The sequence below is a fragment of the Bradyrhizobium sp. P2_E8 genome, from assembly GCF_056403875.1.
In genome coordinates this window covers 1-46661 of the sequence record NZ_JBFUES010000001.1, presented here as the reverse complement: position 1 = coordinate 46661, position 46661 = coordinate 1, and the positions used below count along the sequence as shown (strand labels likewise).

Genomic DNA, 46661 nt, shown 5'->3' with positions numbered 1-46661 from the left:
AGCCATGATCTCGCCGCCGTCGAGCAGGTCGCCGACCGGGTGGTGGTGATGCAGGGCGGGCGGATCGTCGAGCAGGGATCGCGTGACGAGATCTTCGATCGTCCGCAGCATGACTACACAAAGGCACTGCTCGCGGCCGCGCCCGTGCTGGACTTTGCGGGGGCGGCAACGGCGCGCGCCTCGGGCTGAACAGGATCTTGCGTGTGAAGCGTTTTGCCGATCGATCCAGGTCTTGAACCCGGCGGCATCGGTCACGGCATGCGGGATTTCGCCAGCACGCAGTGAATGCCCTTGTTGCCGTCGACCAGCTGCGTGACGCGCAGGTCTGCGGCGATCGAGCAGAGCGTATAGGCATCCTGGGCGCTGAGGCCGCTGTGCTCGCGGATCAGCGCGATCATGTCGCGCAGCGCGGCCTTGGCCGCGTCGTCGAGATCCTCGTCAAAGCCCATGGTGATCCAGTCGGACGCAGTCTCTGCGCGCGGCGAGGCGAGGCGAAGATCGCGGCGGACGTGGAATTCGAAGGTGCCGGTGAGCGCCGCCTCGATCGCGGTCAGGCAGACTTCGCCATCGCCCTGGAGCGCGTGGCCGTCGCCGGCGGAGAACAGCGCGCCCGGCACGAAGACCGGAAAATAGAGTGTGCTGCCGGCGCCGAGCTCCTTGTTGTCCATGTTGCCGCCGAACGCGCGCGGCTCCTTCGAGGACAGCCGGCCCCAGGCGGGCGGTGGCGCGACGCCGAAAATGCGGAAGAAGGGGGAGAGCGGCAGCTCCTGTCCCCAGGGCAGTTTTGCGACGTTGCGCGCGCGGTCCAGCGGAATGTGGATGCGGCGGAACTCGGGAAAATCCTCAGGCAGCGTGCCGAGCGTCGGGACCTGGAGATTCCAGCCCCAATTGCAGCGAAGCTCGATGCTCAGCACGCGCACTTCGAGGACGTCGCCGGGCTCGGCGCCCTCGATGTAGACAGGTCCGGTGAGAAGGTGCGGGCCCGGACCGCGGAACGCGCTTGCCAGCACCTCCGCATGTCCGGGCACGACGTCGAAGCCGAGCGACGGATCGGGCAGATCGTCCGGCTCGCCCGAGAGGGTCTCGATGGTGACGCGGTCTCCGGATGCGATCCGGAGCACAGGCTTCAGACGTCCGTCCCAGAGTCCCCACTGGACGTTTCCGGGGGTGGATCGCAGGACGAAGTCCATGTCTGACGTTACCTTCCCGCGCTGCTCGCAACGATCGAGGAAGGCGAGGTGACGTGCTTGCCCAGCGCAAGATAGACCAGCCCCGAGACCCCGATCCCGAACAGCCAGCTCAGATCGGCCCCGCCCAGGAGGTTGATCGAGACCGGCCCCTGGAGCGCGCCGACGAGGCCGTCCTCCACCAGCCATCCGGCGACGAGACCGGCGAAGAACGCGATCATGCCGGCCCAGTTGATGTCGCCATAGGCGCTGGTCTCCGGCGAGCGGTAGAGCTCGGCGACGTCGATCTTGCCCTTGCGCTTGAGGAAGAAATCCGCAAGCACCACGCCGGCCCATGGGCTCATCCACAACAACAGGCTGATCATCCAGTTGTCGAACGCTTTCGCAAAGGACGGCGCGAAGATGAAGTACAGCGTCACCAGGTAGCCGGCCACGCCGACGATGACGGTGAGCCAGAAGCGCGAGAACTTCAGCCCCGCGCTCAGCGCCGCCAGTGTCGCCGAGTAGACGTTGAGGATGTTGGTCGCGATCGGGCCATGCAGCACCATCAGCAGAACGAGGATGCTGACCGGCCCGCCGAACACCGCGCTGACCATCTTGGCGGGATCGGTGTCCAGCGTCGTCGAGGCGATGGTCGCGCCGAGAATGCCGAGCCAGACCGTCGGCACGAACATGCCGACATAGCTGTACCAGAACACGGATTTCGACGATACGCTTCGCGGCACGAAGCGCGAATAGTCGGAGGCCCAGGTGACCCAGGAAATGCCCCAGCCGACGCCGATCGCGGTCATGAGCAGGGTCAGCATCGCCAGATGCGCGCCCGGCGGCAGCGAGGTCGTCAGGCTCCAGTTGACGACACCGGGGCGCGTCCAGGCCAGCACGCTCATCAGCACCATGATGGCGATGGTCGGCGGCACCGTGTATTTCTCGAAGGTGCGGATCGCGTAGAACCCGTAGACGCCGATCAGGACCTGCGCCGCCATCACCAGCGTGATGATGACGATCTCGATCAGCCAGGTGTCGGGCACGCCGAACTGGCCGAGAATGYCGATTGAAACCTTCACCGGGAAGTAGGTGTTCACGCCGATCCAGCCCAGCGTCATCACGAACATCAGGATGCTCGGCAGGTAGGCGCCGCGGACGCCGAACGCGGATCGGCTCAGTACCATCTGGTTGACGCCGGTCTTGTGCCCCATCACCGTGAAGGTTGCGAAGATCGCGCAGCCGACGATGTTCCCGAGCACGATGACCGCGATAGTCTCCATCAGTCCGAGCTTCAGGATGATGCCGAGCGCGCCGAGCGCCCAGTTGACCGGCGCGATGTTGGCGCCGGCCCAGATCCACATCTGCTGCGGTCCGGTCGAGTCCCGGTCCGCATCCGGAATTGGCTCAATGCTGTGAATATCAGCGCGAAGTTCGGAATCCGTCATGACATCCCCCAATACGAAGCACGCTGCGCATCGTCGCAGCATAAATCGTGCCATTGGTTGCACAGCCGCCGGAGCGGGGCGTGCGCCGATGCCGGATGCAATGTGGTTCGCGCCGGATTGCTGTTGAGATTTCAAATGCGATCGACGTCACGCGCAGGCTTGTATCGGCTCACGTCGAGCCACCTGCTTGCAACCCGGCGACCGGCGCGGAGCCTCAGGGGCTTGCGCGCGCGAGCAGCGGTACGATGATAAATTGGGCAGCCCAACTCAAAAGTGCAGCAGCCGCTTCTAGTCGAATAGGGCAGCGGCGCTGTCGCGGCTGGGATTGCCGGCCACGATGCGCTGCATCATTTCGATGAAGAGCGCCTGTTCCCGCTCGCTCAAATCGCCGAGCGTCGCACGGTGCGCCCGTCGTGCCGCGCCTTCGATCTTGACCAGCAGGGCGGCGCCGGCAGGCGTCAGGCGGCACAATCGCGCGCGGCGATCGTCCTTGTTGATGGCGCGCTCGACCAGGCCTCGTGCGGCGAGCCGCTTCAGCGCACCGGTCGTCGTCGTTCGATCGAGGGMGATATCGGCCGCCAAAGTGGTCTGATCGGCGGTTTCGCGCACCGCCAGCGCCGAGAGCAGGCTGTATTGCAGCGGTGTGACCTCGAACGCGCCGCAGGCTTCCTGAAACAGCGCGACATGAATCTGGTGCAGCCGCCGGATCAGATAGCCGGGACGTTGCGACAATGGCCAGGGGCGGTGCTTGCCCCCGCTGCGACGCGTCTTCCCCTGCCGCAATGCACGCTCTCCCAAGCTGGAACCCCGCCGCGCTTAGCTCGATTCGAGTGCGCCCGCCACCGTCAGATCATGGCACGAAGCTTGCTTTTGTCAAAATGCGAAGCATGCTTCGTATTTCCGGGGCGAAGCAATCGCCGCCGTGAGGAGAGGAGAGCGCCATGTCCATCACTGCCAGCTTCGACCTTCTGCTGCGCGGCGGTCGCGTGATCTGTCCGGCCTCGGGCGTGGACGGCATCCGGGACGTCGCCATCCGCAACGGCAAGATCGCCGCGGTCGCGCCGGACATTCTGCCGACGAGTGCGAAGGAGCTCGTCGATGTCGGCGGCAAGCTCGTGCTGCCCGGGCTGATCGATACCCATGCGCATGTCTATCAATATGTCTCCGGCCGCTTCGGCATGAACCCCGACATGGTCGGCGTGCAGTCGGGCGTGACGACGGTGATCGACCAGGGCGGTCCATCCTGCATGACGCTGCCCGGCTTTCGTCATTTCATCGCCGAGCCGTCCCGTACGCGCGTCTATGCCTTCCTGTCCGCCTATCTCGTCGGCGGACTCGAGGGACATTATTATCCGCAGCTCTACAGCCCCGACGGTGTCGACATCGATGCGACCGTCAAGGCGGCGACGGCCAATCTCGACATCGTGCGCGGCATCAAGGCCCATGCCGAGATCGGCGGCTTTGCGCGCTGGGGCATCCGCGTCATCGAGATGGCGGCGGAGATCGGCAAGCGCGCCGATCTGCCGGTGTATGTGCATTTCGGCCAGCTCTGGGGCCTGCCCGAGAGCGGCGCCAATGGCGAGGATGCCGATACGATCCTCACGCGCGTGATCCCGCTCTTGCGCGAGGGCGACGTTCTCGCCCATCCGTTCACGCGCCACCCCGGCGGCTTCGTCAACCGCGAGGGCGAGGTGCATCCGGTGATCCAGGCGGCGCTCGATCGCGGCCTGAAGGTCGATGTCGGCCACGGCAGCCATTTCTCGTACCGGCTTGCGAAGAAGGCGATCGCCGCCGGCATCATTCCAACCACGCTCGGCGCCGACATTCACGGCTACAACACCCACGTGCCCGCGCCGGCCGGAACGCCCGACCAGCACGAGGACGAGGAGAACCATCCCTTCGCAGGGCAGGCCAAGTTCAGCCTGGTCCAGGCGATGAGCTCGATGATGGCGCTCGGCCTGTCGCTGGAGCAGGTGGTGCCGATGGTCACCGCCAATCCCGCAAAAATGCTCGGCCGCAGCGCGGAGATCGGCGCGCTCAAGGTCGGCATGGACGCCGACGTCTCCGTGCTCGCGGAGAAGAACGGCCGCTTCGTGCTCAGGGATAACGAGAAGAACGAGGTGATCGCCGAGCGCCTGCTTCAGCCGGCCTTCTGCCTGCGCGCCGGCACGCGCTTCGACGCGGTCGCGCCGATCCTGCCGCAGGCCGTCGCGGCGTAAGGCCGCGCGGTGATGGAGAACGCCGGCGTGCGCAACGAGCGAGAGTTTCCTTCAGGCAGATCCGGGCAGGGCGTCGGCGCACGGCTGCCGCGGAAGGAGGACGACCGCCTGATGCGCGGCCGCGGCCAGTTCGTCGCCGACATCAGGCTTGCGGGTCTTCAGGACGTCGCCTTCGTGCGCAGCCCGCTGGCGCATGCACGCATCCGCGGCATCCACGTGCCCGAGCGTCATCGTGGCAGCGTCTTCACGGCGGCTGATCTCGTCGGCGTCAAACCGATCCGCGCGGTTTCAGGACTTCCGGGTTTCAAGATCTCGGAGCAGCCGGTGCTCGCCACCGGCAAGGTGCGCCAGGTCGGCGAACTCGTCGCCATGTGTCTCGCGCCGACGCGGGCCGAGGCCGAGGACATCGCGGCCTCCGTGACGCTGGATCTGGAGGAACTGCCCGCGATCACCGACATGYTGAAGGCGCGCGAGCCGGGCTCGGCGCTGGTGCACGAGCATTGGGGCGACAACGTCTTCCTGGAGACCAATTACGAGGTCGACATATCAGCCGCGCTCGACGCGCCGATCAAGGTGACGCGCGAGATTTCGACCGCGCGGCAATGCATGTCGCCGCTCGAAGGCCGCGGCGTGGTTGCGACCTTCGATTCCAGGCTCGACCAGCTCACGCTGCATTCGGCGGCCCAGATGCCGCATATCACGCGCAGCGGACTTGCCGAATGCCTCGGCATGGAGGAGGGCCGGATCCGCGTGATCTCGCCCGATGTCGGCGGAGGCTTTGGCCACAAGGGCATCCTGCTGCCTGAAGAGGTCTGCCTGTCCTGGCTGACGATGCGCTGCGGCCATCCCGTGCGCTGGACCGAGGACCGCCGCGAGCATCTCGTCGCCAGCTCCAATTGCCGCGAGCACCACTACAAAATCACGGTCTATGCTGACAGCGACGGGACGTTGCGCGGCATCGATTGCGAGGCGACCGTGGATTCCGGCGCGTACTCGTCCTACCCGTTCTCCGCCTGTCTCGAAGCCGCGCAGGTCGCAAGCATTTTGCCGGGTCCCTACAAGATGCCGGCCTATCGCTRCCGCACCTTCTCGGTTGCCACCAACAAATGTCCGATCCTGCCGTATCGCGGCGTCGCGCGCACCGGCGTCTGCTTTGCGCTGGAGTTGATGCTCGACCTCGTGGCGGCCGAAGCCGGGCTCGAGCCCGGCGAGGTGCGGCTGCGCAATCTGGTGCAGCCGGAGCAGATGCCGTTTGACAACATCACCAGGAAGCATTTTGACAGCGGCGACTATCCGGAGGCGATGCGGCGCGCGCTCGCCGCGATCGATGTCGAGGCCATTCGCGCCAAGCAAAGCCAGGGCGAGACCGGTGGCCGCCGCATCGGCGTCGGCGTCTCCATCTATTGCGAGCAGGCGGCGCACGGCACCTCGGTCTATTCCGGCTGGGGCATCCCGATGGTGCCGGGCCATGAGCAGGCWTCGGCGCGGCTGACGCCGGATGGCGGCCTCGAGCTGCGCGTCGGCGTGCATTCGCACGGACAGGGCATGGAGACGACGCTTGCCCAGGTCGCGCATGAAATGCTGGGAATAGACGTCGCAAAGATCCGCATCATCCTCGGCGACACCGCGATGACGCCCTATTCGACGGGCACCTGGGGCTCGCGCTCGATGGTCATGGCCGGCGGGGCGGTGGCCACCGCCTGCCGTGAGCTCGGCGAACGTGCAAGGCGCATCGGTGCCAAACTGCTGCAGCATGATCCGGCTTCGGTCGTCCTTCAGAATGGCGAGGTGCGCGGCGTCAATGGCAGCGTCAGCCTGAAGGCGATCGCTCACACCTGGTATCGCCGCCCGCAGGATCTGCCTGTTGATGTCGATCCCGGCGGGCTGGAAGTGACGCAGGGCTACAAGCCCGTGCGCGACAGCGGGACGTTCAGCTACGCCGCGCATGCGGCCGTCGTTGCGGTCGACCCTGATGTCGGCGAGGTGGAAATTCTTGACTATATGATCGTCGAGGACGGCGGCGTGCTGGTCAACCCGATGGTCGTTGACGGCCAGATCTATGGCGGCCTCGCCCAGGGCATCGGCACCGCGCTCTACGAGGAAATGCCGTTCGATGCCTCCGGCCAGCCGCTGGCGACGACGCTCGCCGACTATCTGCTGCCCGGTGCGACCGAGGTCCCGGCGGCACGCCTCGATCACATGGAGACGCCGTCGCCCTACACGCAATTCGGCGTGAAGGGCATCGGCGAGGGCGGGGCGATTGCGCCGCCCGCCGCGATCGCCAATGCCGTCAACGACGCGCTGCGCCCGCTCGGTGTCGAACTGATGCAGTCGCCGATCACGCCCCATCGTGTCGTCGCAGCCGTGCTGGCCGCGCGCGCGGCCGAACGGAGCGCGGCATGAAACCGGCGCCATTCAGCTACGAGCGCCCGCGCGATCTCAATTCGGCACTGTCGATGCTGGCAGCAAGCAATGGATCTGCGAAGATCATCGCCGGCGGCCAGTCGCTCGGGCCCATGCTCAATCTGCGGCTGGTGCAGCCGGAGCTGATCGTCGACATCTCCGGCCTTGCCGAGCTCAAGCAGGCCGGGCTTTCCGGCGGCGAGCTGGTGCTCGGGGCCCTGGTGACGCATGCCGACGTCGAGGACGGGCGCACGGCCGACGTGACCCGCGGCGCCATGCGCGGCGTCGCGGCCAACATCGCCTATCGCGCCGTGCGCAACCGCGGCACGATCGGCGGCTCGCTCAGCCATGCCGATCCCGCCGCGGACTGGGTTTCCGCGCTCGCGGCCTTGGGTGCGCGCGTTACGCTGCGCAGTCTTACCGGTGCGCGCTCGATGGCGATCGAGGCCTTCGTCGTCGGTGCGCTGGAATCGGCGCTGCAAACAGGCGAAATCGTCGAGGCGATCCATGTGCCGGCCCGCGCTGTTTCGGCGCATTGGGGCTATGCCAAGAGCTGCCGCAAGACCGGCGAGTTCGCCCACGCCATCGGCGCGATCCTTGTCGATCCCGCCGCCGCCTCGGCGCGTGTCGTGATCGGTGCGATCGATACGGCGCCGATCGTCGTGACCGATGCGGCGGAGCTATTCGGCGGCCGGATTGCGGCCGACTACAAGCAGCGTTTCGACATCAGGGTCGCCGATACTCTCCTGATGAAGGCCGGCATCGACGATGTCGCGCAGCGCCATATCCATGTCAGCGTGTTGAAGCGCGCCGTCCTGGAGGCCGCCGCATGAATACGATCGCGCTTCATGTCAATCGCCGCGCGGTGGAGGTGTCGGCCGAGCCGCGCACCAGCCTTGCCGATTTCGTGCGCGACAAGCTCGACCTGACCGGCACGCATCTCGGCTGCGAGCACGGCGTCTGCGGCGCCTGCACCGTGCTGCTCGATGGCGTGCCGGCGCGCTCCTGCATCACCTATGCGGTGGCCTGCGAGGGCGCCGACGTCACCACGATCGAGGGCCTCGATGAGGACGAGGTCACAACCGAGCTGCGCGCCGCCTTCACCCGTGAGCATGCGCTTCAATGCGGCTATTGCACGCCCGGCATGCTGGTTTCGGCGCGAGACCTGGTGTTGCGTCTGCCTGATGCCGACGAGCGGCGCATTCGCGTCGGCCTGAGCGGCAATCTCTGCCGCTGCACCGGCTATGTCGGCATCGTGCGGGCCGTGCAGTCCGTGATCGAGGCGAGGCGCGCGCGCAACATCGCGCCGCAGGCCGATAGCGGCCGGACCAGTCTCGGCCCCGCCGGATCGGGGCGAGCCACGTCAGACCGAAGCGAGCCTCAGCCTGCGCGGCAGGCGTTGGCCGCGGCATCAGACGGCGCCGCGGCAGGCACCATTCCCGACTTCACCCCGGCATCCGTTCTCGATCAGCGCTTCACGCTGCTGCACCCGCCGGCAAAGGTGTTTGCGATGTTCGACGATATCGCCGGCATCGCCGCCTGCCTTCCCGGCGTATCGCTGACGGCGCCGCCAAGGCCCGAGCGCGTCGAAGGCGTGATCCGGGTCAGGCTCGGGCCGATCGCAGCCGCCTTCGAGGGGGCCGCGCGCGTCGAACGCGATCCCGCGACGCTCTCCGGCTGCATCGTTGGCATCGGCACCGACCAGCGCAGTCATTCGGCGACACAGGGCGAAATCCGTTATCGCCTGGTCCCGCTCGAGGGCGGCACGGCGACCGCCGTCGAACTGTCAATAGGCTACACGCTCACGGGCATCCTGGCGCAGGTCGGCCGGCCGGGCCTGGTGCGAGATCTCGCCAGACGCCTGGTTGCGGAGTTCGCGGGAAATCTCGACCGCCACATGTCGGGCGCGCCATCGGCGCAGGCGGCCCCGGCGGAGCTCAGCTTCTGGTCGCTTGCATCAGGCGTTTTGCGCGCCCGGCTCGCGCGCGTCCTTGGCCGCGTCTTCACCGGAAAAGGTGGAGCGGAATGACCGGCGCGCGCGCCGCAGAGTGACGAAGCCTGGACTGCTAGACATCAACAGCGTGGGATTTGGAGAGACAACATGACACGAGCACTCGGACTGGTTGGGACAATCGCGCTGGCGACGGCCCTGGTCGGCGGGACGGCAGGGGCGCAGACCATCAAGATCGGTGTCAACGAACCGCTCACCGGCGCGTTCGCGGCGTCCGGCACCTACGTCGTCAACGGCGCCAAGATCGCCGCCGACGAGATCAACGCCAAGGGCGGCATCCTGGGCAAGAAGATCGAGCTGGTGATCGAGGACAACAAGAGCAACCCGACCGAAGCGGCCGCCGTTGCCGAGAAGCTGATCACCAGCGACAAGGTGCCGGTCCTGATGGGCGCCTGGGGCTCGAGCCTGACGCTCGCGGTGATGCCGAAGCTGATGGAATACGAGACGCCGATGGTGGTGGAGACCTCGTCCTCGGGCAAGATCACGACGACGGGCAATCCCTTCATCTTCCGCATCTCGCCGCCCTCGGCGGTCGAGGCCGCGGCGTTCAAGGGCATCGTCGACAAGCTCGCCCTGAAGAAGGTCGACTTCCTCGTCATCAACAACGACTGGGGCCGCGGCACCGCCGAGGACTTCAGCAAGATGATGAAGGACAAGGGCATCACCATCGGCCTGGTCGAGACCATGGACCAGGGCGCGCAGGACATGAGCGCCCAGCTCTCCAAGATCAAGAGCTCGGATTCCGAGACGGTCATCGTCACCACCGCCGTCGACCAGCTGACGCTGATCTTCAAACAGGCCGCTGCGCTCGGCCTGAAGAAGCGCATCATCACCACCGGCGGCTCGCAGAATCCCGACCAGATCATCGCCCAGGCGGGGGCCGCCGCCAACGGCACCATGCATCTGACGACCTTCCTGCCGTGGTTCCCGGACAAGACGCCGAACCCTGAGGCAACCAACTACTTCATCACGGAATGGAAGAAGCGCGGTTTCGAGTTCGCCGGCTGCACCGAAAGCTTCCGCGGCTATGACGGCATCCGCACCGCGGCGGCCGCGATCGAGAAGGCGGGCAAGGCCGAGCCGGCTGCAATCAAAGCGGCGTTCTGGGACATCAATATCAAGGGGCTCAACGGCGACATCGTGTTCCGCAAGTCCGGCCCGGAGGGCAAGGAGAGCGGACAGAGCCAGCCGAACGTCTATCTCATCGAGATCAACGACGGCAAGGTCGAGATGAAGACGCTCTGACGCGTTCATTCGCGGGCGAGGGCGGCACATCGCGACCCTCGCCGACATCTGGATCAAACGGGAACAGTCTTGAGCGAGTTTCTCCAGCATCTGGTCAACACGCTCGTGCTCGGCGGCACCTATGCGCTGCTCGGGATCGGGTTGACGTTGATCTTCGGCATCATGAACGTGGTGAACTTCACGCATGGCGTGCTCTACACGTTCGGCGCCTACATCATGTYCATCGTGGTGCAGCAGATCGGGCTGAACTTCTTCCTGGCGTTACCCGTCGCCGTGCTGGCCGGATGGCTATTGGGGGCGGCTATCGAGCTGACATTGCTGCGGCCGCTGCGCGGTTCCGACATCGACACCACGATGCTGGTCATGATCGGTGCCTGGATCGCGATGCAGTCGGGCACGCTATGGATCTGGGGTGGCGTCGCCAAATCAGTGGCGACGCCGTTTCCCGAGGCACCGCTGGTGCTCGGACCTGTATCCGTGTCCTGGCTGCGGCTGTTCGTGCTTGCCGCCGCGGCACTGCTGATCCTGGTGACGTACCTGCTGATCAACAGGACGAGCCTCGGCCGCGCGATGCGGGCAACGTTCCAGGACCACGACACGGCCTCGCTGATGGGCGTCAATGTCGACATGATCTACACCTCGACCTTCGCGATCGGCTCCAGCCTTGCCGCGGCAGCGGGAGCCCTGCTCGGGCCGGTCTACGTGATCTTCCCGCAAATGGGCGATCTCGCCGCCGTCAAGGCCTTCGCCATCGTCATCCTCGGCGGTCTCGGCAACATCACGGGTGCGGTAATCGGCGGCTTCATCCTGGCTCTTGCTGAAGAGCTCGGCGCGGGCTACGTCTCGTCAGGCTATCGCGACGCGATGGGCTTCGTGATCATCATCGCGGTTCTCATCTTCAAGCCGACCGGCCTGTTCGCGCGCGCGGAGCGCGTCGGATGAGAATAGCCCTCACCATTCTCGCCGTTGCAGCCCTTGCCTCCGTGCCGCTCTGGCTGCGCGATCCTTATCTCCTCAACGCGCTGATCACGACCGGAATCTTCGTCATTGGCGCAATGAGCCTCAATCTGCTGCTCGGCTTCACCGGTCAGCTCAGCCTCGGCCACATCGCCTTCTTCGGTATCGGCGCCTATGTCAGCGCGCTGACGTCGCTCGGCTTCGACGTCGGCCTGCCCGGAGGCTTGCGCCTGGTTCACGCGCCCTGGCCGCCGATCGTGGGATTCGGGCTCGCGATCATCATCGCCGGATTGTGCGGTTATTTCGTCGGGCTGCTGTCATTCCGCGTCCGCGGTGCCTATTTCGTCATTGTCACCATCTCCTTCGCCGAGGTCGTGCGGCTGGTCGCGCTGAACTGGGTCGAGCTGACGCAAGGTCCGCTGGCGCTGACCAACATTCCATCCATCGGGCTGCCGTTGCCAGGCGTCGGCGAGCTGACGCTGCGCACCAAGCTGCAGAACTATTATCTCGTGCTGGTCGTCGCGCTCATCGCCTATCTCCTGATCGCGCGCCTCGTTCGTTCCCATTTCGGCCGCGCCATGCGCGGATTGATGGAGAATGAGACGCTCGCCGTCTCCGTCGGCATCGACGTGACGAAGACGCTGACGCTGGCGGCGGTGATTTCGGCCGCGATCGCGGGCGCGGCCGGCAGCCTCTATGCCCATTACATCCGGATCATCGATCCCGAGGTGTTTGCCTTCATCAACACTGTCACGATGGTCATCATGGTCATCAGCGGCGGCAAGGGCTCGCTGGCCGGTCCCGTCGTCGGTGGCCTGATCTTCGGGCTGCTGCCGGTCGCGCTGCGTCCGGTCATGGCGCCGGAAGCGCAGTGGATCGCCTATGGCGGCGTGCTGATCGCCATCCTGTTCGTGCTGCCGCGCGGCATCGTGCCCTCGCTCGCGCAGCGACTGGCGAGGAGACGAAGCAGGGCGACGGCGCTGGCGCCGGTGGCCCTTGCCGAGACAGCCGTCAAGGAGCGGGCGTGATAACGGCGCGCAGCGTTGCCATGACGATCGAGCAGGTCGCGGTCCGCTTCGGCGGGCTCGTCGCGATCTCCGACATGAGCTTCACCGTGGGCGAAGGCGAGATCGTCAGCCTGATCGGGCCGAACGGCGCCGGCAAGACCACCGCCTTCAACGTCATGACCGGCTTTCTGGAGCCGAGTGCAGGGCGTGTCACCTATCGTGACACCACGCTCAACGGATTGAAGCCGCATCAGATCGCGGACCTCGGCCTGATCCGCACCTTCCAGCGCACCAGCGTGTTTCCCAACGACACCGTCTACGACAACCTCCTGATCGGACTGCACCGCCAGGGCCGGGTCCGGCTGCTCGACGCGATCCTTGGGCTGCCCGGCGCGTGCGCCTCGGAGCGCAAGCTGCGACAAGGGGCGAGCGAGCTGATCGAATGGGTCGGTCTCGAACGCCGAGCCCACGATGCGGCCGGCTCGCTCTCCTACGGCGAGCAGCGCCTGGTCGGCGTCGCGCTGGCGCTCGCGGCGGAACCCTCGATGCTGCTGCTCGACGAACCCGTCTCGGGCATGAATGCCTCGGAGACGCACCGGTTCGTCGAGCTCATTCGCGACATCCGCGATCGCGGCATCACGATCCTGCTGGTCGAGCACGACATGCCCATGGTGATGACGGTCTCGGATCGCATCGTGGTGCTCAACTACGGCCGTATCATCGCCGAGGGGACACCGTACGTCATCCGCAACGATCCCGCCGTGATCGAGGCCTATCTCGGGCATGGAGCGGCACGTGCTTGAGATCCGCGACATGGTGTGCGGCTATGGCGGCGTCACCGCTCTGCGCGGCATCTCGCTCGACGTGAAGGCCGGGCAGTTGGTGGCGCTGATCGGCGCCAATGGCGCCGGCAAGAGCACGACGCTGCGCGCGATTTCCGGCCTCGTGCCGCCGCGCGCAGGCCAAATGCGGTTCGAGGGCATCGACATCACCGGGGCGAGGCCCCCGCGCGTGCTGGCGAGCGGGATCGCGCATTGTCCGGAAGGGCGGCGCGTGTTTCCGCACATGAGCGTCGAGGAAAATCTCGACATGGGGGCTTACCTCCGTCGTGGTTCGGGCGAGATCGCGGCCGATCGCGATCGCATCTATACGGAATTTCCGCGGCTCGCCGAGCGGCGCCGGCAGGCGGCGGGTACACTGTCCGGTGGCGAGCAGCAGATGCTCGCGATCGGGCGCGCGCTGATGTCGCGGCCGCGGCTGATCATGTTCGACGAGCCCTCGCTCGGCCTTGCCCCCAACATCGTCGAGCGTACCTTTGCGATCATCCGCGGCATCCGCGATGCCGGCACCACGGTGCTGCTGGTCGAGCAGAACGCGTTCGCTGCGCTGGAGATGTGCGACCACGCCTATCTGCTCGAGAACGGCCGCATCGTTCTGTCCGGTGCCGGCTCTGAGCTGATCGAGAACGAGCATGTGCGGAAGGCCTATCTCGGTGGATGATCCGGCGCTCCGTCCGGACGGGCCGGCGTGGATTCCGGTCTGTGACCTCGGCCGGCTGAAGGCAGAGACCATCGTCCGCGTTGCCGGGCGCGATATGCTCGTGATCTGGAACGAGGGCGATGTCATCGCGTGCGAACGCGCGTGCCCGCACGAACAGGCGGATCTCGGCTTGGGGCAGGTGGCGGCGGGCCGGCTGTATTGCCCGCGCCATGCGGCGTCGTTCGATTTGCGCGACGGGACGATTACTTCGGGATGGCCGAGCCCACCGTTGCGGCTCTATCCGGTCAAGGTCGCGGGAGAGCAAGTCTGGATCGCGGCGCGGGAGCGACAAGCGGGGCGATGATGCCGCCATGCCTCTGTCTTGCCCGACGTGTCAGAGCCACCCGCGGCGCGGATTTGCCTTTGGAAACAACGGCATTCTACTGTGCATGGGGTTGTTTTCGCGTTTTTAGTCGAGCAACCGGAGTGCAGCCTCCACCAGAACGCCGTCCGGCCGACGAAGCGCCTCGAGGATGGTGAAATGGTCGGCGCCTGCGACCGGAATGAGCTCGCCGGGCGCCTGCGCGGCCGCACGCTTCTCATGAAGGTTGATTGAATCCATCACCAGCGCCGGCAACTCGTTGCCGCCATAGGCGATGTCGAGTCGCTTCTGCGTTACGGGCAGGCGAAGCGGCGAGAGCTTGGCGATTTCTTCGTCCGTCAGCTTCAGCGCGTTGTTGAGCCCGGTATCGCGGATCGGCGCCAGGTCGTAGACACCTGATATCGCAAGCCCGGCATGGACGCGCGGATGGTCCAGAGCCATCGCCACGAGATGGGCGCCGGCGGACCAGCCCGACAGGACGACCGGCCCGGCGATGCCATAGGATGCGCCGTGCGCGGCGAGCCAGTCGAGCGCACGCGGGATTTCAGCGACGATGTCGGTCAGGGACACTTCGGGCGCCAGCGAATAGCCGGGAATGGCGACCGACCAGCCATGTGCGGCGACGCCTTCGACGAGCATGGCGAAAAGCTCGCGGGAATTGCGCTGCCAATAGCCGCCGTGCACGAACATCAGGCAGGGCGCATCGGGCTTTGCGGCGGGGTAGAGATCGATCTTGTTGTTCGCCCGCTCGCCGTAAGGCAAATCGAGATGGGACTTCAGTGTGCCGCGCAGCCGGCTGGAAGCTTCGTTGCGCTCGGCGATCAGGGCAGGGCTGTTCTTGACCGCCGCATTGTTGTCATAGGCGGCGCTGCGTTCCGCCTGGGACAGTTCTGCCCATTTGCTGCGGGGGTCGAACGTCCGATGTGTCGAGCTTGTGTTGTTGACCATGGAGTCTCCGAGCGGCCGGTCGTGGCAATGACCGGTGTCGCTCGCTCCTGTCTGCCACGAATCCTGCTTGAATTGCACATCGCTTGCGCTCAGACGAGGGATGCGCCGTTCGCGGAACTTGCTTCAGCAGGCCGTGGATGGACGGGTCCGCGGTGGCAAAACCGCCGATGGAAATTGACGCGCAAAGGCACTCGTCTTCGGCTGAACACGCGATCCATCGATCACCTCGAGCCGGCCGCAGCGGTTCAGGGTGTGCAGCTTTCGGCCGGGCCATGTCGGTCCGGGCTTGAGCGAGTGGCGGACGATCTGCTTGAACGTCGTCGGCGACAGTTCGACGACTTCCGCGAGGCCAAGCGCCGCGCCGTATCCGTCCGCGCAATTCTGCACCGGTCGCCACAGCCTGTCGTTGATGGTGACGAAATTCCCAGCCGGTCGCGTACTCGCGCGATCGATCAGGACCGGGTTGCTGGCATGAGGCAGCCAGGGGCCGAGCAGGCGATCGGCGTGGAAGATCGCAAGCGAATCCGAATAGCCGCCGGTTCCGTCGCGCCAGGCGCCAAACAGATAGTTCAGGCCGTTGTGCCGCGTGATCGTCACGTCGGCGAGCTCGAGGCCCGAGAGCAGCGTCGCGTGCCGCTCCCATTTGTCCGGAAACCGAACGCATTTGTAGAGGGCGACGTCCCCGTTGATCGAGCTCTCCGGGATCATCCACAGCTCGCCATCGTCCTCGATCAGGAACGGATAGGACAGGTGCCAGGGCTCTTCCAGCACGGGCACGACGTCGCCGACTGGCCCGGTGTCACCGAACTCGATCGCCGAAATGATTCCCTTGCCGACCCGGTGATCGAGATCTTCAAAAAAGACGAACGTTCGTCCACGCCAGGTGATGGGAAAGGGATCGGCGTAGAAGTGGTTTCCGGGATCTCCCAGAACGTTCCAGCGAGGCCCGGAGAGATCTCCCGTCTGCCAGACACCTGCGCCGTCGTTGAAGCGCCATCCGATATGCCAATGCGGGGCGTAGCAGCAGAGGCGATAGATCTCCTTGGCGATCGAGGCGGCGAGGCCGCGCGCGACGTAGCCAAGCGGTCCACGGCGACTTGCATCGCCGGCGGGGCGCGCCAGTTGCGGCAGAATGCGCGGCCGTCCCGACAGGATTGCCGCCACCATGGTCAGGGTTCGCGCCATGACCGTTTCGAGCGCACCGCTCAGGCCGGCGGCAATTTCTCCCGACGGGTGACCGCGATCGAGCACGGCCCCGTCGATCTCGTTGACGATGTCGATCACCGGCAACTCGCCGCCGAGAATGGCGGCGAGCGCGGCGTTTTCCCCTGCCGTTCCGTTGAACAGCGGGCGCAGATACAGCGGAGCCGAACAGTCCCGATCCCGCGCGCCGCTTGTAAAATCGACGATCACGTCGGCCGTGCCTGTGCGAGCCTGCGTCCGCTCCGGAATGATCTGCAGCCTGTCGGCGCCGCTGGGTTTGCCCTTGTGCAACACCACGCGTTCGAGCGCGAACAGCGCATCGACACCTGCGGGACGTGACTCCGCCGTCGTCGTCCAGGCGATTTGGACCGGAACGTCCCACCCGTCGATCGACAGCGTCTCGCGGCGCATCCACCGCCGCGCATGCTCAATTTCACAGCGAAACTCGATGATCATGTCGAGCTAATCCATTCCAGCGGATCAGGTCACGTGACCTGGCCGAGAATTCGAACGTATTCCTCCACCATGGCGTCTACCGAGTACCGCAACTTCAGGCCTTTGGCATTTTGCCGCAGCTCCTCGCGCAGGGTTTGGTCGGTCAGGAGTTTCGAGACGGCGGCCGACAGCTTCGCATGATCGGAGGCATCGACGAACAGGGCTGTCGGCTTTCCTTCGAAGGACAGCACCTCGCGCAGGACGGGTAGATCGGTGACGACGGAGGGAACACCGGCGTTTGCGGCTTCGACCGCGGCGAGGCCGAAGGTCTCGGCCTGTGTCGGAAATACGAACACGTCCAGGCAGGCCAGAAAATCGGCCATCTGGCGCGGGGCGATTTCCCCGAGCAGATGCAATCTGTCCGATACGTTCAAATCATCCGCAAGCCGCCTCAGCCGGGCCTCGTCGGTTCCCTGGCCGGCCAATGCGAGGTGCCAGGATGGCTGATCCGGCAGGAGGCGTATCGCCGCATCGAGCCGCTTGTGCGGGTGCAGCCTCGCGGCACAGCCGAGCAGGACGCGGTCGGTCGGCAGTTTGAACTTCTCTCGCGCAGCTTGCCTCGGCAGAGTGAGCGCCTTGTCGTCGAAGCCGTGTGGCACATGCACCATGCGCGACCGGTAGGCCGCGGGGTAGCGCGAATATTCGCGCTGCATGTCCAGCGAGTTCAGCGTGATACGATCGAAGAAGCCGAGGCTGCCCATGACGATGTCGGCCGTGCGGACCGGCCAGCTCATCGACAGCGCGGACGACACCTGATTGGCGATGACGGGTGCGCGGCAGACGAGGCGAGACACGCCGGCGCCGATGACGTTGCCGAAATGCTGGAAGGTCAGAACGGCATCGGGCCTGGTGGTCCTGATGTGACGGCCGAGCGTCCGCAGCATTTGCAGCAGGGCCAGCGGATGTCCTGGCCGGCTCGACGCGCAGTAGAGTGTATCGGGCGGCTCGTCGAAGGAATCCGACTTGCGGAAGAAGAACAGATTGGTGACCCGATAGCCGCGTGCGGTCAGGCCGGCGCCGAGCAGCCTGGATATCTCCTGGGCGCCCGCATTCTCCGCCTGCGTCTGGACCAGAAGCACGTGCAGCTTTGGTCCGCCGCTGCCCCGACCTGCGAGTGCTGCTGCAGTCGACGGCAGCCTCGGTGCCTCGCCCAGTTCTGCGCCTGGCTGGTAATGCAGCACGGATTCCGACCTGCTAATCAAACGTTCACCTTCTTGATGCCGTACCTAACATGCGAGCCTCGGGCGGACACCGACTAGCAATAAACGGAGTTAATGCGCTGGCCGCCGAACCGCATCGTTCACATCAGAATGACGGCGGTTTCCGCACGGAGGGAGGCGCGCGCGTTAACCAATTGGTCATCTTCGCGTGGCGGCGGGTAACTGCGGATTAACCATAGATATTTACGGTGGAGCAGGCCACTGAACAGTGCTTGCCAGTTGAATCCGAGTAAAGTCCATGACGTTCGGTCGCCGCGCAGACCCGACAAGTTCCGGATCGACCGGTGTCTCCGCGTCGTGGCAGACTCAAAATGCGTCGAACGGTGAGGCCGACGGAGCCGCAACTCGTCTTGGTAGTGTGCTCACTGCCGCGGGCGCGCTCTCCTTCATTCGGGACAATGCTCGCCGCATCCTGACGCTCGCTCTCGCGATCTTCGCCCTCGGCGTCGTCGTTCTGCTGGTGATCCCGGTTCGATTTGCGGCGACTGCGCTAGTCGTTGTCGATCCCCGGGAGCAACGCGTGACTGCGGATCAGGACGTTCTGCCGGGCATAGGGCAGGACAGCGCCGCGCTACAAAGCCTGGTTGAAGTGGCGAAGTCCGACGGCTTTCTCAAGCCGCTGATCGAGCAGCTCAAGGTTCAGGACGACGAGGACATTTCCGGGGGACATACCGACCCCGCGCGCCTGCTCGAGAGATTCCGCAACCGTCTCGACATTTCCCGCCGCGGGCTCACTTACGTCATCGCCATCCGCTTCACCTCGAACCGTCCGGAGCGGGCGGCCTATTATGCGAACGCGATAGCGGAGTCGTTCGTCGCTAGTCAGACGCGCAACCGCGCCGAGGCGACCGACGATGCGGCCGATTGGCTCAGCGGGCGGCTGAAGACGTTGAACGACCGGCTGAGGGCGTCAGAGGACGCCGTGGCCACGTTCAAGCTCGAGCACAGGATCGTCAACGCGGGCAAGGATGCCACGACCCAGCAATTGCGCGTGACCGAGCTGTCGCAGCAGGTTGCCGCCGCGCGCGCCCGGACCGAAGAGGCGAAGGCTCGCTACGAGCAGGCTCAGCGCGACCTGAAGGCGAATGTCGAGGGTCCCGTCAAGCAGGATCTCCTGAGCGCGCTGCGTGCGCAGCGGTCGGCGCTCAATGATCAAATCGCGCAGAAGCGGGCGGTGTTCGGCGATCGCCATCCCGACCTCGTCATGTCCTACAGTCAGCTGAACGATCTCAACAGGCAGATCGAGGTCGAGCGGACAAAGGGCATCGACACCGCAAAGTCGGAATACGAGGCCCAGCGCGAACAGCAGAAGGCGCTCGAAGGCCAGATGAAGGCGGCTGAATCGCAGATCCTGGTCGATGGTCAGGCCCTGGTCCGGCTCCAGGAGTTGCAGCGCGACGCCGAGGCCAACAGAAACATCTACGAACAGTTCCTCTCGCGCTCCAAGACGACGAACGAGCAACGTCTCTTGCAGAGCTCCCAGACCAAGATTGCTTCGTCCGCCATTCCGCCGCTGCGCTCGACACTTCCGCCGCTGCCCTTGCTGCTCGCCGCGCTCGCGATCGGCTCGCTGCTGACATCGACGGCGGTCGTTGCGGCAACCGGACGCGGATCGGACAAGGCTGCCGAAGACGCTCCTGCTCCCGATCCGGCTCCACGCCAGCCCGCGTCGTGGCCACGCCCGCCCGTGTGGGCCCGCATTCCCGACCTGCTGCCGAGCGATGTGCCCAGAAACATCTGGCAAGGTCCGGTCTCCGCGACGGCTGAGCTCGATCTCGGTCCCCATTTGCGCCCGCTGCTCGACCGGCTGGAGAAATTACCGGGAGCCCGGGGCAAGGTCGCGCTCGTGATGTCGGTCGGCAAGCGGGCCGGCGGCAACACCGTCGCGCGGTCGCTGAACCGGTGGGCGGTGAACAGGGGGAAGCTGAGCGTCCTGATCCGGGTCGAGCCGGACCTCGGCGGTGCCGGGGCTGGCCTTGCCAAGGGGCAGTCGGATGGCATGACCACGGCGGATTTTCGCAGCGTCGATGCGCTTCTGGGTGCCGGCAAGCGGCCCGAGGCGTCGCCCACGGACGACATTCGTTCGGAGTTCGATCTGATCGTCGTCCATGCCACCTCGCTGGCCTTGCAGCCGGAGGCGGCGGCGCTGGCCGCTCACGCCGATCTGGTCATCCTGGTCGCTTGCGAAGACGCGGTCGATTCCGCTGCAATGCGCAGGGCAATGGCTGCGCTCTCCCGCTTTGGCGGTGTGCCGACCGGGCTCGTCATCAATCGCGTCCCGGCCGATCCGTCGGCGGCGCGCCGTCGGGGCGAAGTGTTGGGCCTGGCCGGATGATCGGCGCCTATTCGCCGGAGTCGGCACCGCGAACGGCGTAGGCGCCGCGTTTCGACGCCGAGAAGCGCAAGAGCACGAGAATTGAAGGATCGACTCCGGTTCGCCGGCGACAGAGGATGTTGAGCGCGATGGTCGCGAGCGCCAGCGACACCGTCGCCGAGATCGCCGCGCCAAGCACGCCGAGCCAGGGAATCAGGACCAGAAATCCGACCAGCCGCAGCGCCACGTTCGCCGCGACGACGGGGACATAGACACGCTCATGGCCGGTCAGCTGCAGGATCGCGGCGGATGGACCGCCCGCCGCCTGGAAAGCCGTGCCGATCGCGAGCACGATCAGGACCCAGTGCTGTTCGGCGAAATGGGGCCCGAACAGGTTGAGAAGTTGGGGGCCGCCGATCCAGATCAGGAGAAGTCCACTGGCCACGCAAAGCCCGGTCACTTCCGCCATGAGCTGCAACGTTCGCCCGAACTCCTGGTGGTTCTTGCTGAAGTACAGCGAAGGAAGCCGGCGCGCCCCGAAACTGTACAGTGCTGCCGAGACCATGGCGAAGATGTTGGCCAGGCGCGAAGCGGCAAAATAGATTCCGGCGGTCGTCGGATCCAGCATCCAGTAGACCAGGATGACGTCGAAATACTGGTTGGCGACTTCGAGGATGGACGCGACCCAGAAATGAAGCGCGCTCGATCTCCAGCGAGAGGTCTCGGAACGCGCCGCCGTGCTGCGCAAGTCCGGCAGGGCGCGGGCAATCGCAACGACCTGCGCGACCAGGCCCACCGACATGGCGATCGTCATCACGGCGAACAACTCGGCGGGATCGAGCTGCCGATGGCCGAACAACATGGCAAGCAGAAACAGGACGACGATGACTCGCCAGAAGAGCTCCCGGTTGCCTTCGCCCATGAGAATGCTGACCAGCGAGCGGGCGATCTGGCTGCCGAGCATCAGTCCGGCATTCACCGCAGTGTAGGCCGAGAGAGCAAGGATCAGAAGCCACCAGTCGCCCCTCAAGCTCGCGGCCAGCGCGACCGCGGCGATCGCGATCAGCATCGCGACGGAGGTCATCCTGAAGCTCGACAGGAGGACACCTTTGATGAGGTCGGGCCTGTCTCCGACCTGATACTCGTTCAGGAATCGCACCAGGAGCGATTCCTGGCCGACCAGCCCCACGACCGCTGCGATTTGGGCAACCGAAAGCCAGGTCGCAAAGATGCCGAATCCATCAGGCGACATCGTTCGCGCCGCCAGCGAGAACAACGCAAACGCAAGCGCGCCGCTGCCAACCTTGAGGAGGATGGTCCCGACAACACCGCGCGTCACGTCGCGCCGCAGGAACTGGACGATGGATTCGATCATGGACGTTGCGGGACGACTTTCCCCTGGGGATGCGCGTTAGGACAGCGGCGAGAGCCTAGCATGGTGAAAAATTGCGAGTGTTAATGGGGGCCTCTTGAGTCCTTTTGGTCGCGGCCGATATCGGCGAAACGCCCGCTGCGTCATGGTGGGACAGATTCGTTCCGCCTGTCCCGGATAGAGCGAAGGCCGGCTCTGTCGAAAGCGACGTGATGTCGCTCTGACGCGAAGCAGCCATCATTCCACCGTGGCATTGCCGAAGACCGGCCCCTGTCGAACATCCTGAGCAAGACGCGTGCCGGGATATCGTCCGGCCGATCGAGTCTCCGGTTCATTAACCTCGATCGACGGAAATGATCGCGCTCGGTCCTGCGATGCGACATCAGGCGGGATAATTGCACATGGAACCACCGTTAACCGTGGGAGCCTGGACCATGACGGCGGATAGCACCGTGACCGAGCCGATCGCCGCAGCTGCGACCACGACGACGTTCGCGGACATCGCGATTGTCGGAGGTGGCCTTGCGGGTTCGCTCGCGGCTTCTGTCCTTGCGCGGGCAGGGCATCGCGTCGCGCTGGTTGATAAGCGCGCGGTCTACCCAGACGAGTTTCGGGTCGAAAAGATCGGAGGCCAGCAGCTGGAGATGCTCCGCAGGCTGGGCTTCATCCGCAGCCTCGCGAGCGTCGCCTGTCCATACGATCGCGTGCTCAATGTCAGGGAAGGCAAGGTGGTCGATGTCAGCGTCGGCCAGGCTTACGGGCTTCCCTATGCCGGTCTCGTTGCCATGGCGCGCGGCCAGATCCCCGATCCGTCCAGTCTGATCGTCGACGAGGTCACCGCAATGACCTGTAGCGACGACGTTCAGCATCTCGAGCTTGCCTCCGGACGCCGCCTGAATGCGCGTCTTGTCGTTCTGGCGACGGGCATGGCGGGAGCTCTCGGATACAAGCTGGGCATCAGGCGGCGCGTGCTGGCCGCAGGCCACTCGGTTTCCTTCGGCTTCACGATCGCTCGCCGGGACGGCGCGCCGTTCGATTTCAAGGCGCTGACCTATTACGGCGAGCGCACCTCCGACGGCGTCGATTATCTCAGCCTGTTTCCGGTACCCACCGGCATGCGGGCCAATCTCTTCATGTTCCGCGACCCGGCCGATCCGGTCATGCGCGATCTGCGTCGCGACACGGAAGCGACAGTCCTGCGGCTGCTGCCGGGATTGCAGCCCTACCTCGGTGATTTTCGCGTGACGGACCGGGTCCGGAACTKGGTGATGGATCTGTCCGTCGTCGAAGGACACCTCCAGCCCGGAATCGTGCTGATCGGCGATGCGTTTCAGACCAATTGTCCTGCTGCCGGAACGGGCGTAGCCCGCCTGCTGGTGGACGTCGAGCGCCTCTGCACCGAATATGCGCCTCGGTGGCTCGCGACCGGTGGGATGAGCATCGAGAAGATATCGGAGTTCTATTCCGATCGCGACAAGATCGCCGCGGACCAGCAGTCACTGAAGATGGCGCGCTTCCGCCAGGCGCTGACGTCCCGCGATGGTATCGGCTGGGATGTGCGGCGACGGCTGCACTTCCTGAGGCGCAGCATCACGCATCGGGTCGATCAGATGCGGCCGGGCTGGCTTGCGCAGGTCCGCAGCGCGCTCCGCGCCTGAGAGCTGCAATCCGCCGGCGCTTCGCGGCGGTCAGCGCGTCGGCGTCGAGGTGCGGGTTGGCGAGAGCCGCAACTCCGAAATTCGCTTGGCGGCAAGCTTGAGCCAGGGTGCCTGCTTCAGTGCGAACAGCGATATCGCGCCCGTGGTGCTGCCGGCGTGCGTGACCGCCCACATCGGCGAGGGCTGCCCGCCGAACAATTTCTTGTATGGCTCGTCACCAATGGTGAAGTCGAGCATCTGATCCCCGCGCTCGATGCAGTCCTTCGCCACCTGCTCGAACATCAGCGCGCCGAGGGACTGGCTCTTGTATCCGGCAATATCGAAGGCACTCATGATGACGAGAAAACTGTCGCGGTGGTGCAATCCGAGCACGGCGGCGATCACCTCGCCATCCATCTTCATGGCATAGAGCCGCGCAAGGGAACCGAGACCACGGACCGCGATGTCGGAATAGAAGTCGTAATATTCGGGCCGCTGGAGCAGGTCTCCGTCGCCCTGCGACTGGAACCGCGGGCCGCGAAACTTCCTCATCACGTCCAGCGCCTCGAGGACGGCGGCGCTGTCGTTGCAGCATGAGAAGCTCAGCGTGCCCTTCTTCTGGAGCTGCCGATACTTCTTTGCGAGCTCCTTCTGATAGGAGCGCTCCATCGCACTGGTCCGCCATTGCTCGAATGGGGCGAGGAGAACCGTTGCGTAGGCATTGGTGTCCATCGCGACGCGGCGGGGCGCACCCAGAAGGTTCTCGATCGGGAGCCGCCCGTCCGGCAGCTTGGTCATTCGGAGCAGGTCGAAAGGGCGAACGAGGCGGCGAATCTCGGCGCATGCATCCGCATCCCTGAGCAGCTCGGAAAACACCATCGGGCTGCAAACCGGCGCCAGATAGTCGGAGACGCGCAGGTCGGCGAATTCGACGGTCCGTATCGGGCCGCGCCGGATCCGCAGCAAGGGCAGCACCATCGCAAGGGCGCCCGTCGCGCGGTAACGAACCACGACAACAAGAGGTGTTGCTCCCGCATGCGACGCTAGCCTGCCGTAGAGGCTGTGCAGCCAAAGCGGATGCTGGAACGCGGTGGCAGCCGAGTGATCGAACAGCTCTGCATAGTCCGGCGACAGGAAGTCGAATGCCGATTCGACGGCGATATCGAACGTGTTGCCAGGCGTGTTCATGCGTAACCAGGGAAACCGGATAATTTCGGGAGTGCTCGAGCGAGCTCAGGGCTTATAGCAGGGGAGTGACGGTCGAGATACCGAGGTGGTACGATTTGCATTAAACGGACTAAGCCGGGTTCGTATCGTTACCGAAGTCTTAAGATTTCGCGGTCACGACGGCTCGGATGTCGAGACCTGGCCGCGCTAGCAAATAATTAACCGCGTTTAAGGAAGGTCAATTCATGGCCAGCCTACAGACCGAGGTGGACTCCGGGGCTCCCGGGAGCGCGATCTGGAAGACGCGCAGCGTTGGCGTTGAGAAGATTGCCAGGGCTGCAATTGGCTGTTCGATCACCATCAACGTCGTCGCGTCGATGGGCACCTTCAACACCGCGCTGTTGCCGGCGGAGCTGACCTATCTGCAGCAGGCCGTCGCGATCCTGATGTGGGGCGTCCTGATCTACGCCAGCGCGTTCGTACGCCCGCGGCTGCGTTTGCAGTTCAATCCCGACTTGATCGTCCTGGTCGCATTCTACGCCTTCGCCGTCACTTCGGTGTTCTGGACCAGCCTGAACGCTGCTGCGATCATGAAGAGCCTGGCGCTCGCGATGACGACCTTCGGCGCATTCTGTCTCATCACGCGCATCGACATGGACGAGGTCGTCAGGGCCACGGCCCTTGGGCTTTTCATATTGGTGGCCGCATCAGCCTTCTGCGCGCTCGCCGTACCCGATATCGGGATAGACCACAGCTGGATGCATAACGGTCAATGGCAAGGCGTCTATGAATCGAAGCAGACCCTCGGTTTCGTCGGCGCTTATCTGATGTTCTTCGCCTGCTATCTGAAGATGAAGGGGCAGGGGTGGCCGGCTTTCCTCCTGACGTTCCTTCTGGCGTCCACATGTGTCCTCGCGTCGGAATCGCGAGGCGCCGGTGCCGTTGCCCTGGCCGCCTGTGCATTGCTCGTGACCTCGATGTGGTCGGTCATCTGCATGAGACTCTATGCGGTCCTGCCGTTCGTCATGTGCTTGCTGGCCGGCGCGCTGATCTTCTATTTTTACGCGACGGGGTATGAGGCGATCCATGTCGGTGATGCGTCCATCGATCTGACCGAGCGGACGTTCATCTGGCATTACGCCATCAGCCATTTCGATGACGCACCGCTGCTCGGCTTCGGGGTCAACGGCTTCTGGACGGTTCCGTCGATCTACGACTATTTCGAACAGAACCACGGCTGGGTGCTGGATAATTATCACAGCGGCTATATCGCGATCCTGATGGAGACGGGGTTTCTCGGCTACACGCTTTTCGCCGCGAGCGTCCTTCTGTTCTCGAACAAGGTTCTCCATCTGATTTCGGCCCGCGCGATCGACCGGTCGCACTGCGCGCTCATCATCGGATTTGTCGCTCTCAGCTTTCAGACCAACTTTACCGAGACGACGTTCCTTCGCTCGACCATGTTCACGTCGGTGCTGCTGGTGGCGTTCTTCTTTGCAACGTGCAGGCCTGTGCCGCAGACCGATTTCTAGTCTCAACGAATGGAAGCAAGATGAGAGCCATCCGCGCTCGCTGGACGAGAAGCTTCAATCTTGCGGCAACTGCCCTTTTCCTCACGTCGTCTTGCTTCCATGCCCATGGCGCCGGGCAGGCGGCGTCCCGTGACCTGCCGAAATTGGGGCGCGGCATCAATATTCTCGGCTATGACGGGATCTGGGAAGGCGGCCGGAACGCGCCGTTCCGCCTGGACAATCTGACCGCAATCAAGAAGGCCGGATTTTCGCATGTCAGGATCAACTTCTTCGGCTTCAAGTTCATGGGCGAGGGAAACGTCCTGGACGAGATCGTTCTGAGACGGCTGGATGCCGTCATCGAGGAAGTCCTCGCAAGGAACCTCATTCCAATCGTTGACGAGCACGACACTCATGTTTGCCAACGCGACGTTTCCGGATGCGGCGAGAAGCTCAGGGCGTTCTGGCGGCAGGTCGCCGAGCGCTATGCCGGAAAATATCCCGCGCTGGTCTTCGAGGTCTTGAACGAACCCGGCGGGCAAATGACGTCCGCCGACTGGAATTCACTCCTCAACGAGTGTCTTGAAATCATCCGCCGCACCAATCCGGCGCGGCCGGTCATTGCCGCGGTTCTCAACACGGACGACATCCCCGTCGACGACCTGGCGCTGCCGGCCGACGACAGGAACCTCATCGTCACGTTTCACTATTACGCGCCGATACGATTCACGCATCAGGGCGCACCGTGGTCTTCGACGTTTTCGCGGATCGGGCCGCTGGATTGGGGCAGTCCGGACGACGAAGCGAAGGCGGCCGCTGACTTCAGGAAGATGAATCTCTGGGCGGAGAAGGAGAAGCGCCCGGTTTATCTCGGCGAATTCGGAGTGTACGAGCGTGCACCATCCGACAGCCGCGCGAGATATTTGTCGTTCATGGCGAGAAGCGCAGACAGGCTTGGCTGGTCATGGGCCTATTGGCAATTCGACCATGATTTCGCGGCCTTCGACAGCACGCGTCAGGCCTGGAAGCCGGACATCCTGCGTGCGCTGATCCCGCCGCAGCGTTGAAGCTCGCAATCGCCTAGCGTGGCGCGGGACCAGTCGATCAAAACCATGTGGCGATCTCCCCGAGGCGTCGATACGCCGTCTCGCGCGCGGCGAGGATCGGGCCCGCCGGGCCGGTGGTCGGGCCGATCGGCACGAAGCGCACGTCGCTGATGCCAATGAAGCGCAGTGCCTCGCGCAAATAGGGTGTCGCCATGTCGGTGCGGCCGCGGTTCATTCCGGTGACGAAGTCGCTGCCGCTGGCGAGGATGACGATGGTCGGCCGGTCCTTCAGCAGCGGAACATATCCCGTCGCCGGGTCGAACCGGAAGGTGAGCCCGGGCTGGACGATGATGTCGAACCACTGCTTGAGCTTGTAGGGGATGCCGAAATTCCACATCGGCGTCGAGATCAGCACGCGCTCGGCGAGCGACAGGCGCATCGCCATGCGCTCGGCCTCGGCAAAGCTGTCGCGCTGGGCGTCGTCGAAAGCCTGGGCCTTCATCCGCGCATATTTGGCCTCGACAATGGGGCCCGCAAACTCCGGCATCCGCTCCCGCCAGAGATCCATGACATCGATGTCCCAGTCGGGACGCGCCTCGCGAAATCCGTCAAGGAAGACGCGCGCGCCGGCGCTCGACTCCGAGTCGGGACGCGGCGAGCACGAGAGGTGCAGGAGCTTTGCCACCGCTCATCCCAGCGCTCTGATGACGGCATCCGCACGCGTGACGATGGCGACGTTCTGCATGGCAAAATTGATCGAGGCGGAGTGCCAGTCGGCATTCATGGTCGAGCAGCAATCCTCCGGCACGATCATGAAATAGCCCTTGTCGGCGCCGGTGCGCGCGGTGTGCTCGACCGACATGTTGGTCCAGGCGCCGGTGTTGATGATCATGTCGCGGCCGGTGGCCTTCAGGATCGTCTCCAGCCGCGTCCCCTCCCAGGCGCTCATCCGCATCTTCTCGACGACGAAATCGCCGGGCCGGGGCTCCAGGCCCGAGACCGGCGCCGCGCCCCAGCTGCCCCGCACCATCGCCTTGCTGTCGACCAGACCCTCGAACAGCGGCGCGTTCAGCGTCACGCCGGGGGCGCCGGGCTCGACCACGAACCAGACATGGATGATGGCGACGCCGCGCGCCCGCGCGGCCTCGGCAAGGCGCCGGACATTCTCGACGACATGCTGCTGCTTCGCGTGAGCAGGCGCGCCTGACCCGTCGAATGCGCCGCCATCCATGATGACGTCGTTCTGAAGGTCCTGGATGATCATGGCGCAGCGCTGCGGATCGAGCTGCATCTCGCCGTCGGTGAGGATGGGCGCTGCGGCCGCGGGGCCGGCGCTTGCACCGCCGCCGCCGCGCTTGCCGCTCATATAGGGCTCGTGGCGCGGTCCCACCTTGGTCGGGATGGCATAGACCGAATGCGTCGAGGTCAGATAGAGCGTGCGGAAATCCGGCCCGCCCCAGGCGAGGTTGGCGACGAGCTCGGGCACACGAACCTTGCCGAGCAGTTCGCCGCGCGGCGTATAGACCCAGACGCCGCCGGGTGCGGTGACCCAGATATTGCCGTGCTGGTCGCACTTCATGCCGTCGGGCAGGCCAGGCTCGAGCTCGGACTTGATTCCGCTCGCGAACACGCGCGCGTTCGACAGCGTGCCGTCGGCGTTGACGTCGAACACGCGGATCAGCGCCTGCACGGTGTCGTTGACATAGAGCAGCCGTTCGTCGGGCGAGAAGCACAGCCCGTTCGGCTGGTCGAACAGATTGCGCTCGACCACGAGCTTCGGCTCGCCGCCCGGCATGACGCGATAGACGCCCTGGAAGCCAAGCTGCCGCGGCCGCTCGACGCCATAGACCGGCATGCGGCCGTACCAGGGATCCGAGAAATAGATTGCGCCCGAGGAGTGCACGCAGACGTCATTGGGGCTGTTGAGCTCCTGGCCTCCGAAATGCGAGGCCAGCACTTCGCGCCGCCCGTCTGGCCGCTCGCGGACCAGCGACGAGGTGGCGTGCTCGCAGACGATCAGGTTGAGCTCGGCGTCGTAGGTCATGCCGTTGCATTTGTTCGACGGGCGCTTGACCTCGGTCACGCCGCGCCGCGCGTCCCAGCGCCGGCGAACGTCGTCAGGCATGTCCGAGAACAGGAGGTAATGATCGACCGGATGCCAGATCGGGCCTTCCGTGAAGTCAAAGCCCGTTCCGACCTGTGCGACCGGCGCATAGGGATCGATCAAGGTCTCGAATTCACTTCGCAGGGTGACATGTGTCATCGGTCGATCCTCGGAAGCATGATCCGGAAAAGTGTGGAGCGGTTTTCCGAAAGGATCATGCGTGAATAAAAAGCGTCAGGCCGGGAACCAGTTGCGCGGGGGCAGCGATTGCACGATCGGGCCGGGGACCTGGTCGTGCAGACGGCCGATGACCATGCCGCCCTCGATCTTGGCCGGCCTGTCGTGCACCGGCAGCAGATAGCGCGAATTGCTCAGCAGCTTCTTGATCGAGGCCTTCTCCGCGCGTTTGCTGGTGCCGTGGTTGCCGGTCGTCCGCGGCTCCCAGTCGTGAATCTCGTTGAACGGCGTGACGATCTGGTCGTTGAAATCGTAGATCACGTCGCCGCAGATGGTCGCGATCCCATCGGCAGTCTCGACGATGATGTTCATCGAGCCCTCGGTGTGGGCGTTGGCGGCGTCGCAGTAGACGCCGGGCATCAGCTCGATCGGCCCGGTAATCTCCAGATCGAGGAAACGCAGCGCGCTCTTGGTGTGCAGGCGGTCGATCAGATGCTTGATGTCGGGCGCCGGATATTGCGGATGCATCAGGCCGGAGACAGAATATTCCAGCTCCTTGCGGTTGAGGACGACGGTCGTGTTCATCGGGAACAGATCGTCCTTGCCGGCGTGGTCGATGTGCAGATGGGTGTGGCAGACGAAGCGCACGTCGCCCATGCGCACGCCATGGCGGGCAAGCTGGTTCTCGATCATGTGCTCGTGATACTGCAGCCCGCGCATGCCCAGCGTCTCCATGATCTGGTTGGAGCGGTAGCCGGTGTCGACCACGACAGGATATTTGCCGCCGAGGATCAGAAAGCCGAGCGTGAGGACGCGGCGGGTGCGGCCGCAATCGCGACCGAGAACCAGAAAGCTCGATTCCAGCTCGATATCGCCATAGTCCAGGATCTTGATCTCCAGCGCCATCCGTGTCTCTCCCTGTCTCGTTTCTTGTCCGTCAAAGCCGATAGACGCGCGCTGCGGTGGTCCGGAAGATCGCGTCCTGTTGCTCGGTACTCAGTGCAGCGGCCGCCGCGCGAAACTCGTCGACGAGCTCGCGATAGCTGGTCCACAATTTCTCGATCGGGAAATTCGATCCGAACAGGCAACGCCCGGCGCCGAACGTCGCAACCGTGTCGGTCAGCACCGCCGCGATATGCGCGGGATCGTTGCGGTGAATGAACGTGCCGAGCCCGGACAGCTTCGACACCACGTTCGGACATGCGGCGAGGCGTGCCATTCCCGCGCGCCAGGCCGCGCGGCCTGCCGGCGAAAGATCCTCCGGCATCCCGGCGTGCTGGAGGATGAAGGTCACCTTGGGGCAGGCCTCGGCAAGGTCGGCGGCGCCCGGCATCTGCGGGGTGAACACCTGAAGGTCGAAACTCCAGCCGTAGTCGGCGAGGTGTCCGATGTTGCGGCGGATCGAGGGGTCGAGACAGAGGTCAGGCCGGGCCGCAAAACGATAAAGCGGGTTCTCGTGCCAGTGCAGCTGCATCCGCACGCCGCGCACGAGCGGGTAACGCTTGAGGCGGTCGAGCTGCGGGCGGACGTCGTCGACGGCGAAATTGGCGTAGGCGACGATGGCATGGGGCCAGCCATGCGCATCCGCGGTCTGCTGCACCCAGGCCGCCTCGTCCTCGAAACGGTCATTGGCCCAGTTGGTCTGGACGTAGACGGAACGGGTGACGCCGCTGCCCTTGAGGTCGTCGAGATATTCCTGGATCGGATAGTCGCGCCGGATCGGCTCGTAGGGTCCGAAGATGCGGGGCTGCATGGGGCCGATCAGCCAGGGCAGGTCCGCCTGCCGCCAGATGTGATGATGCCCGTCGACAATCTCGGTCACGCAACTCTCCTTCGTCCCAGTGCCAGCACGTGCGCGACGATCGACGCGCTCGACCCGCCGTCGACGAGATCGTCGACGAAGCGTTCGATGGCGACGAGCGCTTCGGTCTGCGGGCGAAAGCCCGGGCTCGTCGCGAGCGGCGTCAACCAGCTCAGGCACCAGGCCCGCCGCGACAGTTTCGCCACTGCGTCGCGCAGCGCCTCGGGTGCGCCGCGCTCCAGCCCGTCCGAGACGACGATGACGGCCGCCCCGCGCGCATAGCCGCCGAACCGCGGCACCGCGAGAAAGGCTTGCAGGGCATCACCGATCCGGGTGCCGCCGTCCCAGTCGCTGACGAGATGGGCGGCGGCATTCAGCGCCTGTTCGCGCCGCTTCATCCGCAGCGCGCGGGTGACGCGGGTCAGGCGCGTGCCGAAGGTGAAGACCTCGACATTGGGCGCGGCCTGCACCAGCGCGTGCGCGAGCTTCATGTTCTCCTCGGTGCGGCTTTTCATCGAGCCCGAGACGTCGATCAGCAGCAAAAATTTTCGCGGGCGCTGCCTGCGCTTCAGGTGTCTGAGGCGCAGGACCTCGCCGTCGCTGCGCACGGAGTCGCGCAAGGTGCGGCGGAGATCGGCGAAGGGACCGCGACGCGCCTGCCTGCGCCGGTGGCCGCGCCGCCTGGGTAGGCGCCGTGGCGCTTCGCGGATCAGGCGGCGGAGCGCATCGGTCGAAGAGAGTTGCGCAAAGCGGCGCTCGACCAGCGCCTCGGTGCGGGTCGCAGTGAGGCCGGATTCGTTGGCGTCGTCGGAGAGCAGTGGCTCCTCGTCGCCGCGGCCTTCCTCCTGAAGCCGGACCGTCTCGTCGTCCTCGCCGTCGTCATCGCGCGTGATGGCCTCGCTGCCACGGAAATGGAGGTCGAACAGCCGGTCGAAGGTCGCGCGTCGCTCGGGAGGCGGGGCGAGGGTGGCCAGCGCCGCCTGGCGGATATCGCCGAGGTCGCGCGGGCCGAGCAGTTCGATCGCGGTGAGGAACACGGTGGTCTGCTCCGGCGCGACGGCAAAGCCGTTGGCGCGCAGCAGTGCGACGAAGGAGACGAACACGCGCACCGCCTGCGGCAGTTGCAGTTCGACACTCATGCGGTCGCCTCCGCAAGCATCGCGTCGAGCCGGGGCGAGATGAAGTGCAGGTCCTCCTCGTCCTTGAGCGCGACGCCGATCGAGCGCTTGAAGGCCTCTGGCCAGCGCGCGCCGCCCTTGTGCAGCAAGGTCGCGGCCTCGGCCCAGTCGACGGCTTCAGCGATGCCCGGCGCCTTGCTGAGCGGCTCGCGCCGCAATTTTCCGACCGCCGCGACGACCGCCCGAGCGGTCGCCTCTGCGACGCTGGAGGCGCGCAGCATCACGATGCGTGCCTCGCGCTCTTCGGTGGGATAGTCGATCCAGTGATAGACGCAGCGGCGGCGCAACGCCTCGTGCAGGTCGCGCGTCCGGTTCGAGGTCAACACCACGACGGGACGCTCCGCCGCGCGGACCGTGCCGCGCTCGGGGATCGAGATCTGGAAGTCGGACAGSAMTTCGAGCAGGAAGGCCTCGAACKSCTSRTCGGCMCGGTCGATYTCGTCGATCARCAGCACGGTGGAATCGGGGGCGCGCAGCGTGGCGAGCATCGGCCGTTCGATCAAGAACGTCTCGCCATAGATGTCGATGCTCTCGTCGCCGGCCTGGCGGATCGCGAGCATCTGGCGCGGGTAGTTCCACTCGTAGAGCGCAGCGGAGGCGTCGATGCCCTCATAGCATTGCAGCCGGATCAATCGCCGCCCCAGCACGGCGGCGATGGCTTTCGCGGCCTCGGTCTTGCCGACGCCCGGCGCGCCTTCGAGCAGCAGGGGCTTGCCGAGGGCGAGGCCGAGATAGGCGGCGGTCGCGAGCCCCTCGTCGGCGAGGTAATAGGCCGCGCGCAGCGCCTTCTCCAGCGCTTCGGGGCTGTCGATGCCGACGATGTTGCTGCGGACCGCCATTCCAAGTCCTCTAGCGCCGTGCCTGCGGTCGCGCGCCGCCCTGCGTCTTGATCGCGCGCAGTACTTTCTCCGGCGTGATCGGCAGATCGTCGATGCGGACGCCAACCGCGTTGAAGATCGCATTGGCGACGGCCGGCAACACCGGATTGGCGCACATCTCGCCGGGGCCCTTGGCGCCGAACGGACCATCCGGCGCAGGGCGCTCCAGCACGGCGATGTCGTGCGGGCAGATATCGCCGGGGCCCGGCATCAGATATTCGACGAAATCGCGGGGGCCGTGAACGGGGTCGGGATAGTAGGGCTCCGGCGTCTCGTACAGCGCATGGCTGACGCCCATCCAGGCGCCGCCGACCAGCTGCTGCTCGACCAGGCGCGGATTGAGCGCGCGGCCAAGCTCGTAGGCGGAGTCCATGCGCACCATCGCGACCTCGCCGGTCTCGTCGTCCACCTCGACCTCGGCGACCAGGCAGGCATGGGCGTAGCAGGTTGCCGGCGACATCTCGCCGGTCTCCGGATCGACGTTAGAAAGGGGGACGAGGAAGATGCCACGGCCGGAGATGGTCTTTCCCTGCTTGAACTGCGCGGCGATCGCGACGTCCTTGGTCGAGATCGAGCGGTGCGGCGCGCCCTTGACGTGGATGTTGCCGCGTCCGTCGGTCTCGAGATCGGCGGCGTTGACCTCCAGCTCCTCGGCGGCGGCCTCCATCATCACGCCGCGTGCCTCGCGGGCCGCGGCCATCACGGCGTTGCCGACGCGGTGGGTGCCGCGCGAGGCGAACGAGCCCATGCAATGCGGGCCGGTGTCGGAGTCCGCCGTGTCGACATAGACGTCCTCCACCGGCACGCCCAGCGTCTCCGCGCAGATCTGCCGTGTCACCGACTTCATGCCCTGGCCGAGGTCGATCGACGACAGCGCCACGGTGAACTTGCCGCTCGGATTGGAGTGCACCAGCGCCTGGCTGGGGTCGCCGCCGAGGTTCATGCCGATGGGATAGTTGATCGACGCCATGCCGCGTCCGCGATGCCGGGTCATCTAGCGCCTCCTGGTGCCGAAGACGGAGGAGAAACGGGTCGCGCCATGCGAGGGCGCAGCGGGCCGCGGGGGAGGCGGCGCCGGTGGTGGCGGCTCACGCGGCGGTTCGCGGGTGACCGTCGGCGGAAGCCGGTCATAGGTCGTGCGCTGCTGCGCGGCCACCGCTGGCCGGCTGCGCGAATCCGCCGGTGTCGGCGGGATCACGGCGCGGCTGCCGCCGCCGTCCTTGCGCGAGGACGCCCGCTTGAACTCGTCGCGGATCGGCCATTTGGCCTTTTCGGCCGCGACCTGGACACATTCGATCAGCGCGGTGTTCTTGGCTTCGCGCCTGTGCGCCTTCATGTCGCCGTCGCGATAGGCGTTCAGGATGCGGAACTCCATCGGATCCATGCCGACGAGGTTTGCCAGCTTGTCCATCTGGCATTCGATGGCAAAATCCATCGCCGTGACGCCGAAGCCGCGCATCGCGGTTGCAGGCGTCCGGTTGGTGAAGACGCAATAGACGTCGCCATAGACGTTCGGGATGGTGTAGGGGCCGGGCAGGTGCGCGGCGCATTTCACGGCGGCGTAGCTGGACAGCCGCGTATAGGCGCCGCTGTCGAAATAGGCGCGGATCTTGCGCGCGACGATGCGGCCGTCACGCATCACGCCATCCTTGATGTAGATGCGCTCGGCGCCGCGCGGCGGGCCGTATTGCATCTCCTCCTCGCGGCCGAACACGTAGCGCACGGGGCGTCCCGTCAGCATCGCCCCCAGGATCGCGAGCGGCTCGGTCAGCGTGTCCACCTTGCCGCCGAAGCCGCCGCCGACGGTGCCGCCGATGAAGTGGAAGGTGTTGGACGGCACGTCCAGGATCTTGGCGCAGGTGTCGACCGAGAAGAACAGCGCCTGCGTCGAGGTGTAGACGACGTAGCGGCCGTTGGTGTCGGGCGCGGCGATCGCGCCGTTGGTCTCGGTCGGCGCGTGCTCGATCGGCGACATCTGGTAGCGCYGCTCCAGCACGTGATCGGCGGTCGCAAGCGCCGCATCGGCGTCGCCGAAACGCAGGCGCTGGTGATCGTAGACCTCGTGATAGGTGAATGTGTTCTTCGGGTAGGTCTCGTTGACCACGGGCGCGCCGGGCTTCAGCGCGTCCTCGACGTCGAATACCGACGGCAGCACCTCGTAATCGACCTTGACCTTGGCGATCGCCTCGAAGGCCTCGCGCTCGCTGTCGGCGACGATGGCGACGATCGGCTCGCCCTTGTAGCGGACCTTGTCGACCGCAAGCGACGGCTCGTCGTCCTTGCCGAAGTTGATGAGGCTCAGCAGCGTGTTGAGATTAACCGGCACGTCGGTGCCGCGGATGATCCGGCGCACGCCGGCCGAGCGCTCGGCCTCGGTGGTGTCGATACGGCGGAGCCTTGCATGCGCCTCGGTCGAACGCACGACCTTCAGGTGCAGCATGCCCTGGAGCTTATGGTCGTTGAAATAGCTCGACGTGCCCGTGACGTGGCCGAGCATGTCCTGCCGCTGCGTCCCCTTGCCGATTTCCTTCAAATTATCGTCGCGCTCGTCGGCGAAGATGTCTTTGCGCAATTCCAGCATGATGGGGATCCTCAGGCACTCGCTCGGCTGCCGGAAGCAGCGAGGATGGCGTCGATGATGGGCTCGTAACCGGTGCAACGGCAGATGTTGCCGGAGATCGCCTCGACCACCTCGGCGCGGCTCGGGGCGGGGTTGCGGTCGAGCAGGGCCTTGGCGGCCATCAGCATGCCCGGCGTGCAATAGCCGCACTGGGCGGCAAAATGGTCGGCGAAGGCGCGCTGGAGCGGATGCAAATTCGGGCCCTGCTTCATGCCGTCGAGCGTCTCGACCGCGCGGCCGGCGACGGTCTCGGCCAGCGTCAGGCAGGAAAGGTGAAGCTCGCCGTCGATCAGCACGCTGCACGTGCCGCAGCCGCCCTGGCCGCAGCCGAATTTCGGCGTCATGTCGCCGATCAGCTCGCGCAGCGCGACCAGCAGATTGGTGCCGCCGTCGACGAAGATCGCGACGTCGCGGCCGTTGTGACGAAATTGCAGGGGTATCTTGGACATGACGATCTATTCCTGGCCGGACAGCAGACGCCGCAGATGCACGCCGACGATCTCGCGGCGATACCAGGCGCTGCCGAGCGCGTTGTCGGATGGCGATGTTCCTTCGGTCGCTGCGGAGGCGGCGGCCGCGATGGTCGCGGCATCCAGCGCGCGGCCCTCGAGCGCGCGCTCGGCTGCGCGGGCGCGGATCTGCGTCGGAGCCATCGAGCCCAGCGCGATGCGGGCGCCCGCGATCCGGCCGCCGCTGACCGGCAGATGCGCGGCGAGGGTGATGACCGAGCCGCCCTTCGGCTTGATGCGCGCGATCTTGCGATAGTGGAAGGCTTCATTGCTGGCCGGCCGGGTGCAGGACACCGACAGCACCAGTGTCCCGGCCTGGCGGTCGCGCGCCTGCAGGAACTCTTCGATCGGAATGTCGCGCGCGCCAAAGCCGCCTTGCACGGCGACGGTGGCGTCGAGCGCCAGCAGCGCGACAGTGAAATCGCCATAGGGATTGGGGGCGAAGAGATTACCGCCCACGGTGCCCATGTTGCGCACGGCGGGACCGCCGATCGAGCGGGCGGGGGCATGCAGGAAGGCGAGGTCTCGTTCGGCGAGGACACGCGCGAAGGTGACGCCGGCCCCGAGCGTCACGCGCGGACCGGATGCGTCGATCCGGGTCAACGCCTGGTCGTGGGCGCGAACGACGGTCGAGATCGTGACGTCGCCCTCGTTCAGCGCGCGCATCACCAGCGTGCCGCCGCCGAGATAGCGCGCGCTGCGGTCCGAGGACAGCGCCCCGGCCGCTTCGCTGGCGCTCGAAAAAGTCTTCACTGTCACGGCCATGATTATGCGGCCTCCTTCAGATGCCGCCGGATCGCCTCGAACCCGGCCTGGTAAATGTCTTCGGCGACCATGTGGGTGATGCGGTCCTTGTCTTCCGGCCTCGTGGTGAAGCGTGACTCCCAATGCCAGAAGGTGCGGTCGCCGTCGGTGACCGGCAGCAGCCGGACATGGGCGACGTAATTGAACATCGGCACCGGCGTATCGAGCAGGCAGTAGCTGAACGACTGTTCCAGATCGGACAGCGCCAGGAGCTGCTCCCGCAGCTCGGAGCCGTCCTTCAGCTTGAAGCGCCTGACGCAGCCGATCTTGTCGGAGGATTGTGCGCGCTCGATCGTCGAGGTCGCAACCGCCGGGTGCCAGCGGTCGTGCCCGTTGAAATCGCGCAGCAGGGACCACGCCGCATCGGTCGGTGCGTCCAGGATCGTGCTCTTGACGATATGCGGCACGGCTAGGCCTCGGTTGTTTTTTTCACCTCGTCCCGCTTGCGGGGAGAGGTCGGCGCGAAGCGCCGGGTGAGGGGGAGTCTCCGCGAGTCCAACTGCCGCCGTCCCCGGAGAGACTCCCCCTCACCCCAACCCTCTCCCCGCAAGCGGGGCGAGGGGGCGAAGCGAGCCTTGACGAAAGAGTGTTGAACCACGTCAGCCTCCAAACACGCGCTTCAGCGCGTCAAAGCCGCCCTGGAACACGCCGCCGCCGATATTGTTGACGAGCTCGGTCTCGCGCTCCGGCGCGCAGTCGAACTCGGCGGTCCATTCCATGAACGTCTGGTCGCCGTCGGTGACGGGCGTAAGCCGCAGGGTGGCGACGTAGTTCTCCACGCCCATCGGCGATTCCAGGATCGAGTAGGTGCAGAACATGTCGTAGTCGGAGAGGCCGAGCAGCTTCTCGCGGATGCGGTCGCCGTTGCGCAGGCGAAAGTCCCTGACACATCCGATCTTGTCCGAGGGCTCGCCGCCCTCGATCCGGCTCTCCGCAATCGCCGGATGCCAGTTCGGCAGGCCATTGAAATCGCGCACCCGCGCCCAGACGCGGTCATTGCGGGCATTGACGACGGTGGAGACGTAGACGCGGGCCATGAACGCGATCCTCAGCTCTTCTTCCGCGGCCCACGCTCGGCCGGCGGTTCGCCTTCAGCGGAGGGCGCTGCGGCGGGCTTGTCGCCGCCTCCACCGCCGCTCTTGCGGGCGGACTCCTTGATGCCCTGCATGTCGCGGGCTTCGCGGATCAGGCCCGGCATCTTGGCGAGGCTGCCGCCCTCGACGCCGATATCCGACAGGAGGGAATCGATCAGCGGCGCCTGGACGCGGTAGCGCAGCGCCGAGTCGATCACCTCGTCGGTGGCGCTGCGGCCGCCATTGCCGCCATGGCCGTTGCCGTTGAGCCCGTCCACCTGGAGGATGCGGATACCCTCGATCTTCTCCATCGGCTTGACGCTTTCGCGCACGATGCCCTCGATGCGATCGAGCAGCTTGCGGCGGAACAGCGAGTAGCGAGCCTGATCCGTGAGGACGTTCTCGGCCTCGTTGAGCATGCGCTGCGCTTCGGCCTCGACGGTGGCGCGGACGCGCTCGGCGTCGGCCGCGATCCGGGTCTCCTCGGCCTGCTTCTCGGCGAGCAGAACCTCGACCGTCTTGCGCCGCCTTGCGATCTCGCTCTCGCGCGCGGTGATGACGCGCTCGGTGGCTTCGGTCGCGTGGATGCGGGCTTCTTCCGCAGCAGCGCGCGCTGCGGATTCTTCCAGAGACTTCTGATGAATGGCGATGGCCTTCTCCATCAGGACCGTCTCGACGTCCTTTTCGCGGTTGACCTCGAGCTTGCGCAGCTCGCGCTCGCGGCCGATGCGAGCCTCGTCCAGGCCGCGATCCGACGCGATCCGCGCGCGCTCGACCTCCTCGCGCGCGGCAATCTCGGCCTCCTGGAGCGACTGGACGCGAGCGACCTCGAGCTGCTCGATCGCGCGGCGGCGCTCGATCCGCGCCGCTTCCAGCGCCTGCTCGCGCGACACGTCGGTGGTCTCGACGTCCTTGCGCGCGACGATCTCGGCCTGCTTGACCTGGCGGTCGGCATCGATCCGTTCCGAGCGCTTGGTGGAGAGCGCGATGACGCGGTCCTCGTCCGCGATCTCGATCGCCTTCTTCTGCTCGATATTGAGCACTTCGCGCTTCTTGGACGAGTTGATTCGTTCGGCCTCGAGGGCGAGATCGACGCCGATGCGCTGGCGTTCGATCGCGTCGCGCCGCTTCAGCTCGGCCGCCTCCAGAACGCCGGTGCGCTCGATCTCGAGCGCGCGGGTTTCGCGCTCGGCCTGGATGCGCTCGGCCGCCACGGTCTTCTCCTGCGCAATCCTGGCGGCCTCGATCGCTTCGCGCGAGGCGATATCGGCTTCCTCGACGGCGCGGTTGCGGGCGATCTCCAGCGAGCGCACCCGTTCTTCCTGGGCGATGCGGGAGGCTTCCGTGGCCTCGCGCGCGACGATGCCAGCGACGTCGAGGGTCTGGTTGCGCTCGATCTCGAGCTGCCGCGTGTTCTGCTCGGCAGCGATGCGCTCGGCGGCCAGCGTCCGTTCGCGGGCGATGCGGGCGGCCTCGACCGCGCGCTGCGCCTCGATCTCGGCCTCCTGGATGGTGCGGACCTGCTGGATTTCCAGGGCGCGGGTGCGCTCGTCCGAGGAGATGCGCTCGACATTGACCGTCATGGTCTGGGCGATGCGCGCCTTCTCGGTCGCCTCGCGTGCGGCGATCTCGGCCTCCTCGACGGCGCGGGTGCGCTCGATCTCGCGGCGCCGCGTCTCCTCCTCATTGGCGATACGGGCATCGGTGACGACGCGGTCCTGCTGGATGCGGGCCTTCTCGATCGATTCGCGTGCGGCGATCTCGGCTTCCTCGACGGTGCGCATGCGCTCGATCTCGCGCTGGCGCACCTCGCGCTCGGAGGCAATGCGGGTGGTGTCGATCGCGCGCTGGTTGGCGATCCGGGTCTTCTCGATCTCCTCGCGCGCCAACAGCTCCTTTTCCTCGATGGTGCGGGTTCGCTCGATCTCCTTCTGGCGGGTCTCCCGCTCCGAGGCGATGCGGGCTTCGGCAATGGCCTGGTCGTTGGCGATCCGCGCTCGCTCGATGGTCTCGCGCGCGGAGATCTGGGCTTGTTCCGCCTCAGTCTCGCGCAGTGCGCGTTCGCGGGCGACTTCGGTGCGCTGGAGCGCGCGGCGCATCTCGATGTCGCGTTCCTGCTCCAGCCGCGCGGTCTCGCTCTCGCGCTCGATCTCCAGCGCCTGCCGCTCGGCCTCGAGATTGCGGGAGCGGATCCTGATCATCGAGTCCTGCTCGATGTCGTTGCGCAGCTTCCGCTTCGCCTCGATGTCCTCCATCAGGCGGGTCAGACCTTCGGCGTCGAACCGGTTCGAGGGATTGAAGAATTCCAGGTCGGTCTGGTCGAGATCGGTGATCGCGACGGACTCGAGCTCGAGTCCGTTCTGGGCAAGGGCCTCCGCCGCATTGGTCTTGACGCGCACGACATAGTCGCCGCGCCGTTCGTGCATCTCCTCCAGGGTCATTTCGGACGCGACCGACCGGATTGCGGAAATGAACTTGCCGGCCAGAAGTGCGTGGAGCCGTTCGGGCTCCATGGTGCGGCGACCGAGTGTGGCGGCCGCGATCGAGACGGCCTCCTTGGTGGCCTGGACGCGGACATAGAAATCGGCCTCGATATCGACGCGCATGCGGTCGCGGGTGATCACGGCGTCCTGGCGGGAGCGCACGATGCCCATCGGCAGCACGTTCATGTTGACGGGCGTGTAGTCGTGGATGAACGGCAGCACGAAAGCGCCGCCGTTGATCACCACGCGCTCGCCGAGGAAGCCGGTCCGGACGAACGAGGTTTCCTTGGACGAGCGATGGTAGAGCCAGTTCACGATGTAGACCGCCACGACGATCACGATGATCGCGACGATCAGCCAGAGGATCAACTCGCCGACCAATATCCCTGACATCTTGTCCTCCCTCGAACTTTAAAGGCGTTATCGTGCGCCGATCGCCTTGAATTGCCGTACCTGTTCCGTCAGGGCCCGCTCCACGGGCAGTCGCTCCATCGAGGACGCGCCATAGAAGCCGTGACAGTTGCGGGTGTTCTTCATGATGAAATCGGCGTCCGCGGGATCGGCGATGGGCCCACCATGCGCGAGCACCAGAATGTCCGGATTGACGCTGAGCGCGGCCGAGGCCCAGGTGTCGATGCGCGCCGGGCAGTCTTTCAGTTTCGGCGCCGTCTGCGCCCCGATCGTGCCGCCGGTGGTGAGCCCGAGATGGCAGACGATGATGTCGGCCCCGGCTATCGCCATCGCGGCGGCTTCCTTTTCGCTGAAGACGTAGGGCGTGGTCAGCAGGTCCTTCTCGCGCGCCTTCGCGATCATGTCGATCTCGAGCGCGTAGGACATCCCGGTCTCTTCGAGATTGGCGCGAAACACGCCGTCGATCAGGCCGACCGTCGGAAAGTTCTGCACGCCGGCAAAGCCGAGTGCCTTCAACTGGTCGAGGAACACGTCCATGTCGCGGAACGGATCGGTGCCGTTGACGCCGGCGAGCACCGGCGTCTTGCTGACGACAGGCAGAACTTCGCCGGCCATCTCCAGCACGATGGCGTTGGCATCGCCGTAAGCCATCAGCCCGGCGAGCGAGCCGCGGCCGGCCATGCGGTAGCGGCCGGAATTGTAGATGACGATGAGGTCGACGCCGCCGGCCTCCTCGCATTTGGCCGACAGGCCGGTGCCGGCGCCGCCGCCGACGATGGGCTCGCCGCGTCGTGCCATCTCGCGGAACCGCTTCAACAATGCTGCGCGTTCAAACCGGGCCATCGGTCACCTCGCTAGTCGCCGGCGCGCCCCAGCGCGGCCGAACAGCGTTCGGAACGCAGCTGCGATGGTGGAGGCGAACTCGGGATCGTTGATGTTCTTGGGGACACGAATGAGCTGACGGTTGGCGGTCTGCCGCACGGACCGCTCCAGCGCGCGGAACAGCGCTGCGTCGGCATCCGGATCCCAGAATGGCCGCCCGCGCGCGTCGAGCGCGGAGACGCCGCCCTCGGGCAGGAAGAAGCGCACGGGCCCGTCCATCTGGTTGAGCTTTTCGCCAATCCAGCGGCCGATGCGCTCGTTCTCTTCCGCCGTGGTCCGCATCAAGGTCACCTGCGGATTGTGGACGTGGAACTTGCGGCCGCGGTAGCGCTCCGGGATGGTGTCGGGCGCGCCGAAATTGACCATGTCGAGTGCGCCGACCGAACCGACATAGGCGGCGCGTGTGCGGATGATCGCACCAAAGCGGTCTTCGGTCGCGGGAAACACGCCGCCCATCAGGAGGTCGCAGACTTCGGTCGTGGTCAGGTCGACGACGCCCGCGAGCTGGCCGGTCTCGACGAGCTTCTCCATCGAGCGGCCGCCGACGCCGGTGGCGTGGAAGACGAGGCACTCGAACTCCTCGCGCAAATCGGCGGCGATCTTCTGCACGGCCGGCGTCGTCACCCCGAACATGGTGATGCCGATCGACGGCAGGCTGGCGGCGGTCGCGCGCTCCCTGGCTTCGCGCTGATCGAGACGCGCCTTCACCATGCCGGCGATGGCATTCGCGCCGTTCGACAGCACCGCGCGCGAGATCGCGTTGAGCCCCTGCACGTCGGTGACCGAATACATCATGGTGATGTCGGCGGGCCCGACATAGGGCCCGACATCGCCGGAGGCGACTGAGGAGATGATCAGCTTCGGCACGCCGACGGGCAGGGCACGCATGCCCGGCGCAACGAGCGATGCCGCACCCGAGCCCCCGGCCGTGATCACGCCGGCGATATTGCCCTGCCGCCGCAGCCAGTTGGCGAACGCATCCGCCATCGCGGTGACGGCGGCGCCGCGGTCCGGGCCGAACGCGGCCGAGCCGCCGCGTCCGTGGTTGAGCGCGATCTCCTGCGCGGAGACGTCGCAGCTCGCTTGCCTGCCGCTGGTGGAGACGTCGACCAGCCGTGTGCGCAGGCCGCTCTCCGTGATGATGTCGCGGATGAAGCGCAGCTCGGCGCCCTTGGTGTCGAGCGTGCCGACGACCAGCACCACCGGCGGTCCGGATGTCTGCGCCGTCGCCGGCTCGTGCTTGCGCCGCGCGGTCTCGTCGAGACGCGCAACCTGCGTCGAGAGCGTGCGTGCGGCGGCTTCGATCCGCGCGATCGGGACCGGCTGCGACCAGCGCGTCGGCAAGGTGGGGTTGGAGACGTAGATCCGGATCGGCCCGCTCGGCCGCGACGGCTGCGGGACCGGCTTCGCCTCGGCGCCGGCAGCGGGCGCATCGGTATCCGGCTCGAGCGCCGCATGCAGTCCGACGCCGAGCAGGCGCTGCTGGAGCTCGCGATCGGCGGCAAGCCGCGCCGAATCGATGATGCGGTTGATGCGGCCGTTGACCATGATCGCGACATTGCGCGAGACCGCGGTAGCGACGCCGATGTTCTGCTCGATCACGAGCACGGCCATGTCGCCGTCCTCGCCGAGCCGCAACAGCATCTCCTCGACCTGTGCCACGATGACGGGCGCGAGCCCCTCGGTCGGCTCGTCCATGATCAGCAAATGCGGATTGGTGAGCAGCGCGCGCGAGATCGCGAGCATCTGCTGCTCGCCGCCGGAGAGCTGGCCGCCGCCATGGTCCTTGCGCTCKGCGAGACGCGGGAAGGTGTCGTAGATGCGCTCGACGGTCCAGGCGCCGGATCGCATGCTGCCGGCGAGGCGCAGATGCTCGTCGACGCTGAGCGAGCGCCAGAGACGGCGGCCCTGCGGCACATAGCCGACGCCGAGGCGGGCGATGTGGGCCGGCGAGCGCCGTGTGACGTCCTCGCCGCGGACGCGGATCGATCCGCCGCTCACGCCCACCAGACCCATGATCGCCTTGCACAGCGTGGTCTTACCCATGCCGTTGCGGCCGACGACGGAGAACACGCCGCTCTCCAGGGACAGGTCGACGCCTTGCAGCGCGTGCGAGTGGCCGTAGTAGACGTCGAGGCCGCGGACCTCGAGCGCGGCGGCTGTGCGGCGGGCCTCATTCATGGCCGCCTCCGAGGTAAAGCTCCTGCACCTCGGGATCGGACTCGATCTCCTGCGGCAGGCCTTCCTTGAAGACGCGGCCGTTGTGCATCATCGTGACGCTCTCGACGACGCGCAAGGCGACGTCCATGTCGTGCTCGATGATGATGTAGCCGATATGGGCCGGCAGCGAGGTCAGGATCTCGATCAGCTCCTGCCGTTCGGTCGGCGACAGACCCGCGGCCGGCTCGTCGAACAGCACGAAGCGCGGGGCACCGGCGAGCGCGAGCGCGATCTCGAGCTGGCGCTGCTGGCCATGCGCGAGCTCGGCGACGCGCTGGTCCTTCACCGCGGTCAGGTGCACGGCCTGCACGAGGTTGTCGGCGGCGTGCATCAGGGCGTCGTTCTGTCCCGGGCGCAGGAACGAGAAGCGTCCGCGCGAGATGCCGCGGCAGGCGAGATAGACGTTGTCCTGCACGGTGAGGCCGGGGAACAGTGCCGAGATCTGGTAGGTCCGGCGCAGCCCGCGGCGGATGCGTTCATAGGGCGGGAAGTGCGTGACGTCCTCGCCGAAGAAGCGGATCGTGCCGGAGGAGGGCGGGAAGTCGCCGGTGATGCAGTTGAACAGCGTGGTCTTGCCGGCGCCGTTCGAGCCGAGCACGGCGCGCCGCTCGCCCGGACGCACGGTGATGGTGACGTCGGTCAGCGCTGCCAGCGCGCCGAACAGCCGCGTGACGCCGCGCAGCTCGAGCGCGGCGCCGGCGCCGACGGCGGAGAGGCGTTGGGCGACGCTATCCATGGCCGTGCGCTCCACCCGAACGGCCCGTCGTGGGGCGATGGCTCTGGCGCCAGCGCTGCCAAAGGCCGATCACACCGTCCGAGGACCAGAATACGATGGCGAGGAAACCGAGCCCGATCAGCAGCCGGAAGCGGTTGCCGTCGAGCCCGAACTTGATCAGGACATCGAGCGCGAAGGTGCGCAGCAGCACGAAGATCAGCGCGCCGATGAAAGGACCGATCGGGCGCGTGATGCCGCCGACCACGGCGATGATCAGGACGTCGATGCAGGCGCTGACGCTGACCGAGCCCGGCGAGATCTGGCGGTAGTTCCAGACCTGGAGCACGCCGGCGAGCGCCGCGACGAAGGAGGCGAAAGCATAGGCGGCGACGCGGTGCGCATTGACGTTGAAGCCGAGCGCGGCCATGCGGCGCGGATTGTCGCGCACGCCTTGCAGCGCGAGGCCGAACGGCGCGCGGGAGATGTAGTCGACGGCGAAGTAGCACAGCGCGGCGACCGCGAGCACGACATAGTAGAAGGGAATGTCGGCGCGCCAGTTGACGCCCCAGAAATGCGGCGTCGCGACGGTGTTGATGCCGGTGTGGCCGTTGAAGATCGCCCAGTTCTGATTGGTGAAGTAGTAGAAGGCCGCGCCGATCGCAAGCGTGATCATGATGGTGTAGATGCCCTCGGTGCGGACGGCCAGCGCGCCGCCGAGCGTGCCGAAGATGGTCGCGAGCGCGAGCGCCATCGGGACCGCGAGCCACCACGGCCAGCCGAGGCTGATATTGGTGTTGGCGCTGACGCCGAATACGGCGACCATGTAGGCCGCAAAGCCGGCGATGGTGAGCTGCATCAAGCTGACCATGCCACCATAGCCGGCCAGGAACATCAGGCTCAGCGCCATGGTGCCGAGGATCAGCGTGGTGGCGAAGATCTCGATCAGGAAGAAGCCGTTGGCGATAAGCGGCATGATCAGGAGAACGACCGCGACGATCCAGGCGGCGGGATTGTCGATCTCCGGCCATCCCCGTGCGGACGGCTGCGCCGTGGTGGCGGGGCGGACGGCAACGCGGGCGTCGTGGGCGAGGGACATATCAGCGCCTCGCCAGCAGGCCCTGCGGCCGGATCGCCAGCACCAGCACCATGATCAGGAAGGTCACGACGATGGCGTAGGTCGGGATGTAGACCGAGCCGAGCTGCTCGGCGAGGCCGATGATGAGCGCGCCGAGCGCCGCACCGGGGATCGAACCCATGCCGCCGACGATCACCACCACCAGCGAGGCGAGCAGGAAGCGGATGTCCTCGCCGGGGGACAGCGACTGGAAGGTGCCGCCGACGACCCCGGCGATGCCGGCAAGCCCGGCGCCGAACGCGAACACCAGCACGAAGACGAGCTGGATGCGGACGCCGGTGGCGGCCAGCATGTCGCGATCGTCGACGCCGGCGCGGATGATCATGCCGATCCGGGTGCGGTTGAGCGCGAGCCACATGCCGACGCCGATCACGACGGACGCTGCGAAGATCACCAGCCGCACCACCGGATATCGGAGGTAGACCGGCTCGCCCGAGG

General features: G+C 65.9%; 41 protein-coding genes. 15 read left to right on the top strand and 26 right to left on the bottom strand.

Annotated elements, in window-relative coordinates; all coding sequences use genetic code 11:
- Positions 1 to 189 (top strand): ABC transporter ATP-binding protein (locus AC1D00_RS00205; protein WP_477009253.1); only part of this gene is annotated, 189 nt, incomplete at its 5' end.
- A 62-nt stretch (positions 190 to 251) separates the two neighbouring features.
- On the opposite strand, the gene AC1D00_RS00200 is transcribed toward AC1D00_RS00205, so the two are convergent.
- The 3 genes from AC1D00_RS00200 to AC1D00_RS00190 form a co-directional block, all read right to left on the bottom strand.
- Positions 252 to 1190: an acetamidase/formamidase family protein gene (locus tag AC1D00_RS00200; protein ID WP_477009252.1), complete on the bottom strand. Its 939-nt coding sequence runs from the start codon at positions 1188 to 1190 to the stop codon at positions 252 to 254.
- 8 nt (positions 1191 to 1198) lie between these two features.
- Positions 1199 to 2617, bottom strand: coding sequence for a cytosine permease (locus AC1D00_RS00195; protein WP_477009251.1), 1419 nt, complete (start codon positions 2615 to 2617; stop codon positions 1199 to 1201).
- 288 nt (positions 2618 to 2905) lie between these two features.
- A complete protein-coding gene (locus AC1D00_RS00190; protein ID WP_477009250.1) occupies positions 2906 to 3400 on the bottom strand; it encodes a MarR family winged helix-turn-helix transcriptional regulator in 495 nt (164 codons plus the stop codon).
- A 158-nt stretch (positions 3401 to 3558) separates the two neighbouring features.
- Between AC1D00_RS00190 and AC1D00_RS00185 the strand changes: the two genes are divergently transcribed.
- The 10 genes from AC1D00_RS00185 (at position 3559) to AC1D00_RS00140 (ending at position 14302) form a co-directional block, all read left to right on the top strand.
- Positions 3559 to 4836: an amidohydrolase/deacetylase family metallohydrolase gene (locus AC1D00_RS00185; protein WP_477009249.1), complete on the top strand. Its 1278-nt coding sequence runs from the start codon at positions 3559 to 3561 to the stop codon at positions 4834 to 4836.
- 12 nt (positions 4837 to 4848) lie between these two features.
- Positions 4849 to 7239, top strand: a complete 2391-nt coding sequence (locus AC1D00_RS00180) for a xanthine dehydrogenase family protein molybdopterin-binding subunit (RefSeq protein ID WP_477009248.1) — start codon at positions 4849 to 4851, stop codon at positions 7237 to 7239.
- A complete protein-coding gene (locus AC1D00_RS00175; RefSeq protein ID WP_477009247.1) occupies positions 7236 to 8072 on the top strand; it encodes an FAD binding domain-containing protein in 837 nt (278 codons plus the stop codon). The genes AC1D00_RS00180 and AC1D00_RS00175 overlap by 4 nt, the downstream gene beginning before the upstream one ends.
- Positions 8069 to 9268, top strand: a complete 1200-nt coding sequence (locus tag AC1D00_RS00170) for a xanthine dehydrogenase family Fe-S subunit (protein ID WP_477009246.1) — start codon at positions 8069 to 8071, stop codon at positions 9266 to 9268. The genes AC1D00_RS00175 and AC1D00_RS00170 overlap by 4 nt, the downstream gene beginning before the upstream one ends.
- Before the next feature lie 72 nt (positions 9269 to 9340).
- Positions 9341 to 10495 (top strand): ABC transporter substrate-binding protein, encoded by a 1155-nt coding sequence (locus AC1D00_RS00165; RefSeq protein WP_008140618.1) that lies wholly within the window; start codon positions 9341 to 9343, stop codon positions 10493 to 10495.
- A gap of 69 nt (positions 10496 to 10564) precedes the next feature.
- Entirely contained in the window at positions 10565 to 11437 is an 873-nt protein-coding gene (locus AC1D00_RS00160; RefSeq protein WP_477009245.1) for a branched-chain amino acid ABC transporter permease, read from the top strand.
- On the top strand, positions 11434 to 12480 hold the full coding sequence (locus AC1D00_RS00155; protein WP_477009244.1) for a branched-chain amino acid ABC transporter permease: 1047 nt from the start codon (positions 11434 to 11436) through the stop codon (positions 12478 to 12480). The genes AC1D00_RS00160 and AC1D00_RS00155 overlap by 4 nt, the downstream gene beginning before the upstream one ends.
- 20 nt (positions 12481 to 12500) lie before the next feature.
- Positions 12501 to 13262: an ABC transporter ATP-binding protein gene (locus AC1D00_RS00150; RefSeq protein WP_477009254.1), complete on the top strand. Its 762-nt coding sequence runs from the start codon at positions 12501 to 12503 to the stop codon at positions 13260 to 13262.
- A complete protein-coding gene (locus AC1D00_RS00145) occupies positions 13255 to 13959 on the top strand; it encodes an ABC transporter ATP-binding protein (RefSeq protein ID WP_027548923.1) in 705 nt (234 codons plus the stop codon). Before AC1D00_RS00150 ends, AC1D00_RS00145 begins: the two co-directional genes overlap by 8 nt.
- Entirely contained in the window at positions 13952 to 14302 is a 351-nt protein-coding gene (locus tag AC1D00_RS00140) for a Rieske (2Fe-2S) protein (RefSeq protein WP_477009243.1), read from the top strand. The genes AC1D00_RS00145 and AC1D00_RS00140 overlap by 8 nt, the downstream gene beginning before the upstream one ends.
- A gap of 105 nt (positions 14303 to 14407) precedes the next feature.
- Here the strand turns inward: AC1D00_RS00140 and AC1D00_RS00135 are convergent, their stop codons facing one another.
- From AC1D00_RS00135 to AC1D00_RS00125, 3 genes are all read right to left on the bottom strand, one after another.
- On the bottom strand, positions 14408 to 15268 hold the full coding sequence (locus AC1D00_RS00135) for an alpha/beta hydrolase (protein WP_477009242.1): 861 nt from the start codon (positions 15266 to 15268) through the stop codon (positions 14408 to 14410).
- Positions 15269 to 15391: 123 nt separating this feature from the next.
- Positions 15392 to 16927, bottom strand: coding sequence for a glucosamine inositolphosphorylceramide transferase family protein (locus AC1D00_RS00130; RefSeq protein ID WP_477009241.1), 1536 nt, complete (start codon positions 16925 to 16927; stop codon positions 15392 to 15394).
- Positions 16928 to 16956: 29 nt separating this feature from the next.
- Positions 16957 to 18147 (bottom strand): glycosyltransferase family 4 protein, encoded by a 1191-nt coding sequence (locus AC1D00_RS00125; protein ID WP_477009240.1) that lies wholly within the window; start codon positions 18145 to 18147, stop codon positions 16957 to 16959.
- A 277-nt stretch (positions 18148 to 18424) separates the two neighbouring features.
- Between AC1D00_RS00125 and AC1D00_RS00120 the strand changes: the two genes are divergently transcribed.
- Complete coding sequence (locus AC1D00_RS00120; protein ID WP_477009239.1) at positions 18425 to 20521, top strand: GumC family protein; 2097 nt, start codon at positions 18425 to 18427, stop codon at positions 20519 to 20521.
- Positions 20522 to 20528: 7 nt separating this feature from the next.
- On the opposite strand, the gene AC1D00_RS00115 is transcribed toward AC1D00_RS00120, so the two are convergent.
- Positions 20529 to 21875 carry a lipopolysaccharide biosynthesis protein gene (locus AC1D00_RS00115; RefSeq protein WP_404554653.1) on the bottom strand — a complete coding sequence of 449 codons (1347 nt, stop codon included), beginning with the start codon at positions 21873 to 21875 and terminating at the stop codon, positions 20529 to 20531.
- A 431-nt stretch (positions 21876 to 22306) separates the two neighbouring features.
- Between AC1D00_RS00115 and AC1D00_RS00110 the strand changes: the two genes are divergently transcribed.
- Complete coding sequence (locus AC1D00_RS00110; protein WP_477009238.1) at positions 22307 to 23530, top strand: FAD-dependent oxidoreductase; 1224 nt, start codon at positions 22307 to 22309, stop codon at positions 23528 to 23530.
- Between the two features lie 30 nt (positions 23531 to 23560).
- On the opposite strand, the gene AC1D00_RS00105 is transcribed toward AC1D00_RS00110, so the two are convergent.
- Positions 23561 to 24697, bottom strand: a complete 1137-nt coding sequence (locus tag AC1D00_RS00105; protein WP_477009237.1) for a GNAT family N-acetyltransferase — start codon at positions 24695 to 24697, stop codon at positions 23561 to 23563.
- Positions 24698 to 24921: 224 nt separating this feature from the next.
- Between AC1D00_RS00105 and AC1D00_RS00100 the strand changes: the two genes are divergently transcribed.
- Positions 24922 to 26208 (top strand): O-antigen ligase family protein, encoded by a 1287-nt coding sequence (locus AC1D00_RS00100; protein WP_477009236.1) that lies wholly within the window; start codon positions 24922 to 24924, stop codon positions 26206 to 26208.
- Positions 26209 to 26228: 20 nt separating this feature from the next.
- Entirely contained in the window at positions 26229 to 27254 is a 1026-nt protein-coding gene (locus AC1D00_RS00095) for a glycoside hydrolase family 5 protein (RefSeq protein ID WP_477009235.1), read from the top strand.
- Between the two features lie 37 nt (positions 27255 to 27291).
- On the opposite strand, the gene AC1D00_RS00090 is transcribed toward AC1D00_RS00095, so the two are convergent.
- From AC1D00_RS00090 to AC1D00_RS00005, 18 genes are all read right to left on the bottom strand, one after another.
- Entirely contained in the window at positions 27292 to 27918 is a 627-nt protein-coding gene (locus AC1D00_RS00090) for an FMN-dependent NADH-azoreductase (protein WP_477009234.1), read from the bottom strand.
- A gap of 3 nt (positions 27919 to 27921) precedes the next feature.
- Positions 27922 to 29496 (bottom strand): isochorismatase family protein, encoded by a 1575-nt coding sequence (locus AC1D00_RS00085; protein ID WP_477009233.1) that lies wholly within the window; start codon positions 29494 to 29496, stop codon positions 27922 to 27924.
- A 75-nt stretch (positions 29497 to 29571) separates the two neighbouring features.
- Positions 29572 to 30420 (bottom strand): MBL fold metallo-hydrolase, encoded by an 849-nt coding sequence (locus tag AC1D00_RS00080; protein ID WP_477009232.1) that lies wholly within the window; start codon positions 30418 to 30420, stop codon positions 29572 to 29574.
- A gap of 31 nt (positions 30421 to 30451) precedes the next feature.
- The gene (locus AC1D00_RS00075) at positions 30452 to 31336 is read right to left on the bottom strand and encodes an amidohydrolase family protein (RefSeq protein ID WP_477009231.1); all 885 of its coding nucleotides are present in this window, start codon (positions 31334 to 31336) and stop codon (positions 30452 to 30454) included.
- On the bottom strand, positions 31333 to 32454 hold the full coding sequence (locus tag AC1D00_RS00070; protein WP_477009230.1) for a vWA domain-containing protein: 1122 nt from the start codon (positions 32452 to 32454) through the stop codon (positions 31333 to 31335). Before AC1D00_RS00070 ends, AC1D00_RS00075 begins: the two co-directional genes overlap by 4 nt.
- Positions 32451 to 33332, bottom strand: coding sequence for an AAA family ATPase (locus AC1D00_RS00065; RefSeq protein WP_477009229.1), 882 nt, complete (start codon positions 33330 to 33332; stop codon positions 32451 to 32453). The genes AC1D00_RS00070 and AC1D00_RS00065 overlap by 4 nt, the downstream gene beginning before the upstream one ends.
- A 10-nt stretch (positions 33333 to 33342) precedes the next feature.
- Positions 33343 to 34365 (bottom strand): xanthine dehydrogenase family protein molybdopterin-binding subunit, encoded by a 1023-nt coding sequence (locus AC1D00_RS00060; RefSeq protein ID WP_027548907.1) that lies wholly within the window; start codon positions 34363 to 34365, stop codon positions 33343 to 33345.
- A complete protein-coding gene (locus AC1D00_RS00055) occupies positions 34366 to 35952 on the bottom strand; it encodes a xanthine dehydrogenase family protein molybdopterin-binding subunit (protein WP_477009228.1) in 1587 nt (528 codons plus the stop codon).
- An 11-nt stretch (positions 35953 to 35963) separates the two neighbouring features.
- Complete coding sequence (locus tag AC1D00_RS00050; RefSeq protein WP_027548905.1) at positions 35964 to 36440, bottom strand: (2Fe-2S)-binding protein; 477 nt, start codon at positions 36438 to 36440, stop codon at positions 35964 to 35966.
- A gap of 6 nt (positions 36441 to 36446) precedes the next feature.
- Entirely contained in the window at positions 36447 to 37265 is an 819-nt protein-coding gene (locus AC1D00_RS00045; RefSeq protein WP_477009227.1) for an FAD binding domain-containing protein, read from the bottom strand.
- A 2-nt stretch (positions 37266 to 37267) separates the two neighbouring features.
- Positions 37268 to 37711 carry an SRPBCC family protein gene (locus AC1D00_RS00040; protein WP_477009226.1) on the bottom strand — a complete coding sequence of 148 codons (444 nt, stop codon included), beginning with the start codon at positions 37709 to 37711 and terminating at the stop codon, positions 37268 to 37270.
- Positions 37712 to 37903: 192 nt separating this feature from the next.
- Positions 37904 to 38341, bottom strand: a complete 438-nt coding sequence (locus AC1D00_RS00035) for an SRPBCC family protein (RefSeq protein ID WP_011086163.1) — start codon at positions 38339 to 38341, stop codon at positions 37904 to 37906.
- A gap of 11 nt (positions 38342 to 38352) precedes the next feature.
- Complete coding sequence (locus AC1D00_RS00030) at positions 38353 to 41253, bottom strand: flotillin family protein (protein ID WP_477009225.1); 2901 nt, start codon at positions 41251 to 41253, stop codon at positions 38353 to 38355.
- Positions 41254 to 41280: 27 nt separating this feature from the next.
- Positions 41281 to 42114 (bottom strand): phosphoenolpyruvate hydrolase family protein, encoded by an 834-nt coding sequence (locus AC1D00_RS00025; RefSeq protein WP_027548901.1) that lies wholly within the window; start codon positions 42112 to 42114, stop codon positions 41281 to 41283.
- Positions 42115 to 42117: 3 nt separating this feature from the next.
- The gene (locus AC1D00_RS00020) at positions 42118 to 44334 is read right to left on the bottom strand and encodes a Tm-1-like ATP-binding domain-containing protein (RefSeq protein ID WP_477009224.1); all 2217 of its coding nucleotides are present in this window, start codon (positions 44332 to 44334) and stop codon (positions 42118 to 42120) included.
- Positions 44327 to 45109 (bottom strand): ABC transporter ATP-binding protein, encoded by a 783-nt coding sequence (locus tag AC1D00_RS00015; RefSeq protein WP_011086167.1) that lies wholly within the window; start codon positions 45107 to 45109, stop codon positions 44327 to 44329. Before AC1D00_RS00015 ends, AC1D00_RS00020 begins: the two co-directional genes overlap by 8 nt.
- Complete coding sequence (locus AC1D00_RS00010) at positions 45102 to 46184, bottom strand: branched-chain amino acid ABC transporter permease (protein WP_477009223.1); 1083 nt, start codon at positions 46182 to 46184, stop codon at positions 45102 to 45104. The genes AC1D00_RS00015 and AC1D00_RS00010 overlap by 8 nt, the downstream gene beginning before the upstream one ends.
- 1 nt (position 46185) lies before the next feature.
- A partial coding sequence (locus AC1D00_RS00005) for a branched-chain amino acid ABC transporter permease (protein ID WP_477009222.1) occupies positions 46186 to 46661 on the bottom strand: 476 nt, incomplete at its 5' end.

What these genes read in the sequence shown, in the direction of transcription:
- AC1D00_RS00170 (WP_477009246.1), top strand. Translation starts at nt 8,069, where the DNA reads ATGAATACGATCGCGCTTCATGTCAATCGCCGCGCGGTGGAGGTGTCG.
- AC1D00_RS00025 (WP_027548901.1), bottom strand. Translation starts at nt 42,114, where the DNA reads ATGGCCCGGTTTGAACGCGCAGCATTGTTGAAGCGGTTCCGCGAGATG.
- AC1D00_RS00035 (WP_011086163.1), bottom strand. Translation starts at nt 38,341, where the DNA reads ATGGCCCGCGTCTACGTCTCCACCGTCGTCAATGCCCGCAATGACCGC.
- AC1D00_RS00155 (WP_477009244.1), top strand. Translation starts at nt 11,434, where the DNA reads ATGAGAATAGCCCTCACCATTCTCGCCGTTGCAGCCCTTGCCTCCGTG.
- AC1D00_RS00120 (WP_477009239.1), top strand. Translation starts at nt 18,425, where the DNA reads ATGACGTTCGGTCGCCGCGCAGACCCGACAAGTTCCGGATCGACCGGT.
- AC1D00_RS00105 (WP_477009237.1), bottom strand. Translation starts at nt 24,697, where the DNA reads ATGAACACGCCTGGCAACACGTTCGATATCGCCGTCGAATCGGCATTC.
- AC1D00_RS00080 (WP_477009232.1), bottom strand. Translation starts at nt 30,420, where the DNA reads ATGGCGCTGGAGATCAAGATCCTGGACTATGGCGATATCGAGCTGGAA.
- AC1D00_RS00100 (WP_477009236.1), top strand. Translation starts at nt 24,922, where the DNA reads ATGGCCAGCCTACAGACCGAGGTGGACTCCGGGGCTCCCGGGAGCGCG.
- AC1D00_RS00175 (WP_477009247.1), top strand. Translation starts at nt 7,236, where the DNA reads ATGAAACCGGCGCCATTCAGCTACGAGCGCCCGCGCGATCTCAATTCG.
- AC1D00_RS00010 (WP_477009223.1), bottom strand. Translation starts at nt 46,184, where the DNA reads ATGTCCCTCGCCCACGACGCCCGCGTTGCCGTCCGCCCCGCCACCACG.
- AC1D00_RS00130 (WP_477009241.1), bottom strand. Translation starts at nt 16,927, where the DNA reads ATGATCATCGAGTTTCGCTGTGAAATTGAGCATGCGCGGCGGTGGATG.
- AC1D00_RS00165 (WP_008140618.1), top strand. Translation starts at nt 9,341, where the DNA reads ATGACACGAGCACTCGGACTGGTTGGGACAATCGCGCTGGCGACGGCC.
- AC1D00_RS00015 (WP_011086167.1), bottom strand. Translation starts at nt 45,109, where the DNA reads ATGGATAGCGTCGCCCAACGCCTCTCCGCCGTCGGCGCCGGCGCCGCG.
- AC1D00_RS00030 (WP_477009225.1), bottom strand. Translation starts at nt 41,253, where the DNA reads ATGTCAGGGATATTGGTCGGCGAGTTGATCCTCTGGCTGATCGTCGCG.
- AC1D00_RS00095 (WP_477009235.1), top strand. Translation starts at nt 26,229, where the DNA reads ATGAGAGCCATCCGCGCTCGCTGGACGAGAAGCTTCAATCTTGCGGCA.
- AC1D00_RS00060 (WP_027548907.1), bottom strand. Translation starts at nt 34,365, where the DNA reads ATGACCCGGCATCGCGGACGCGGCATGGCGTCGATCAACTATCCCATC.
- AC1D00_RS00135 (WP_477009242.1), bottom strand. Translation starts at nt 15,268, where the DNA reads ATGGTCAACAACACAAGCTCGACACATCGGACGTTCGACCCCCGCAGC.
- AC1D00_RS00150 (WP_477009254.1), top strand. Translation starts at nt 12,501, where the DNA reads ATGACGATCGAGCAGGTCGCGGTCCGCTTCGGCGGGCTCGTCGCGATC.
- AC1D00_RS00070 (WP_477009230.1), bottom strand. Translation starts at nt 32,454, where the DNA reads ATGAGTGTCGAACTGCAACTGCCGCAGGCGGTGCGCGTGTTCGTCTCC.
- AC1D00_RS00185 (WP_477009249.1), top strand. Translation starts at nt 3,559, where the DNA reads ATGTCCATCACTGCCAGCTTCGACCTTCTGCTGCGCGGCGGTCGCGTG.
- AC1D00_RS00115 (WP_404554653.1), bottom strand. Translation starts at nt 21,875, where the DNA reads ATGATCGAATCCATCGTCCAGTTCCTGCGGCGCGACGTGACGCGCGGT.
- AC1D00_RS00045 (WP_477009227.1), bottom strand. Translation starts at nt 37,265, where the DNA reads ATGGCCGTGACAGTGAAGACTTTTTCGAGCGCCAGCGAAGCGGCCGGG.
- AC1D00_RS00085 (WP_477009233.1), bottom strand. Translation starts at nt 29,496, where the DNA reads ATGACACATGTCACCCTGCGAAGTGAATTCGAGACCTTGATCGATCCC.
- AC1D00_RS00200 (WP_477009252.1), bottom strand. Translation starts at nt 1,190, where the DNA reads ATGGACTTCGTCCTGCGATCCACCCCCGGAAACGTCCAGTGGGGACTC.
- AC1D00_RS00050 (WP_027548905.1), bottom strand. Translation starts at nt 36,440, where the DNA reads ATGTCCAAGATACCCCTGCAATTTCGTCACAACGGCCGCGACGTCGCG.